Origin of the sequence: Actinomadura sp. NPDC023710 (genome assembly GCF_040639875.1) — a bacterium.
Taxonomy (GTDB): Bacteria; Actinomycetota; Actinomycetes; order Streptosporangiales; family Streptosporangiaceae; genus Spirillospora; species Spirillospora citrea.
In genome coordinates this window covers 1-56,978 of the sequence record NZ_JBFAGB010000047.1, presented here as the reverse complement: position 1 = coordinate 56,978, position 56,978 = coordinate 1, and the positions used below count along the sequence as shown (strand labels likewise).

Annotated in this window: 50 protein-coding genes, 1 pseudogene and 1 riboswitch (1 of these 52 running past the window's edge); of the genes and pseudogenes, 24 read left to right on the top strand and 27 right to left on the bottom strand. The window is 70.6% G+C overall.

All coding sequences use genetic code 11. From position 1 onward, the window contains the following. Positions 1–304 carry the 3' end of an NAD(P)H-dependent oxidoreductase gene (locus tag AB0H37_RS37975; RefSeq protein WP_360617455.1) on the top strand. The gene continues 770 nt to the left of window position 1, outside the view, so only the last 304 of its 1,074 coding nucleotides appear in the window; its start codon lies beyond the left edge, outside the window; its stop codon occupies positions 302–304. Between the two features lie 74 nt (positions 305–378). Here AB0H37_RS37975 and AB0H37_RS37970 read toward each other — a convergent pair whose 3' ends face one another. From AB0H37_RS37970 to AB0H37_RS37960, 3 genes are read right to left on the bottom strand one after another with little or no spacing between them, the layout of a single operon-like run. Beyond that, entirely contained in the window at positions 379–5,235 is a 4,857-nt protein-coding gene (locus tag AB0H37_RS37970; protein WP_360617454.1) for a DUF4132 domain-containing protein, read from the bottom strand. A 40-nt stretch (positions 5,236–5,275) separates the two neighbouring features. Continuing rightward, on the bottom strand, positions 5,276–6,880 hold the full coding sequence (locus AB0H37_RS37965; protein WP_360617452.1) for a hypothetical protein: 1,605 nt from the start codon (positions 6,878–6,880) through the stop codon (positions 5,276–5,278). Between the two features lie 57 nt (positions 6,881–6,937). After that, positions 6,938–7,912 carry a LysR family transcriptional regulator gene (locus AB0H37_RS37960; RefSeq protein WP_360617450.1) on the bottom strand — a complete coding sequence of 325 codons (975 nt, stop codon included), beginning with the start codon at positions 7,910–7,912 and terminating at the stop codon, positions 6,938–6,940. 109 nt (positions 7,913–8,021) lie between these two features. Between AB0H37_RS37960 and AB0H37_RS37955 the strand changes: the two genes are divergently transcribed. Then, on the top strand, positions 8,022–8,645 hold the full coding sequence (locus AB0H37_RS37955) for a LysE family translocator (RefSeq protein ID WP_360617449.1): 624 nt from the start codon (positions 8,022–8,024) through the stop codon (positions 8,643–8,645). Between the two features lie 88 nt (positions 8,646–8,733). Here AB0H37_RS37955 and AB0H37_RS37950 read toward each other — a convergent pair whose 3' ends face one another. Together AB0H37_RS37950 and AB0H37_RS37945 are read right to left on the bottom strand one after the other, a co-directional pair. Then, positions 8,734–9,651, bottom strand: coding sequence for a hypothetical protein (locus tag AB0H37_RS37950; RefSeq protein ID WP_360617447.1), 918 nt, complete (start codon positions 9,649–9,651; stop codon positions 8,734–8,736). 448 nt (positions 9,652–10,099) lie between these two features. Continuing rightward, on the bottom strand, positions 10,100–10,354 hold the full coding sequence (locus AB0H37_RS37945; protein WP_360617446.1) for a hypothetical protein: 255 nt from the start codon (positions 10,352–10,354) through the stop codon (positions 10,100–10,102). Between the two features lie 291 nt (positions 10,355–10,645). Here AB0H37_RS37945 and AB0H37_RS37940 point away from each other — a divergent pair, with 291 nt between their 5' ends. After that, positions 10,646–10,834 carry a hypothetical protein gene (locus AB0H37_RS37940; RefSeq protein ID WP_360617445.1) on the top strand — a complete coding sequence of 63 codons (189 nt, stop codon included), beginning with the start codon at positions 10,646–10,648 and terminating at the stop codon, positions 10,832–10,834. A 105-nt stretch (positions 10,835–10,939) separates the two neighbouring features. Here AB0H37_RS37940 and AB0H37_RS37935 read toward each other — a convergent pair whose 3' ends face one another. Then, entirely contained in the window at positions 10,940–11,623 is a 684-nt protein-coding gene (locus AB0H37_RS37935) for a LysR family transcriptional regulator substrate-binding protein (RefSeq protein WP_329095906.1), read from the bottom strand. Between the two features lie 55 nt (positions 11,624–11,678). On the opposite strand from AB0H37_RS37935, the gene AB0H37_RS37930 reads away from it, so the two are divergent. Next, positions 11,679–12,062, top strand: a complete 384-nt coding sequence (locus AB0H37_RS37930) for a DUF5997 family protein (protein WP_179832213.1) — start codon at positions 11,679–11,681, stop codon at positions 12,060–12,062. 114 nt (positions 12,063–12,176) lie between these two features. Here AB0H37_RS37930 and AB0H37_RS37925 read toward each other — a convergent pair whose 3' ends face one another. Next, positions 12,177–12,968: an SDR family oxidoreductase gene (locus AB0H37_RS37925; RefSeq protein WP_360617444.1), complete on the bottom strand. Its 792-nt coding sequence runs from the start codon at positions 12,966–12,968 to the stop codon at positions 12,177–12,179. Positions 12,969–12,999: 31 nt separating this feature from the next. Further along, positions 13,000–13,410 (bottom strand): MFS transporter, encoded by a 411-nt coding sequence (locus AB0H37_RS37920; RefSeq protein WP_360617443.1) that lies wholly within the window; start codon positions 13,408–13,410, stop codon positions 13,000–13,002. A gap of 170 nt (positions 13,411–13,580) precedes the next feature. Here AB0H37_RS37920 and AB0H37_RS37915 point away from each other — a divergent pair, with 170 nt between their 5' ends. Further along, a complete protein-coding gene (locus AB0H37_RS37915) occupies positions 13,581–14,156 on the top strand; it encodes a TetR/AcrR family transcriptional regulator (RefSeq protein WP_329095899.1) in 576 nt (191 codons plus the stop codon). 256 nt (positions 14,157–14,412) lie between these two features. Continuing rightward, a complete protein-coding gene (locus tag AB0H37_RS37910; protein WP_360617441.1) occupies positions 14,413–14,592 on the top strand; it encodes a hypothetical protein in 180 nt (59 codons plus the stop codon). Between the two features lie 46 nt (positions 14,593–14,638). Here AB0H37_RS37910 and AB0H37_RS37905 read toward each other — a convergent pair whose 3' ends face one another. From AB0H37_RS37905 to AB0H37_RS37870, 8 genes are read right to left on the bottom strand one after another with little or no spacing between them, the layout of a single operon-like run. Continuing rightward, on the bottom strand, positions 14,639–16,498 hold the full coding sequence (locus tag AB0H37_RS37905; RefSeq protein WP_360617440.1) for an FAD/NAD(P)-binding protein: 1,860 nt from the start codon (positions 16,496–16,498) through the stop codon (positions 14,639–14,641). Beyond that, a complete protein-coding gene (locus tag AB0H37_RS37900) occupies positions 16,495–17,688 on the bottom strand; it encodes an amidohydrolase (RefSeq protein WP_360617438.1) in 1,194 nt (397 codons plus the stop codon). Before AB0H37_RS37900 ends, AB0H37_RS37905 begins: the two co-directional genes overlap by 4 nt. Next, positions 17,685–19,685, bottom strand: coding sequence for a hydantoinase B/oxoprolinase family protein (locus AB0H37_RS37895; protein WP_360617436.1), 2,001 nt, complete (start codon positions 19,683–19,685; stop codon positions 17,685–17,687). The genes AB0H37_RS37900 and AB0H37_RS37895 overlap by 4 nt, the downstream gene beginning before the upstream one ends. Next, complete coding sequence (locus AB0H37_RS37890; RefSeq protein ID WP_360617435.1) at positions 19,682–21,751, bottom strand: hydantoinase/oxoprolinase family protein; 2,070 nt, start codon at positions 21,749–21,751, stop codon at positions 19,682–19,684. Before AB0H37_RS37890 ends, AB0H37_RS37895 begins: the two co-directional genes overlap by 4 nt. Further along, on the bottom strand, positions 21,748–22,584 hold the full coding sequence (locus tag AB0H37_RS37885) for an ABC transporter permease (protein ID WP_329095886.1): 837 nt from the start codon (positions 22,582–22,584) through the stop codon (positions 21,748–21,750). The genes AB0H37_RS37890 and AB0H37_RS37885 overlap by 4 nt, the downstream gene beginning before the upstream one ends. Continuing rightward, the gene (locus AB0H37_RS37880; RefSeq protein ID WP_360617433.1) at positions 22,577–23,458 is read right to left on the bottom strand and encodes an ABC transporter permease; all 882 of its coding nucleotides are present in this window, start codon (positions 23,456–23,458) and stop codon (positions 22,577–22,579) included. Before AB0H37_RS37880 ends, AB0H37_RS37885 begins: the two co-directional genes overlap by 8 nt. A 2-nt stretch (positions 23,459–23,460) precedes the next feature. Next, on the bottom strand, positions 23,461–24,618 hold the full coding sequence (locus AB0H37_RS37875; RefSeq protein ID WP_360617432.1) for an ABC transporter ATP-binding protein: 1,158 nt from the start codon (positions 24,616–24,618) through the stop codon (positions 23,461–23,463). Continuing rightward, positions 24,585–25,673 carry an extracellular solute-binding protein gene (locus tag AB0H37_RS37870; protein WP_329095882.1) on the bottom strand — a complete coding sequence of 363 codons (1,089 nt, stop codon included), beginning with the start codon at positions 25,671–25,673 and terminating at the stop codon, positions 24,585–24,587. The genes AB0H37_RS37875 and AB0H37_RS37870 overlap by 34 nt, the downstream gene beginning before the upstream one ends. 94 nt (positions 25,674–25,767) lie before the next feature. Further along, a riboswitch (SAM riboswitch) is annotated at positions 25,768–25,883 on the bottom strand. Positions 25,884–26,319: 436 nt separating this feature from the next. On the opposite strand from AB0H37_RS37870, the pseudogene AB0H37_RS37865 reads away from it, so the two are divergent. Both AB0H37_RS37865 and AB0H37_RS37860 read left to right on the top strand, forming a co-directional pair. Then, a pseudogene (locus AB0H37_RS37865) lies at positions 26,320–26,538 on the top strand (FAD-dependent monooxygenase); the annotation flags it as partial. Further along, positions 26,486–26,785, top strand: coding sequence for a hypothetical protein (locus AB0H37_RS37860; protein ID WP_360617430.1), 300 nt, complete (start codon positions 26,486–26,488; stop codon positions 26,783–26,785). The pseudogene AB0H37_RS37865 and the gene AB0H37_RS37860, both read left to right, overlap by 53 nt. Before the next feature lie 96 nt (positions 26,786–26,881). Here AB0H37_RS37860 and AB0H37_RS37855 read toward each other — a convergent pair whose 3' ends face one another. Beyond that, positions 26,882–27,832 (bottom strand): NAD-dependent epimerase/dehydratase family protein, encoded by a 951-nt coding sequence (locus tag AB0H37_RS37855; protein WP_360617428.1) that lies wholly within the window; start codon positions 27,830–27,832, stop codon positions 26,882–26,884. A gap of 64 nt (positions 27,833–27,896) precedes the next feature. On the opposite strand from AB0H37_RS37855, the gene AB0H37_RS37850 reads away from it, so the two are divergent. Further along, positions 27,897–28,523 carry a TetR/AcrR family transcriptional regulator gene (locus AB0H37_RS37850; protein ID WP_360617426.1) on the top strand — a complete coding sequence of 209 codons (627 nt, stop codon included), beginning with the start codon at positions 27,897–27,899 and terminating at the stop codon, positions 28,521–28,523. A gap of 169 nt (positions 28,524–28,692) precedes the next feature. Here AB0H37_RS37850 and AB0H37_RS37845 read toward each other — a convergent pair whose 3' ends face one another. Then, positions 28,693–28,863: a hypothetical protein gene (locus AB0H37_RS37845; RefSeq protein WP_360617425.1), complete on the bottom strand. Its 171-nt coding sequence runs from the start codon at positions 28,861–28,863 to the stop codon at positions 28,693–28,695. Positions 28,864–29,102: 239 nt separating this feature from the next. Next, positions 29,103–29,855, bottom strand: a complete 753-nt coding sequence (locus AB0H37_RS37840; protein WP_360617424.1) for a DeoR/GlpR family DNA-binding transcription regulator — start codon at positions 29,853–29,855, stop codon at positions 29,103–29,105. Positions 29,856–30,135: 280 nt separating this feature from the next. Between AB0H37_RS37840 and AB0H37_RS37835 the strand changes: the two genes are divergently transcribed. Further along, a complete protein-coding gene (locus AB0H37_RS37835) occupies positions 30,136–31,260 on the top strand; it encodes a glycoside hydrolase family 76 protein (RefSeq protein ID WP_360617423.1) in 1,125 nt (374 codons plus the stop codon). Positions 31,261–32,121: 861 nt separating this feature from the next. On the opposite strand, the gene AB0H37_RS37830 is transcribed toward AB0H37_RS37835, so the two are convergent. Further along, the gene (locus AB0H37_RS37830; RefSeq protein ID WP_360617422.1) at positions 32,122–32,751 is read right to left on the bottom strand and encodes an anthrone oxygenase family protein; all 630 of its coding nucleotides are present in this window, start codon (positions 32,749–32,751) and stop codon (positions 32,122–32,124) included. Next, the gene (locus AB0H37_RS37825; RefSeq protein ID WP_360617420.1) at positions 32,748–33,587 is read right to left on the bottom strand and encodes an NAD(P)H-binding protein; all 840 of its coding nucleotides are present in this window, start codon (positions 33,585–33,587) and stop codon (positions 32,748–32,750) included. Before AB0H37_RS37825 ends, AB0H37_RS37830 begins: the two co-directional genes overlap by 4 nt. Before the next feature lie 136 nt (positions 33,588–33,723). On the opposite strand from AB0H37_RS37825, the gene AB0H37_RS37820 reads away from it, so the two are divergent. After that, a complete protein-coding gene (locus AB0H37_RS37820; protein WP_360617419.1) occupies positions 33,724–34,653 on the top strand; it encodes a LysR family transcriptional regulator in 930 nt (309 codons plus the stop codon). A 155-nt stretch (positions 34,654–34,808) separates the two neighbouring features. Here AB0H37_RS37820 and AB0H37_RS37815 read toward each other — a convergent pair whose 3' ends face one another. After that, positions 34,809–35,378, bottom strand: coding sequence for a TIGR03086 family metal-binding protein (locus AB0H37_RS37815; RefSeq protein ID WP_360617418.1), 570 nt, complete (start codon positions 35,376–35,378; stop codon positions 34,809–34,811). Between the two features lie 64 nt (positions 35,379–35,442). Here AB0H37_RS37815 and AB0H37_RS37810 point away from each other — a divergent pair, with 64 nt between their 5' ends. The 3 genes from AB0H37_RS37810 to AB0H37_RS37800 all read left to right on the top strand — a co-directional run bounded on the left by AB0H37_RS37810 (position 35,443) and on the right by AB0H37_RS37800 (position 38,977). Further along, complete coding sequence (locus AB0H37_RS37810; RefSeq protein WP_360617417.1) at positions 35,443–36,186, top strand: helix-turn-helix domain-containing protein; 744 nt, start codon at positions 35,443–35,445, stop codon at positions 36,184–36,186. Between the two features lie 1,158 nt (positions 36,187–37,344). Then, a complete protein-coding gene (locus AB0H37_RS37805) occupies positions 37,345–38,619 on the top strand; it encodes a cytochrome b N-terminal domain-containing protein (RefSeq protein ID WP_360617416.1) in 1,275 nt (424 codons plus the stop codon). A 16-nt stretch (positions 38,620–38,635) separates the two neighbouring features. Further along, positions 38,636–38,977 (top strand): hypothetical protein, encoded by a 342-nt coding sequence (locus AB0H37_RS37800; protein ID WP_360617415.1) that lies wholly within the window; start codon positions 38,636–38,638, stop codon positions 38,975–38,977. Between the two features lie 481 nt (positions 38,978–39,458). Here AB0H37_RS37800 and AB0H37_RS37795 read toward each other — a convergent pair whose 3' ends face one another. Next, on the bottom strand, positions 39,459–41,948 hold the full coding sequence (locus AB0H37_RS37795; protein ID WP_360617414.1) for a hypothetical protein: 2,490 nt from the start codon (positions 41,946–41,948) through the stop codon (positions 39,459–39,461). A 79-nt stretch (positions 41,949–42,027) separates the two neighbouring features. On the opposite strand from AB0H37_RS37795, the gene AB0H37_RS37790 reads away from it, so the two are divergent. After that, positions 42,028–42,432, top strand: a complete 405-nt coding sequence (locus AB0H37_RS37790; RefSeq protein ID WP_360617413.1) for a hypothetical protein — start codon at positions 42,028–42,030, stop codon at positions 42,430–42,432. A 394-nt stretch (positions 42,433–42,826) separates the two neighbouring features. Here the strand turns inward: AB0H37_RS37790 and AB0H37_RS37785 are convergent, their stop codons facing one another. The 4 genes from AB0H37_RS37785 to AB0H37_RS37770 all read right to left on the bottom strand — a co-directional run bounded on the left by AB0H37_RS37785 (position 42,827) and on the right by AB0H37_RS37770 (position 44,803). Next, positions 42,827–42,925: an SHOCT domain-containing protein gene (locus AB0H37_RS37785; RefSeq protein WP_360617411.1), complete on the bottom strand. Its 99-nt coding sequence runs from the start codon at positions 42,923–42,925 to the stop codon at positions 42,827–42,829. A gap of 173 nt (positions 42,926–43,098) precedes the next feature. Continuing rightward, complete coding sequence (locus AB0H37_RS37780; RefSeq protein WP_360617410.1) at positions 43,099–43,854, bottom strand: M15 family metallopeptidase; 756 nt, start codon at positions 43,852–43,854, stop codon at positions 43,099–43,101. 22 nt (positions 43,855–43,876) lie between these two features. Continuing rightward, complete coding sequence (locus tag AB0H37_RS37775) at positions 43,877–44,194, bottom strand: hypothetical protein (protein WP_329095848.1); 318 nt, start codon at positions 44,192–44,194, stop codon at positions 43,877–43,879. A 78-nt stretch (positions 44,195–44,272) separates the two neighbouring features. Beyond that, positions 44,273–44,803: a hypothetical protein gene (locus tag AB0H37_RS37770; RefSeq protein ID WP_360617409.1), complete on the bottom strand. Its 531-nt coding sequence runs from the start codon at positions 44,801–44,803 to the stop codon at positions 44,273–44,275. Between the two features lie 223 nt (positions 44,804–45,026). Here AB0H37_RS37770 and AB0H37_RS37765 point away from each other — a divergent pair, with 223 nt between their 5' ends. From AB0H37_RS37765 to AB0H37_RS37725, 9 genes are all read left to right on the top strand, one after another. Next, positions 45,027–46,130: an integrase core domain-containing protein gene (locus AB0H37_RS37765; protein WP_360617408.1), complete on the top strand. Its 1,104-nt coding sequence runs from the start codon at positions 45,027–45,029 to the stop codon at positions 46,128–46,130. 930 nt (positions 46,131–47,060) lie between these two features. Next, on the top strand, positions 47,061–47,150 hold the full coding sequence (gene kdpF / locus AB0H37_RS37760; RefSeq protein WP_360617406.1) for a K(+)-transporting ATPase subunit F: 90 nt from the start codon (positions 47,061–47,063) through the stop codon (positions 47,148–47,150). Beyond that, positions 47,151–48,812, top strand: a complete 1,662-nt coding sequence (gene kdpA, locus AB0H37_RS37755) for a potassium-transporting ATPase subunit KdpA (protein WP_360617404.1) — start codon at positions 47,151–47,153, stop codon at positions 48,810–48,812. Positions 48,813–48,976: 164 nt separating this feature from the next. Further along, on the top strand, positions 48,977–51,001 hold the full coding sequence (kdpB, locus tag AB0H37_RS37750) for a potassium-transporting ATPase subunit KdpB (protein ID WP_329098287.1): 2,025 nt from the start codon (positions 48,977–48,979) through the stop codon (positions 50,999–51,001). Beyond that, positions 50,998–51,912 carry a potassium-transporting ATPase subunit C gene (locus AB0H37_RS37745; RefSeq protein ID WP_360617403.1) on the top strand — a complete coding sequence of 305 codons (915 nt, stop codon included), beginning with the start codon at positions 50,998–51,000 and terminating at the stop codon, positions 51,910–51,912. The genes kdpB and AB0H37_RS37745 overlap by 4 nt, the downstream gene beginning before the upstream one ends. A gap of 16 nt (positions 51,913–51,928) precedes the next feature. Further along, the gene (locus AB0H37_RS37740; protein WP_360617402.1) at positions 51,929–54,475 is read left to right on the top strand and encodes a DUF4118 domain-containing protein; all 2,547 of its coding nucleotides are present in this window, start codon (positions 51,929–51,931) and stop codon (positions 54,473–54,475) included. Positions 54,476–54,841: 366 nt separating this feature from the next. After that, the gene (locus tag AB0H37_RS37735) at positions 54,842–55,783 is read left to right on the top strand and encodes a hypothetical protein (RefSeq protein ID WP_360617401.1); all 942 of its coding nucleotides are present in this window, start codon (positions 54,842–54,844) and stop codon (positions 55,781–55,783) included. A 301-nt stretch (positions 55,784–56,084) separates the two neighbouring features. Then, positions 56,085–56,324 carry a hypothetical protein gene (locus AB0H37_RS37730; RefSeq protein ID WP_329091985.1) on the top strand — a complete coding sequence of 80 codons (240 nt, stop codon included), beginning with the start codon at positions 56,085–56,087 and terminating at the stop codon, positions 56,322–56,324. 96 nt (positions 56,325–56,420) lie between these two features. Continuing rightward, positions 56,421–56,825: a hypothetical protein gene (locus tag AB0H37_RS37725; RefSeq protein ID WP_360617471.1), complete on the top strand. Its 405-nt coding sequence runs from the start codon at positions 56,421–56,423 to the stop codon at positions 56,823–56,825. Positions 56,826–56,978: the final 153 nt, after the last annotated feature.

Sequence of the window (56,978 nt, the reverse complement as noted above, 5' to 3'; positions counted from 1 at the left end):
CGCGATCGGACTGTGGCGGGACGGCCGGCTCCTCGGCATGGTGCGGACCCGCCGCGTCGACGCCGAGTGGCACGTGGGACGGCTCGGCGTCGTCCCGGACCTGCGGGGGCGCGGCCTTGGCCGCCGGCTGCTCCATACGGCGGAGGCCGCCGCCGACCCGGCCTGCCGCCGCATCGTGCTGTCCACTGGAGCAGGCAGCCGGAACAACATCGCGCTCTACCGGAGCGAGGGATACCACCCCGCCGCCCTCCCCGGCGAGGACGGAACCATCCGCCTCACCAAGGAGCCCCTCGGCACTGGCTGAGCGGTTCCACCCGCTGCGCGGACGAGGAGCCCCGGAGGCGGTTGCCCGCCCGGACCAGCACCACTCCGGGAACGTCACTCCAGCCGGGCCGCGGCCTCCAGCGGCTCGGACGAACGGAGGTAGCGCAGGTCCTCCATGACCAGGGCGGCATCGGTGGCGCCGCCGCGGCGGAGGGCCGGGGCCAGCGCGTCCAGGTCGGACCAGCGGGACGGGCGAAGGTGGACGCGGTAGCCGTCTCCAGCGGGCTCCAGGGTGAGGGCTTCGCCGATGGCGAGCCTGCTCTCCGGGAGGTGGGCCGCGGTCGCTCCGGCGGCTCGTTCCAGGGCGGTGACCGACGTGATCCCGGCGGCGATGGGCAGGGTCGTGTCCGGGCCGGTGACGTGTTCGTGCAGGTCACGCAGGCGGGCGGCGGCGGTCGTACGGGCGGGGTGGTCGTTGGGCAGGCGGTCGTCCAGGAGCCTCGCGGCGCGGGCGACGTGACCCAGCGGCGGTACGGACGGGCGCTCGCCGAGCAGGCCGGTCAGCGCCTCCAGGGCGTCCTCGGCGCCGGAGGCGAGGGCGGCCCACTGCTCGGTGGTGAGCGGGGTGAGCCTCGGGTGGCGTTCCGTCCAGTACGCGACCGCCCGGTCCAGGTCGGGGCCCGTACGCCAGAGGTCGGCGGGGTCGTCGGGCATGAGCAGCTCGACGACTTCGACGGCCTCGTCGGTGGTGGTGAGCGCCTCCAGGGAGAGCGCGGCGATGCGCAGTTCGATCGCGGTCAGGTCGAGTGCGTGGGCGCGGGCGGCGTCGCCCCCGCGGAAGGCGGCGACGCGGCCCCGCGCCCAGCCGTCCGGCCAGGAGAGCGTGCGGGCCGAGGTGGACAGCAGGATCAGGCACTGGGCCGGTGACAGGCCGGTGCCCTCGGCGAACGCCCGTACGGTCGCCTCCCGGCCCACGGGCGGCGGGCCGTTCTCGGCGATCAGGTCGAGCGCCCGGCGGAGCCGGTCCGGGTCGCCCCAGCCGCGGCAGGTCCGCAGCTCGACGGCGCGGTTGCGGGTGAACAGGAGCGGGTCGGGGCCGTCCGGGGTGTAGAGGAGCGCCGTGACCGCGTACCCGTGGCCCACCCGCTCGTAGTCGGCGACGGCGGCGGCCGAGATGGGGCCGCGGCCCGAGCGGATCTCCCCGAGCTCGTACTCCGGGCGCAGCCGGGCGACGTGCCAGGTGCCGTCGGTACGGAGGAGCTCGGGGACGGCGGCCAGTCTCAGAAGTCGCGCGCGCCCGTCGTCGTCCCACGCGGCGTTGAGGACGCCGGCGCCGAGGCGGCCCAGCGTGTTCTCGACCCCCTTGACGGCGGGGGCGTTGAATGTCGCGATCTTCTTGTCGTACGGCACGTCGGCGGCGGCCCGGGTGAAGTGGGCGATCCTCTCGTACGCGGATTCGGGCCCCGGATCGTCCGGCTCGGGGGACTTCTCGGACAGGACGGCGGGCGCCGCGGAGGCGGGCGCCGGGCGCAGGTGGGGCGGCGGGGCCGGCGCCAGCCGTTCCAGCAGGGCGAACCCGCGCTCGCGGCATTCGACGGCCGTCCACACCAGGAACGTGACGCCCTTCCAGAGCGACTCGTCGGTGATCTCCGGCAGGAGCAGGCGGAGCCGTCCCGCCAGCTCGTTGCGGGCGGCGTTCTTCTCCGCGTACCCGCCCTCGGGATCCAGCACCCGCATGAGGTCGGCGGCGAGCGCGGCGTCGGCGACGTCGATCAGGGCCTGCGCCTTCTTCTCGTCGACGGCGCGCAGCGCCCTGGATCCTTCGGGGTCGCGCGGCCGCATCGCCGACCACCGGCCGGGAGGCGCGACCAGGCGGGTCCCGGCCGCGTAGCGGTGGTGCTCGACCGTGCTGATGTTCTCGGCGCCGTCGTGCTCGGGCACCCTGCCCCAGCCGCGGACGTACCGGCCGATGGTCCGCCCGGCCGGGTCCCGCAGCTCGATGATCCGGCCCTGGCCACGCCACACGGTGGCCTCGGCGCCGCCGGGGAAGGCGACCCGTTCGCCGTCGGCCGGTACGACGCTGCGGGCGGCGGGGTGCGCGCCGCCGTGCGGGCAGTGCGGGCCCCCGTGGTCCAGCACGGTCACCCGGCCGTTCACGGCGATCAGGCAGCGGTCGTCGAGGTCGCGCGCCTCGGTCCGTTCGTGGGACCGGCTGGAGACGCTCTCGTACGTGCCGAAGCCGTGGGACGGGCCGACACCATCCGGTGTGACGACGGAGGCGCGGAACTTGTGCTCCCAGAGCCGGCCTGACTCGATCAGGAGCAGGTCGGTGCCGCTCTCTTCCAGGTAGTCGGTGATGGTGTTGACGTGGCCGGGGACGAAGGCGGGCAACTCCAGTTCGTCGAGGACGCCGCCGCTCAGCGTGGTGGCGAGGGCGCGGGCCGGATCCGTCCCGGTCGCGATCGTCCGGACGCTGTCCAGGAAGGGGCCGGGGACTCCGGCGATGGTGAACCGTTCGGCGTCGCACAGGGCGGCGTGCGCGTCGGGAAGCCCTTGGTCTGGGACCCGCTCGGCATGCTCGGCCAGGATGGCGGCGACGATCCGCGCCGTTCCCGGTGTCGTGGTCAGGGCCCGGACGGTCTCGGGGGCGGTCTGCTTCGGGACGGCGGGCTCGGTGACGTTGAGCTGGTTGGTCACGTTGCCCACGATCGCGTCGCGCAGCAGCGGAGCCCAGTCCGGGTCGGCGGCTACGGCGGCCAGGTCGGTGCCCACTCCGGAGGCGAGCCGGTCGTGAAGCTTGAACGTGTGCAGCAGCCGGGGCCGCGCGAGCGGGACGCCGAGGTCCAGGAGGAGATCGAGGAGCGGGAGGTCGGCGGCGGTCTCCTCCCAGCGGTTGACCTCGTCCTCGTCCACTCCCAGCACCGCCTCATGGTCGTCGCAGGTGAGGCCCTCCGCGCGCAGCCGCGTACCGGCGTCGTGCAGGAGATCACCGAGACCGGAGACGGGGAGAACGAGGCCCGCGTACAGCTTCAGGAAGCGGCCGAGCCAGTCCTTCGCCGCCGGCCCCGCCAGCCCGGGGGACGTGGTGAACGGGGCGGTCAGGCCCGCGCCCGCGAGGTTGCCGAGGAGGAGCGACACCGCCGCGCTCTTCGCCTTGGGGGTGTCCTTGGCGGGCAGCGGCAGGATGCCGAGGAGAGCGCGGCCGATTCCCGCGTCCGCCCGTGCCATCGGGCCGAGCAGCGGAAGGACGAACTTCCAGAGGGCCCGCGGTGCCGACTCCATGCAGCCGCTCCCCAGCAAGGCCCGCACGGCGCGTTCGTCCTCGGGCCCGCCGAGCGCGTGCCCGCCGGCCTTGGCCAGCGCTGCCCAGCCGTCGGCCAGGGCCAGCGCGCCGTCCGCGCCGTCCGGGACCTCCTCGCACCACTCGGTGAGCAGGCTGCGGTGCCAGCGGTACGCGCCGAGGGCGGGATGGCGGGCGGCGAGGCGCTTGCCGTGCTTCCTGAGCGTGGCCGTTCCGGCGGCGTCCGGTCCCGCGGCGAGGTGCGCCGCGACGAGCGCGGCCTCGTCGACCGGCAGCGCGTGCGCGTCCTCGGCGGCGCGGGCCTTCTCGAAGAAGGCGGCGGCGAAGCGGGCGCTGCCCGCGGCGGCCAGGACCCGCGCGCACTCCTCGTAGAACGGTGGCAGCAGCTCGGGCGTGTGCGTCTCCAGGTCGTCGCCGGTACGGGTGAGCGCGGTGCGCGCGAGGCCGGGCTTGCGGGAGGCCAGGCCGCGGGCGGCCCGCAGGTCGGTGTGCGCGGCCAGGATTCGGGCCCGGTGCGCCGGATACCGGTACAGGGCGGACGCGAGAAAGCCGAGCGGGCCCGCGAGCACCGTGCCGACGCCGGTCACCGCCACCGGGGCCAGGCCGTACAGGGACTTCTCGGCCTTGTCACCGTCGACGGCCGCGAGCCGAACGAGTTCGACGACCGGCTCGTCCAGGACGGAGTGCTCGTAGCGGACGGCGACACACGTGTCCTCGTCGGAGCCGGCGGGCGCCCCCGGCAGCACCGCCCCGGCGCGCAGCAGCACCTCGCGCGCCGGGGCGGTGATGCCGGAGGGCACCACGGTGCCGGGCTCGCCCTGGTGGGCGTCGCAGTAGTGGGAGTACGCCTCGGCCGCCTCCACCACGGGCACCGTCTCGTCCACGGTGCGGTCCGCGTACAGAGCCATGAGAATCCGGACGCCCTCGGACCAGGTGATGTCGCCGATCTCCCTGCCGCCCGCGGTGAAGCTCAGGGACGCCATGTAGGCCGGGCTCATCGGCCCGCTCCAGTCCAGGTCGATCTCGACGCCGAGCGGCTCGGGCGCGTGCACGGTGAACCGCGCCCTGCCCCCCTTGATACGCCCGCCCAGCTTGTGCACGCGGCGCTCGAACGCGGCGCCGCTCTCGTACCAGGCGTCCAGGTATCCGAAGGTGTCGACCACGCCGAACGTACGGTCCATGCTCGCGGGACGCGTCCACACCTCGCGGCGCACCTGCTCGACGACCTGCGTGAGGTTCCGTCCCCGCCAGATGGGCAGCTCGTCGCCGAGCAGCAGCGGGTGCGGGATCGCGAAGGCGTCCGCGCCCTTCCACACACCCTCGCGCAGCAGCGCGCAGCGCCCGAGGTCGGGCGCGCCGTCGACGATCGGGGCGATGACCAGGTCGGTGAGCGTCTCGCGCCACACCGGGTCGTCCCAGACGGCCGCGAACACCGCGGCCGGGACGGGCGACGACCGCACCATCCAGGACTCGACCCGGTCGTGCACCGCCCGCGCGTGCTCGCCGAGCCGGTCGCAGAGGGCGGCGAGCCGTACCGCGGTCGGATCCTTCCTGACGCCGGCGGGCAGCTTGGCCGGCACGCCGCCCGCGGCCGTCCGGCAGGCGAGCACCGGCCGCCGCGTCCCCTCGACGGTGACCTCGTGGCCCGTCGCGATCCCGATCCATCCCATGGCACGCCAATCTTGATCATTTTTAGGACGTCTTGCGTGGTCACGGGCGTGCCCTCGCCGCGGCGTCCCGGACCGCGTGGTCCGGGCCCGTCTCCGCCAGCTCGTCCAGCACCTCCAGCGCCTCCGCGGTGCCGATCCGGGCGATGGCGTCGACCGCCTTGACCGCGCGGGCCCTGGTGCCCCGCGCCACCCAGCCGGGGATCAGGACGGCCAGGTCGCGGGCCGTCCGGCCGTCGCCGAGCCACCCCAGCGCGGGCAGCGCCCAGGCGTCGCCGTGCAGGAACAGCGCCCAGCCCAGGTCGGCCAGCGAGCGCCGGTCGCAGGCGTCGCGGACCGCGTCCAGCCGCTCGTCCGGCTTCCTGGCCAGCCCGACGAGCCTCCTGGTCGCGGCGGCGGGCAGCGCCCGGCCGCCGCCCTTGAGCAGCACCTGCGGCAGGACATCGGGATCGGCGTACGCGGGCGGCCGGGGCGCCCGGCCCGGCGCGGTCAGCACCGCCGGAAGGTCCTCGACGGGCGCGTCCGGGACCCGCGGCGCCGGGCCCGGCCCGGGCAGCTCGGGATGCGCCCTGAGGTGCATGCGGAGCAGTCCGGCGGCGAGGAGCGCCGACGCCGAGTCGCTCGCGGCCACCGTGGACAGCACCCGTACCGCCCGTACGGGGAAGCGCTCCATCGCCGCGAGCAGGTACTCACGCGCGAACTCCCGCTCGTACCGCTCCAGCAGGACCTCGAACGCCTCATCGCTCGGCAGCAGGGAGATCAGCTCGACGAACCGCTCCCGCCACGGCTTGTAGATCCTGATCCGGTCCCAGGCGTCGACCAGGACCGGGGCGACCGCCGGGCCCACGCCGTCGGCCATCGTGGCGCGCATCCCGAACGTGAACGCGTCGAAGTCGGACTCCTCCAGCCGCCAGCCGAGCAGTTCGAGGTGCCGCGGCGTACCCACCGACGCCCACAGCCGTTCGCGGTAGAAGGCGTTCGACCCCCACTCGGCGGACGGCGGGTCGGCGCAGCACTCGTCCACCCAGTCGTGCCGGGTGGGCACCAGGTAGGAGACGACGAGCCGCCGGGAGCGGGTGCCGCGGTGCGCGGCCAGCCGTTCCACCGCCCGCCGGTACTCCTCCTCGGGGCAGAAGGCCAGCAGGCCCCGGACCCGGCGCAGGCTCACCGAGTCGACCTGCCGAAGGGAGTCCAGCGGGCGCAGGTCTCGCGTCGAGGAGGCGATGCCGCTCAGCTCGGCGAGCGCGCAGGCGGCGAAGGCCGGCCCGCGGGAGGCGATCCAGCCGTCGGTGAAGGTCCGCGGCGTCTCGTTCCCGTTCTCTGCGCGGTCGACGACCGACGCGATGGCCGCCGCCCCGGCGGGGTCGTCGGCCCCGCTGAGGTACGCCCGCGCGTGCGCGACCAGGGCCGGGTCGCTCGCAGCCGCCGACAGCACCGCCTCGATGTGGCCGCGGTGCTCCTCGGTCAGCTTCGCCGCCACGTCCGCGGCGCCGGGGTCGACGGTGTCGCCGGGCGCGACCTCGCCCAGCGCCCGGTCGCTGACGCCCGGTTCCGCGGGGAGCGCTCCGCCCCGCCGGGGGTGCAGATCTCGGCGCAGGGGCTCGGAGAGGACCAGGACGTCCTCGGCCGGGGGGAAGTGATCGTCCATGGCGGACCACCGTAGGCGAACCGTGCGACACTCAGCCGATTCAGAACCGGGGGCCTGTCAGGCCCCATGCGGTGAGTTCGATGAGCGTTGTTCTTCTTGCGGGGGAGCCTCCCAGGTGGCGGTGATGTCGCGGGCGACGTCACGTAGGAGGTCGATGAGCATGTCTGCGAGTGGTGTGAGGCTGGCGTCGGTTCTGGTCACGGCGTAGAGGTGGCGGTAGGGCCTGGGGTGGGCCAGTTCGCGATGGGTGGTGCCGGGCGCGTGGGTCAGGGCCAGGCGCGAGACCAGCGCCACTGCGATGCCTGTGCCGACGAGGGCCTGGGCGACGTCGTAGGACTCGGTCTCGAACCGCACGGTGGGAGTGAAGCCGGCCTCGCGGGCAGCGTTGTGGAACTGTTCGCGGGCGGCATGGCCGGCCAGGATGGAGACCCACGATTCGCCGCGCAGCTGTTCCAGGTGAACTTCGGTGTCCGCGGGCTGCCCGGCGGCCAGTGGATGGTCATCGGGGAGAACCACGACCATCGGGTCCAACAGGAGCGAGTGGGCCCGTAGGTGTGGCGGCGGCGCGAGCGGCGCGTCCCAGGACGCGACGATGGCGACGTCCAGGCGGCCCGCGCTGATCTCGTCCGCTCCGCGTCCGGACACCACGTCCATGACGGAGACGTCGGCGTCCGGATGGCGGTGTCGCAGAGCCGTCAGGGCCGGTGGCAGCAGGTGCAGGGCGGCCGCCTGGAACGTCCCGATCCGCAGACGCAGCGAGAGGTGGCCGAGCAGTGCGGCCAGTTCCGCCTCGGCCCTGTCCGATGCCTCCTCCACGGTTCGACCGTGGGAGGCGAGCAGCGCACCGGCCGCGGTGAGCGTCGCTCCGCGAGGACCCCGGATGACCAGGGGCACCTGCCAGTCGCGCTCGGCCTTGGCCACCTGCTGGGTGACCGCCGCGGGCGTGAGTTGGAGCGCGTGAGCCGCCGCCGTCAGGGAGCCGTGCCGCTCGATCAACGCGAGAAGCCGCAGCTGCCCCGGATCCACCAGCATTCACTAATCCTAACGCTGCACCCTTCTCTTTTAACTTCTCTAAGGGGCACGAGGCAGGAAGCCTGGTGGTACTCCCATCGGCACCGATCCCCGGAAGGGGCTCTTTCCCATGCCCACGCATGTGCCCGTTTTCATCGCCACCACCTTGCTGCTGGCGATGCTGCCAGGCGCGAGTCAAGCCCTGATGATCCGGCAGGTCCTCGAAGGCGGCCAACCGACGCTCCGGGGCACGCTCGCGGGCAATGCCAGCGGCTTCCTGCTGTGGTCAACGGCCGCCGCGGCAGGGCTGTCCGCCGTCCTGCTGGCCAGCCCCACCGCGTACGCGGTGCTCCGGATCGCGGGCGGCATCGTGCTGATGATCCTCGGGGTGAAGACGCTGCGGACCGCGCTCACCACCGCCTCCACCCGCCCGCCCCACGAGGGCGGGCGCGGCACCGGCTTCGCGGGCGGATATCTCACCGGCCTGATCACCAACCTCGGCAACCCCAAGGCGGGCGTGTTCGCCATCTCGGTGCTGCCCCAGTTCGTGACCGCGGAAGGCCCGGTGTTCCTGTCGACCGTCGCCCTGGGAGCCCTGTGGGCGCTCGTCAGCGCCTCCTGGTACATGTTGCTCACCTGGGCCGTCCGCCGCGGGCGCGCCCTGGTATCGCGGCCGACCGTCCTGCGGGGACTCAGCGTGACCACCGGCGTCGTCCTGCTGGGCCTGGGCGCCGCGGTGGCAGCAGGCGTGTGAGACCCGGGCCGGTACTCCTCCCAGCGCCCGACCGCTCGACCGAGGCCTACGCACGCGCCTCATCACGCGGTGGCTCCGCCGGCGTCGGTCATCGACCGGGCATCTGCCCATTGGGGTGAACGTGTGCTGCGTCCGTGATGTCCAGGCGGTGGTATCCATCGCCATGGTCGTGGAAGTACAGGTGAGGGCCGTGGGCGTCGAGAACTTGCCAGTCCTGCAAAGGTTTCCCCGCCGGTCCGACGATTTCCGCGGCGTCCAGCCACCGGATCACACCGTCGATCAGCGTGCACCACGAAAGCCGATCGTCGGGTCCGGCGAGCAACAGGTGGTCGCCGGCAAAGGCGAGGGCGCGAACGTCGTCCACCGGACATGCATATTCGACCGTGCGCCCGGCCTGTATCCGGATCAGAGGGCCGCCCCGGTAGGCCCAGGTGACTCCCGCGTGGCTGTTGACGGCGTCGTCAAGGCATGCGATTCCCGAGTCCCACAGCCATGTGCCATAGGGGTCCCGGCGGACCAGACTGAACGATTCGGGCCAGCCTTGCTCGCCGTGCGTGGTCCAGATGGTGCCGGAATCGTCCGAGACGATCCGTTCGATGTCATCGCCCAGTGCGAAGGTGCGCCGATGTGTTCCGTCCGAGCCGAACACGTGCGCGTTACGGGGTTCCCAGTGGCCGTCGATCCACGGGAGACGGGGAGAGGCGACCAGCAGTTCACTGCGCGGCAGCAGGGCGATCATCGGGTAGGACACGGGAAGGTAGGGCAGGTCCAGCCGATGCCACCCATGTGCCTCGTGGGTGTAGAGCACCACCGGACAGGATCGCGGCGGCCGGTAGAACGGCATCGAATTGTGGTTCGGCCCGCGGACGAAGCCTCGGGCCTGACCAGGCTCGCTGGTCGCGAGAACACCGATCACGCCCTCCGCGCCGGCCGTGTACGACAGCCCGACTTCTCCGTCTGCCAAAGGCGCCGACGGAGCCACGCGCACGGCGTTGAGAACACGCATCTGCGCAATCGTAGGCAAAATGGGGACGGAGGGCCTCTGTGCTGACCTGCCCGCATGAAGCCTCACTCCCGTACTGCCCGATGCCGCCGCGTCCCGGGTGACCGTGGTCATCGGCTCGGCGTGCTCTCGGTGGCCGCGGCCGGCGCGGCGGACGGAACGTCGCTTCGGCTGCCGGCACCGTTGAAGGCACGGAGTTGCCGGCGCCGCGGGCTACGCGCTGTACGGCGGTGTAGGCCTGACCGCACACCCTGCCGGAAGGGCTTGCCAACCCCGGGCGGCCGTTGGCTCGCCGCGGACCGGCCGAACGGGTCCGGGAAGAGGTCCGGCCTCCGCATCGGAGGATGAAGAGGCCGGGTTGGGGCGATCGCCCCGTTGTCAGAAGGCGGCGCTCGCGATGATCGCTTCTGCGGTCGGAACCGCGTCGACCATCATCTTGATCTCCTTCAGGTCAGCACTGCGACCTGCTGATGGCCTCCTCGTGCGGTCGACCGTAGCCGACCTGTTCGCTGTACCGGGCCATGTCGACACCCCGGGTGAGAGCGTCCACGACTTCCACGCCGGTGGCTCCCCTCGCCATCGCGGTGATGGCAGGGTCACGGCTGTACTGGTCGAGCCCGTCGAGCACCGCGGCATCGGACGGACTGACGTCGGCATCGGCCGCGACCTCTCGGGCGGCTGCCGCCGACAAGCGCACGTACTTCATGTCGCTCTTCCCCTCTTCTCTTCGTTGGGCTTTTTTCGGTGACCGCGTCACTGAATAGAAACTGTAACGAGCGTGGTGGCTTCCGGCAACTGCAGGACGGTTGAACGCCATCAAAAGGGGGCGAGGACATACAATAGACGTTGGAGTGCGCCACTCGTATGCCTTGTGTCGGAAGTGACCAGCGAGCGCCATTCGGCGTCACCGATCGCTCGCGGACAGCCCGGCACGGTCCAAGGTTCACAGACTGGAGTTTTCGAGGTTCGGCCGTCACTTTGAGGCAGCTCGACAAAAGTGCCTGGCGCCGCGCGCTCGGGCACGCTGGATGCGGTCGCCGCGGCACGCGCCAAGGCCGACAGCCTTTTCGAGTTCGAGGAACTCGAAATTCCCGTTGGCGTCGATGTGGGCGTTGAGACTCAGGATCACCAGGTGGTTGCCTTCGGCCTCTTACATGTGGTCATTGAGTCGAGGCCACTGCTGTAGCGATCGTCGTCGCGACGGTCGTTGATGCCCTGGTCGGCCAGGCTCTCGCCTAGTACTCGCACTCGCATGCGGTGACAGGATCTCCGGCACCCGCAATGGCTCTTTTCACCTACGGCGGCGCTTTTGGTGGCGGGGCTTAGGGGTGGAGCGCTGGCGCGGCGGCTTCTTACGGGTGGGCTGTTGTTGGGCGTTGCGGCCGCGGGAGCTGTTGGGGGTGCGGCCGCGGACGATGCCGATCAGTTCCTCCATGAGGTCGGTCGTCACGGCCTCAAGCCAGGCCAGGCCGATCTGGGATTGAGGAGCGTCGGTCACGGTGCGGTAGGTGAGGTCTCTGCGGTGGTGGAGGCGGGCCAAAGACTGCGGGAGCAGGAGGGTGCCGGCCCCCGACGCCACCAACCCGATCGCTTCAGCGGTGTCCTCAGGACGGGTGAAGGCAGGCTGCCCGGGGCGGTCGCCCCAGGTCAAGACCTCGTCGAGCGGCTCGAACACGTCCTCGTCGCCGAGATCGGCAAGCTCCACCTCCTCCATCGCGGCCACCGCGTGATCCTTGGGCACCACCACGACGGTTGATTCCAGGTACAGCGGGATCACATGGAGGGCCTCGCGGTCGACGGGCAGGCGCACGAACGCCGCGTCCACATCACCCTTCCGCAGCAGGGGGACGACTTCGGCGGCGGGGAACTGCATCAGCCGAAGCGGCACATCCCGCACCCGCTCGGCCCACACCCCGGCCCACTTCCCGGGCGTCACCCCCGGCACGTAGGCCAGCCGAAACTCACCATTGGTCACTCCCTCAGCCTAGTCACGTCCAGGCAGCCCCCTTCCGCTGGCTACCCTTGAGTTCATGAGCACGTCCAAGGCGAAGACCCCGCAGACCATGAAGTCCGCGACCGCGGCCAAGAAGCTGGGGATCCTGCTGTCGGCAGCACCCGCCGAGTTCCAGGAAGGCCCTGTCTCCCGGGACGAGTTGAACGCGCTCCAGGCTGACCCGCCCTCTTGGCTCGCCGACCTTCGCCGCGAGGGCCCCCACCCCCGCCAGGTCGTCGCCGCCAAGCTCCGTGTCTCCGCCTCAGGTCTGGCCCGCGCCGGCATCACGGGCCCCCTCACCACAGCCGAGATCGAGAACCTGAAGGCCGAGAACCCCGACTGGCTAGAACGCGAGCAAGCCGTCCGAGCCAGAGTCCGCGAAGAGGAACTCCGCCTCAAGCAGCAGCGCGCCAAGGCCTGACTCACGTGACGCCCCCGGCCGAGGTGCGGGACTGAGGCTGCTGGAAGGCGTGCACACCGCCGCGGAAAAGCCCGTCGCGTACCTGCTCCGCGCCGCCGGTCAGGATCGCACGGGTCAGAGGTTCTTGGTGATGCCGCCGTCGACCAGGTACTCGGCGCCGTTGACGTTGTTGGGGGACGCCACGAATGCGATGAGCCTGGCGACCTCCTCGGGCGTGCTGATGCGGCCGGTGCTGGCGCCGAGGGAGCCCATCATCTGCTGCACGAAGTCCTCGTGGGAGACCCCTTGTTCCTGCGCGACCCTTCCGATGAAGCCGTCCGGGTCGGTCCAGACTCCGGTGCGGATGGGGCCCGGCGAGACGGTGATCGCGCGCACGTCCCGGTCGCCGAACTGCTCGGCGACCACCTTGGTGAGCGCGTTGAGGGCGGCCTTGGCGACGTTGTAGTGGGCGGGCCCGGCACTGACGAGCCGGGCGCCGGCGGAGGAGACGTTGACGACCACGCCCTTGCGTTCGATCAGGCTCGGCAGGGCGGCGCGGGTGACCCGCAGGGCGCTGTAGAAATGCAGGTCGAAGGTCTGCCGCCAGGCCTCGTCCGGCAGGTCGAGCAGGTTGTTCACGGCACCTTTGATCAGGTCGTCGGTGTCGCCGATGCCCACGTTGTTGACCAGCACGTCGATGCCACCGAGTTCGGCCGTCGCGTGCTCGATGAGCGCGGTCGCCCCCTCGGCGGTGGTCAGGTCGACGGCCACGTGCGCCGCGCCGGTCTCCTTGAGCTCGGGTGTGGGACGGCGCGAGGCGGCGACCACGCGCATCCCCTCGTCCAGGAGGACGCGGACGACGGCGAGTCCCGTCCCCTTGCTTCCTCCGGTGACGACGGCGGTCTTGCCGCTGAGCTGCAGGTCCATGGGTTCTCTCCTCGTGTGATGATGACGGAGTTCAGGGGGCCGGAACGGACTGGCGGGTTCGGGAGCCGGAGCCGTGCGCCGGGCGCCGCGGCGACCGGGACCTTCTGAGGACCTCGCCGTTGGCGGCGACGCCGCCGACGGCCGAGGCGACCAGGAACGCCGCGAGTGAGAGAACGAACATCCTGCGCCTGCCGAGCAGGTCGGCGGCCCGGCCGCCGAGAAGCAGGAGGCCGCCGAAGCCGAGCACGTAGCCGCTCACCACCCACTGCAGCGAGCGGGTGGACATCCCGAGGTCCGCGCTGATCGAGGGCAGCGCGACGCCCTTCATCGACACGTCCAGGGCGTCCAGGAAGAGCGCTCCGCACAGCACCAGCAGCATGCCCCAGGCGCGCCCGCCCAGCCTCCCGTCGCTGCCGGCCGCCATCGAACCCGATGTGTCCACGTACGGCTCCTCACGATTGACGGACCGATCAGTCCGGGACCGAGTGGTCCCATGATTGAGGCGCGGTGGATCCGATGTCAACCGTCCGGGAGATCCGCGTCCGAATCACTGGACCGATCAGTCCGCTATAATCCGTGCGGGGATGGCCGACGGTTCGGCGGAGGTGCTCGATGGCCCGAAAGCCCGACGAGGGCGCACGCGATCGCATCCTGGACACCGCGTCGCGCCTGTTCGCCCGATACGGCGTGCACGCCGTGGGGCTCCAGCAGATCATCGACGAGTGCGGCTGCGGCAAGAACCTGCTCTACCGCGAGTTCCGCAGCAAGGACGAGTTGGTCGTCGCCTTCCTGGAGCGCTGCACGCAGGACTGGGACGCGGTCGTCGCCGAGGCCGCCCGGCCGGACACGGCCGACCCGGGCCGGGAGATCGTCGCCCTTGTCGCCGCGGTCGCCGAGCGCGCCGCCGAAGACGGCTTCCGGGGGTGCCCGCTGCGCAACGCCTACGCGGAGTTCCCCGACGAGACCCATCCCGCCCACCAGGTCATCGTGGCCCACTTCACCGCCAAGCAGGCGCACCTGCACGACCTCGCGAAGCGCGCCGGAGCGCGGGACCCGGAGGCCCTGTCCGACCGGATCAACCTGATCATCGACGGTCTCAACTCCAACGGGGCCGTACTCGGCAGGAACGGCGCCCTCGGCGCCGCCGTGCGATTCGCCCAAGACACCGTCGACGCCGAAACGCGGTGATCCCGAGCCTCCAGCCCACGCAAGGCGCCTGCGACTCCGGCAAGAAGCACCCGTGTTCGATGCCACTCGTGGCCGGACCTTGACGTGGATACTGCGCCGGGACCGACCCCGACGCCCTCTGGCCAGGCCGGATCTCCGAGGGGTGAGATGACACGCCTGGCCCGACTTGCTTAACTGTGGACGATCTTGTCGTTACTGTCGTACCCCAGGGTCGGCGACGCGGTCACCGGAGGTAGCGATGCGGTCCGGACGGTGGGTGCTCGTCGCCTGGCTGATCATTGGAGCGCTCGCTGCGGGACAGCGCCACTACTACGCCCAATTCGACGGCAGCTGCGCCAGAATCGCCACGATCGGGATCACCGTGGTCTCCGGTCCGCTCAACTACACCGGTCTCAACCCCACCGCTCAGTGCAAGGTTCCCCAACCGAGCAAGTGACGCGTCGGCCTCCACGACCGCTTCATGATGAGGCTTTCCAACGACATCAATGCGCGGTCAGCGCGGCCCTGGCCACCGCGTCGGCCTGGACGAGCATCGCGGCGTTCGAGGCGGGCTTCGCGCTCATCGCCGTCAGCCAGTCGACGGACTCGATCGGGATGCCGAGGGCGAAGCGGCGCGGATGCACGCGCCCCCGCGCGTCGATGATCCGGAAGGTTTCGGCGGCGACGTCCATGCCCCGCGTCTCGTACGCCGGGCCGCCGGGGGTGGGGATGCGATAGGGGCGGCAGGCGCCGTCGTCCCGGAGCCGTCGCAAGAGCGGGTCGGCGGTACGGCCGAGGTCGGGTGGAGGCAGGTGGGCTTCCAGGAAGGCGGGCGCCTTGACCGGGGCTGAACCGGTCCGGGGCGAAGAGCCGAGGAAGGCGCCGGCGGCCGGGACCGTGGTCACGGTCATGTCCGGGCCGACGAACCGCACCAGCCCGGCATCGGCCAGGGCCAGCAGTTCCTCTACGCGGCCCGCGGGCGGACCGCTGGCCACCGAGGCGGCGAATCCCTGGAACCAGCCGTCCAGGTCCCGTCGATGTGACTCGCCGGTCAGGCCGCCGTGCGTCACCAGCCGACGGACCCGGCCCCGGGTGGCGCCGAGCGCGGTCATGGCGTTCTTCAGCGGGCTGTGGCGCGCGTCGCGTGCCCGTGCCAGGTCGGCGCGGACCAGTGCCTCCACCGTGTCGTGGACCGGGTGATGGTCGAGCGAGAGGCTTCCCAGCGGGCGGTGCAGGGCGGAGAAATCAAGGCGGACCGCGGGGTCCGGGAACGCCGAAGCGATGAGGTCGGCCATCGCCGGGTCCTCCCAGGCGAGCGCGTCGAACTTCTCACGGAACCGTTCCGGACGCATCGCGCAGGTACGGGGGTTTTCACGCAGGAGGACGTCGTAGTAGACGGCCGTGGTCTCCTTGGCGATGAGCGGCCAGACGTCGGTTCGGAAGTCCGCGGGTCCGGCCCCCCGCAGCCGGGCCACGGCGTCGTCGCCGAAGTACCGCGCCGGGACCGCGGGCGGCATCCGCCCGTAGTCGCCTCGGGCAAGGTACGGCACGCCGCGCCGGGAGCCCGCGTACAGCACCGGCTCCCGGCCGCTCGGACGATAGCGCAGCCGCTCACCGTCGTGGTCGAAACGTCCGCCGCGTCCCGTCGTCAGCAGCGACATGTGGTCGAAGAAGTTCATGCCGAGCCCCCGGACCAGCAGCGGCGCGCCTGGCGGGATCGCGTCCAGAGGCGCGTCGAGCGGGTTGGCGGGGGGTCCGTAGAAAAGGCCGTGGTCGGCGGCGAACCGGGCGTGCGCCCGCTGCTCCTGGAGGGGCTCGAGGTCGGTGTGACCGAGCGCCAGGATCACCGCGTCGACGGTCAGCGGGCCGGTGCCGTCCTCCAGCGCGACGATCTGCCGGCCGTCGGCGTCCTCGGTGAGCGCGACGGCCCTCGTCCGGTGCTCGTGAATCGTGATCCACTCCGGCGCCGTCTCCTTGACGCGCCCGTAGACCCAGGCCAGATAGCGCCCGTGGAACCGGCGGGTCGGGTGCGACCAGGGCAGCATCCGGACGGCCTCGTCGCGGATGACCGGATCGGGATCGCCCTCCCGCGCGGTGGAGCACGCCCACTCGTACAGGTTGGGGCCGGGCACGACCGGGCCCGCGCAGTGCACGCTGTCGTCGGTGAACAGAGTCGCGTCGGCCGCGACGGTGTTCATCAGGAGGTGGCCGGGCTGGTCGGCTTGCCAGACGTGCCCACCGCCAGGCGGGTACGGATCGACGACGTGCACGTCGATCCGTCGTCGCCAGGCGTTGGCCGCGATGCGCTCGACGAGCGCGGTGCCGCGCGGTCCGGCGCCGACCACGCAGATGGACGTGCTCACGGCGTGCGGAGGAACGTGAGCGCCGCCGTGGTCAGGGCTTCGACACCCGTTGACAGCGTGGGCTCGATGACGGGGGCGAACTCGGGGGAGTGGTTTCCGGGCACGCCGCCCTCGGCGAGCCGGCCGGGGGCGGCGGCACCGAGCCCCCAGAACACCGAGGGGACGCCGGCCGCCTCGCCGAACAGGCCGAAGTCCTCGCCGCCGAGCATGGGGTCGAGGGCGGCGACCCGTGCGGCGCCGAAGCGCCGGGTGAACGCCTCGTCCAGGCGGGCGGTGGCGTCCGGGTCGTTGCGCAGGACGGGGTAGGCGCCGATCGGACGGCTCTCCGGTGCCCGGGGCGCGCCCGACGCCGCGGCCTCGGCCTGGACGACACGTTCGACGGCGGACAGGAGCGTGCGCATGACGTCACTGGAGAGCGTCCGGATGTTCAGGGTGAGCGTGGCCTCGTCCGGGATGACGTTCTCCTTGTGCCCGGCCCGCACCCGGGCCACGGTGATCACGGCCTGCTCCGCCGGCGCGGTCTCGCGCGCCACGATCGTCTGCAACCGCATGATCGTGGCGGCGGCGAGCACGACCGGGTCCACGCTCCGCTCGGGTTGCGCGCCGTGCGCGCCCCTGCCGAACAGGGTGACCTCCAGGTTCTCGGTGGCGCCCACGACCTGCCCAGGGCGCAGGAGCAGCGTCCCCGCCGGGTGCGGGAAGACGTGCTGGGCGATCGCGATGTCCGGAGCGCCGAACCGTTCGTAGAGCCCGTCGGCCAGCATCGCCCGCGCGCCGGCCGCGATCTCCTCGGCGGGCTGGAACACCGCGAGCACCATGCCGCGCCATCCCGCTCGCGTTTCCGCGAGCCGTTCGGCCGCGCCGACCAGGCAGGCCACATGCATGTCGTGGCCGCAGGCGTGCATCAACGGCACGCGCTCGCCTCGGTCGCCGTCCACGGTCACGGTGCTGGCGTAGGGAAGGCCGGTCTTCTCCAACAGGGGCAGGGCGTCCATGTCGGCGCGCAGGAGCACGGCCGGTCCGTCACCGTTGCGCAGCGCACCGGCCACGCCGGTGCCGCCGATCCCGGTCGCGACGTCGAAGCCGCCGCCGCGCAGCCGCTCGGCGGCGATCCCCGCCGTCCGGACCTCGCGGAACGGCGGTTCGGGGTGGCGGTGCAGGTCACGGTAGAGCGCGGCGAGGTCCGTCACGGTGCCGTCCGGTCCAGTCCCTCGATCTGGTCGAGCAGACGCGCGCGGCCCGTCTCCGCCTGCTCGGCGTCCACCGGTTCGCGCGGGAAGTCCGCCGGGAGGTCGGCGAGGACTCTCGCGTACGCCTGCGAGCGGAGCCGGGAGCGGTGCGCGGCGGGATGCCGGAACAGGGCCGCGACCAGGCGGTCCACGAGATCGGTCGGGAAGACCGACTCCCAGGCGGCACGCTCCGGACCGAACTCGGCGCCGGACTCGGCGGCGCCGGCCCGGGACGCACGTTCACGCAACGTGGCGTCCGTGTCGATGGCGAGGCCCCCGGCGGCCAGCACGACGCCGTAGTCGCGGCCGGCCCCCGCGACCGACACCATGCCGCGCCGAACGTCGGCGAGGACCGCTTGCGGGGCGCGCAGAAGCGGGTCGCCGTACCCTCCGGCCCCCGACGTCAGCAGTGTCACCACGTCGCCGTCGTCCAGCGGCAGCATGTCGATCTTGTCGAGGATGCGCTCGCGCTCGGTTCCAGCGTTCAGGACCAGCCGCGTGGGAAGGCCCGGCCGTCCGCCGGCCACGCCCCAGGGCCGGAAGCGCATGCGTTCGAGGCCGCGGGCGAGCAGCCGGGTCCCGGTGCCCCGCACCCGGAAGCTCAGTTCGAGCCCGCAGCCGCCGCGCCACCGCCCCGCGCCGCCCGAGTCGTGCCGCAGCCCGTATCGGAGGATCTCGACACCGATCTCTGTCTCGACGGTCTCCACCGGGTTGTTGGAGAGGTTGGAGATACCGCTGTCGCGGCCGTCCACGCCATCCGCGCCGTCCCGCGCGCCGGTGCCGCCGACCATGGGCTCGAGCACCTGGACGTTCTCGCCGTCCGGGCCGTGCTCGGCGACCACGACCGGGACGACGAGGCCGCTGCCCGCCGCCGGAAGGACGGAGGGGGCCGCCAGCCCGAGGGCACCGCCGAGCGCGTCGTTGACACGGGACGCCGCCGCGTGCCGGACCCCGACCGCGGCCGGGTGCACCGCGTTCACCACCGAGCCCTCCGGGGCGGTGACCTCGATGGGGGCGATGAGGCCCGTGTTGAGCGCGATCTCCGGGTCCAGCGTGCAGATGAGGGCGAGCACCCGGGTGGTGATCCAGGCGTGGACTCGTCCGAGGCTCGCGATGTTGAACGCGGCGGGGACCTGCGGATCGGTGCCGGTGAAGTCCAGGTGCAGCCGCCCTCCGGTGAGCGTGGCGGTGACCGACACCCGGACGGGAACGCGCGAGACGACGTCGTCGTCGAGGTAGTCGACGAACCTGTGGGTGCCGTCGCCCAGCCGCGCCAGCGCCGCCCGTGCCTTCTCGGCCGTGTAGGCGACGAGGTCCTCCTGCGCGGCCAGCACGGTGCCGGCGCCGTGCTGTGCCATCACGTCCGCAAGCCGATCGCGCCCGGTGGCGAGCGCGGCGCGCATCGCGCGGACGTCGCCGAGGTTGGCGTCCGGCGTGCGGGTGTTCGCGGTCAGGAACGCCTCCACGTCGCGGCTCGGCTCCCCGGCCCGGACCAGCTTCACCGGGGGAATCCGCAGCCCTTCCTGGAAGATCTCGTCGTTCACCGGGGACAGGCTGCTCGGCACGCGCCCGCCGATGTCCGAGCAGTGGATGAAGGCCCATCCGTAGCCGACGAGCCGTCCCTCGTGGAAGTACGGCTCGATGAGTTGGATGTCGGTCAGGTGGGTGGCCAGCCCGCCGGAGGTGTACGGGTCGTTGGTGATGATCACGTCGCCGGGGTCCAGCGGGCCCGCCGCCTCCACGGCGGTCAGCACGTTCAGGCCGACGAACCCGGAGACGCCGATGCCGCGGGGATAGGCGACGAAGCCGCCGTCGAGGCCGGCGAGCGCGCAGCAGAAGTCCGCGGTCTCCTTGACGTAGAGGGACCTGCTGGTGCGCTGCAGTGTCAGGCACATCTCCTCGGCGAGCGCGGTGAGCTTGTTGCCGACGATCTCGAGGGTGACGGGGTCGAGGGTCATGGTCGCGAACTCCGGTGCAGGTGCAGGTCGCCCGCCAAGCCGACCTCCAGTGACCAGCCGGGCGGAACGAGGACGGTCGTGTCGTCCTGCTCGACGATCAAGGGCCCGGCGAGGGCGTCGCCCTGCCGGAGCCCGTCGCGGGCGTAGACGGCGGCGTCGAACCGGCCCGCTGGAAGCAGGACGGAGCGGTGGCCCGCCGGGACGGGCCCGGTCCCGGCCGCCTGAAGGTCGGGACGGGGAAGCCCGCCGGTCGGGGCGACGATCGCCAGGCGCGCGGTGCCGAGTTCGATCGGCGCCTCCGGATCGCGGAAGCCGTAGAGCCGCTCGTGGTCGGTGTGGAACGCCTCGGCGACCGACGGCGCGTCGAGCGCGCCGCCGTCGAGCGGAACGCGCAGCTCGTAGGCCTGGCCGATGTAGCGCAGGTCGGCCGAGTACAGCAACTCCGGCTCTCCGGTGACGGCGCCCTGCGCGACGAGCCACGAGTGCGCCTGCTCCGCCAGGCCGGCGAGGATTTCGCGCAACCGGCCGGCTCCCTCGTCATCGAGCCTGTGCCGGATGCTGCGCGCGAGGTCACGGCGCAGATCCGCGCCCGCCGCGCCGAGCGCGCAGAACGTCGCCGCCGTGGGCGGCACGACGATGTGCGCGATCCCGACCTCCTCCGCGAGCACGGCGGCATGGGTGGGGCCGGCCCCGCCGTACGGGACGAGAGCGAAATGCGCGGGATCGAGCCCGCGCTGCGCGAGCGTCTTGCGCAGTTCGACGGCCATCCCGGCGGTCGCGACCTGGAGGGCGGCCGCCGCGGCCCGCCCGGCGGCGTCCTCGCCGTTCCAGCCGAATTGCGCGCCGACCTCGGCGAGCGCCTTCAGTGACGCATCCGCGTCCAGCGCCATCCGGCCGCCCAGAAAGGCCGCCGGATCGATGACGCCGGTGACCAGGTAGCAGTCGGTGACGGTCGGCCGGGTGCCGCCGCGCCGGTACGCGACGGGCCCTGGGTCGGCGCCGGCGCTCTGCGGCCCGACCTTCAGGACGCCCTGTTCGTCGACGCGTACGACGGAGCCGCCACCCGCCCCGATGGCGCCGACGGCCACCACCGGGAGGATCAGCGGCAGCCCGCCGACCGTGGTGTGGGTGGCGAACTCGGGACGGCCGCCGGTCACCACGGCGATGTCGCTGCTCGTCCCTCCCATGTCGAAGGTGACGACGTCGTCGAGGCCCGCCGCGGCGGCGAGACGCGCGGCCGCCGCCACACCGGACGCCGGTCCCGACAGGATCGTCTCCAACGGGCGCTCGGCCGCGGCGGCCAGCCCCAGCGAACCGCCGTTGGACGCGGCGATGTAGACGGGGGCGGTGACACCGAGCGCGGCCAGGCGTTCCACGAGCCGGTCGAAGTAGTCGCGCATCAGCGGCTGGATGTAGGCGTTGAGGCAGGCCACCAGTGTCCGCTCGTACTCGCGGATCTCGGGCCAGACGGTGGCGGAAGCGGCCAGCCGCATCCCCGGCAGCCGGTCGCGCAGCCGGTCGGTCACGTTCTCCTCGAAGGCCGGGTCGGCGTATCCGTTCAGCACCACGACCGCCGCCGCCTCGGCACGCGTGGCGGTCAGTGCGGCGGCCACCCGGTCGAGCTCGGTCTCGTCCGGTGTCGCGGTGGCGGCGCCGTCCGGGGCCAGGCGCGCGCGGATCTCGACGATGCGCTCGCGCGGGACGAGCGGCTCCTCCTTGCCCGCGTACAGATCGAACGAGGACGGCATTCGGCTCCGCCCGATCTCCAGCACGTCGCGGAAGCCCTCGGTCACGACGAGCGCTATGCGGGCGCCGCGCCGCTGGATCACCGCGTTCAACCCGATCGTGGTGCCGTGTGTCACGCCCGCCAGGGCGCCAGGCGGCAGCCCCGCGTCCTGAAGGATCGCGGCCAGCCCGTCCGCGACGGCCCGAGACGGGTCGTCCGGGGTGCTCGGCTCCTTGTGGTGCAGGACGCGCCCGTCCGCCGGGAGGGTCAGGACGAGGTCGGTGAACGTCCCGCCGACGTCGATGCCCACCCGGGCGCCGGGTGCCGGGCCGCCGGTCACAGTGCCTCCGATATCTTCGCGAACTTGTCGGTCACCACCATCACCACCACGCTCGCGGCGAGCAGTACGGTCGACACCGCCGCCACCGACGGGTCGAGTTCGAACTGCGCCGAAGAGAAGACGCGGAGCGGGACGGTGGTGGTGTGGGCGCCGGCCACCAGGGCGGTGACCGCCACCTCGCCGAGCGAGGTGACCGCCGCGAGCAGCGCGCCGGCGACGATGCCGGGCCGCAGCAGCGGCAGCGTGACGGTGAGGAAGACCCGCACGCCGCCCGCGCCGAGGCTCGCCGCCGCGCGTTCGAGCGTGGGATCGAGCCCGGCAGCGCTGACCATGACGGCGCGGACGGCATAGGGGAGTGCGATCAGCGAGTGCGCCAGCCACAGTCCGGGGATGGTGTCGATCAGCCCGATCCCGTGGAAGTAGTACAGCAGCCCGAGCGCCGTGATGATCTCCGGTGTCATCAGCGGTGAGAGCGCGAGCGCGTGCAGGGCGCCGCGTCCGGGGAAGGAGCCGCGCGTCAGCCCGTACGCGGCGAGCGTCCCGATCACCACGACGGTCGGCACGACGAGGACCACCAGCAGGCCGCTGAGCTGGAACGAGACCAGCCAGTCGGGGGAGCTGAGGACACCCCGGTACCACCGCGTGGAGAACCCCTGCGGAGGGAAGGCCACCGAGGCGGTCGTGTTGAACGAGCTGGCGACCAGGACCACCAGCGGCGCGAGCAGGAAGAGGAACACCAGTGCGGCGAGCAGGCGCCCGGCCGCGGGCGCCAGCCGGTCCGGGAAGAGCGTGCTCCACGCGGGCGTGCGTGCGGTCCTTCGGGTGTCAGCCATGAAGACGGCCCTCCCAGGTGCGGAAGGCGGCGCCGAGACCGGTCGTGCACAGCACCGTGATCAGCAGCAGCACGAAGCTCAGCGCGGCGGCCACCGGATAATCGAAGACCGTGGAGATCTGGTCGTAGACGCGGATGCCGGCCAGCGGCTGGTTCGCGCCGCCCACCAGCAGTGGAGTGATGTAGATGCCCATCGCGAGCGCGAAGACGACGAGCGCGCCGCTGAGGGCGCCGGGCAGGCTCAGCGGCACGGTGACCCGCGCGAACGTCCGCACCGGTCCGGCGCCCAGGACCCGCGAGGCTCGCAGGACGTCGCGGTCGAGCCCGCCCAGGGCCGTCGTCAGCGGGACGATCGCGAAGGGCAGCAGCACGTGCGTCACCGACACCACGACCGCCGAGTAGCTGGTCAGCAGGTGCGCGGGCTGGTCGAGGACCCCCAGCGCGACGAGTGCCCGGTTCACCGGTCCGTTCGCGCCGAGGAGCACGACCCAGCCGTAGCTGCGCACCACGACGCTCGTCAGCAGCGGGGAGAGCACGGTGACGAAGAGCAGCGTGCGGAGCAGACCGGGCCGCCGCTGCGCGAGCGTGTACGCCGCCGGGTAGGCGAGCACGACGCACAGCACCGTCACCAGCACGGCGGTGAGCAGCGTGCGGATGAGCGCCTCGTAGAAGAAGGGCTCGGTGAACACGCGAACGTACTGCTGGACGGTGTAGCCGGGCAGTGCCGCGTTGCTCCCGTCCACGGGACGGAAGCTGAGCTGGAGGAGCCGCACGAGCGGAGCGACGAAAAGCGCAAGGAGGAAGACCAGCAGGGGCACCACGTACGCCGTGCCGCGCCACCGCGTCCGCCGCCTCGCGCGCGGGGTGTGGGCCATCGCTACCGCCCCGTCCCAGAATCCAGGACGATCAGGTCGGCGGGGTCCCAGCTCGCGGTGACGGCGGTCCCGGTGCCCGGCGGGTCGGCGCTGCCGGCGCCGCTGTCGGCGACGTGCACGGTGAGCACGAGACCGCCCGCCGTCCGCACCTCGACCTGCCAGGCGCCGCCCGTGAACGAGCGGTAGGCGACGGTCCCGGTCACCCCGGTCGCCGCGCCCGTCCCGGCGGCGGGCGCCAGGCGGATCCGTTCGGGCCGGATGGCCACGACGGCCTTGCGCCCGGGGACCGGATCCGGGAGGCCGACCGGCACCGCGAGACCGCCGACGTCCAGGGCAAGGTCCTCGCGGACCGTCCCCTCCAGCACGTTGGCGGCACCGATGAACTGCGCCACGAAACGGCTCGCGGGGCGCCGGTAGACCTCGTCGGGCGTGTCGAGCTGCTCCAGCCTGCCGCCGTTCAGCACCGCGATGCGGTCCGACAGCGACAGCGCCTCCTCCTGGTCGTGGGTGACGAAGACCATGGTCGTGCCGACACTCCGCTGGATCTTGCGGAGCTCCACGCGCATCTCCCGGCGCAGTTTGGCGTCGAGGTTCGACAACGGCTCATCCAGGAGCAGCACCGCCGGGCGGGTGGCCAGGGCGCGGGCGATGGCCACCCGCTGCTGCTGGCCGCCGGACAGCGCCCGTGGGCGCCGGTCGGCGAACTCCTCGAGACCGACCAGACGCAGCGCCTCGGCGACCCGCTCCGCGCGCTCCCTCTTGGGCACCCGGTGCACCCGCATTCCGTAGGCGACGTTGCTCGCGACGGACAGGTGCGGGAACAGCGCGTAGTTCTGGAAGACCATGCCGAGTCCTCGCCGGTGAGGTGGCAGACCGGTGATGTCGGCGCCGTCGACGAGGATGCGACCGCTCTCGGGCGCCACGAACCCGGCGATGGCGTTCAGGAGCGTGGTCTTGCCGCAGCCGCTCGGCCCGAGGATCGACAGGAACTCGCCGCGCCTCACGGACAACCGGTCCAGGTCCAGGACGCGGTGGCCGTCGTAGCCGGCGGCCAGGCCCTCGATCTCGACGTGCCCGCCCTCGGCGGACCCGGTGGTGGCCGGGGCGCCGCCCGCGGGCGCGCCGGTCAGCGGAAGATCTCGTTCCACCGCTGCTGCCATTCGTTCAGCTTCGGCGTGGCGACGTCGTAGTCCACCCAGTTGAACTTCCGGTAGACGTCCGTGCCGTACTTGATCTTCGACTTGAAGGCGGGGCTGTAGTCGATCTTGCTGTTGGAACCCGCGTACCAGTTGCCCTCGGCGAAGGTCTTCTGGTTGGTCGCGTTCGTGACGTACCCGAGGAACTTGTAGGCCAGATCCGTCTTCTTGCTGTCCGCGGTCAGAAAGTAGCTGCTGAGCGCGCCGACCGCGCCGGACCTCGGGTAGGTGAAGCCGACCTTGCTGCCGGCCTGGGCCATCGCGAAGGCCCGCCCGTCCCAGTACGGCACCACCCACGCCTCACCGTTCTGGATGGCGCTCTGCACGGCCGTTGCGTTCGCCGGATAGGACGACACGCAGCCCTTCAGTTGCTCCAGTTGCTTGAACGCCCTGTCGACGGCCGCGGGATCCGACAGCTTTCCACCCTGGCCGGTCACCAGCGCGCTGAAGAACTCCAGTCCGGGGTTGTAGGTCAGCGGCGGAAGCGCCACGTGCCCGCAGAGGTTCTTGTCGAAGATGTCCTGCCAGTCGACCGGTGCCTGCTTGACCTTGTCGGTGCGGTAGAGCAGGCCGGTCGAGCCGATCGTCAACGGGACGCCGTAGCTCTTCCCGGACACCGTGTTCTTCTCGATCTCCACCGGGTCGAGGTCGCTCCAGTTGCCCACCTTCCCGGTCTCCAGCGGCTGGACCAACTTCCCCGCCACGGCCGGCCGGGCCGCGTCGGGGGTCAGCACGACCAGGTCGAACGGCGGGTTCTTGCCGCCCGAGGCGCGCAGCTGGGTCAGCCACTCGGCGTTGGCGCCCGGGACGAGGTTCACCTTGACGCCCGTGTCTCGCTCGAACGGCTCGACGAAGGACTTCTTGAACAGGTCCTCCCACGGCCCCGAGAACACCGTGACCGTCAGTTCCTTCCCGCCGCCCTTGCCCGAGCCGCCGGTGTCGGCGGTGTCCACCCCGCACGCCGCGGCGGCCAGCAGCGCCACCGCGCTGATGACGGCGAACGCCGATCGCCTTTCCACGTCTTGCTCCTCCATGTCCGAGCCGGCACAGCGATGGGTGTGCGGCGAGCGCACGTCACCGTTCCCCGAAACCTCGGGGAACGCGGCCCTTATGGATCCGCGCTTGTCGTCGCATGTCCGGCAGACGACCGTGTCCTCACCCGGAGCACCCCACCGCGGTCGGAGGGTTGCCGCCCAGCAAGCCGGGGCTTGGCGCTGGAACTCGTGACGCGAGGAAACATACCATATAAAAACGGTCGGAATACTATAATTTGGACGACCGAAGACTCGGGGAGCCGCCGCCCGCCTCAGGTCGCCGCCCGGGCTCGTTGCGCGGTCCGTGCGTGGGGGAGGCCCGGGCGCTACTGGATCTGGTCGGGTTGCGATGGTGGGCGCGGGGTCGTTCGCGATGGGTTCGCGTTCGACGAGACCGATCCGGCGATGTTCGTGCTCATGGCGCATGCCTCGCTCGAGCCGACGGGGCTCGTGGAGCCCGGCGTGCACCGGACCCGGGGCGGCCTGATGTTCGTGAACCCGCCGCCGGGCGAGATCGTGGTCGCCGAATTCGACCGGCTCGGGGCGGCCGGGCGCGGTCCGGTGATGCCGGGCGGAGTTCGCGGCCGCGGTCCGCCGGGTCAGCGGTGCCGAGGTCACGGTCGGCAGGTTCGACGGAGGAGTCCGTGTCACCGATCATGCCCGCCTGGCGCGGGAGTACCGGCGCGGCCGGGTGCTGCTGGCGGGGGACGCCGCGCACCTGCACTCCCCGATGGGGGGCCAGGGGCTCAACGTCGGGCTACAGGACGCGGCCAATCTCGGCTGCCGCCGAGCGTGTCGTGCGCAATACCCTCGCCCAGAGCGCCCTTCTGCGCACCGACCCGCACAGTGAGGCACTGCGGGCGGTCGTTGCCGAGCTGATCGAGCTGCCCGAGGCCAAGCGCCACCTCGCAGAGATGGTTTCGGGGACCGCTACCAGGCTTCCCGTGCCACCCGACAGTCACCCGCTGGCCGGGACGTTCGCCCCGGCTCCGGTTCTGGCCGCGATAGACGATGCCGTCCGGCCCGTCTCCGTGCCCTCCGAGGGACTGCCGTCCATGGTGGTCCGGCCCGACGGCTACATCGAGTCGGTCTCCTAGCGGGTGAACAGCGGTGCCTGGCTTCCCGTCCCTGTCGAAGTTCGTCGTGCGAGGGGTGACTTTGAGGTGGGCCGCGGGCACTGACCGACTGGCCGGTCACGGGGTCGGGTTGGCGCGGAACCAGTCGAGGGTGGCGGTGATGGCGTCGGTGTGCGGTGTCGTAGCGAACGGACCGAAGGTGGCGGTGAACTTCGAGGTGTCGCTCACGAACGGCCGGTCGCGCTGGTACCAAGTCTCGCCGAGGGCACGGACGGTCGGGTCGAACAGGCCGATCAGGCGTTGCATCGGGCGTCCGAGCGCCGCCGTCTTGCCGGGCCGGCCAAGCCCGGAGAGCACCAAGCCGAGGAATTCCCTGCCCGTCACGGCCGGCGCCGTCGGCAGGTGCCAGGCCTGGCCGTCCGCCCGCGCGTCGCTGCCGAGCGTCACGAGGCCCCGGGCTATGTCGGGCAGGTAGCTGAGTGTGTGAGGCTCGTCGAGCGACCCGACCCAGCGGGCGGTCTTCCGGCCGAGCGCCGCCGCGAACACCGTCGGGCCGACGACGGTGTTGACGCCGCCGGGGCCGTAGTAGTCGGAGGCTCTGCCGAGGGCGACGCGCAGTTCACCGGAGCGGTGGGCGGCCAGCAGCGCCTCGGCCATCGCGGCGCGTGTCCGCCCTTTGGGGTTGCGGGCGGCGTAGGGCAGGTCCTCGGTCAGCGCCCCGTCGACGGGGCCGTACATGTACAGGTTGTCGGCGAAAACCAGCTTGGCGCCGGCGGCGGCCGCGCCCTGGCGCACCGCGTCGGTCATGTGGGGGAAGTCCTCCACCCATCGGACGTACGCAGGGGCGGCGCAGTGGTAGACGACCTCGGCCCCGGCGCAGGCGGCCTTGGCGCCCACGACAGTGGTGATGTCGCCTTGATGGACCTCGACACCATGCAGCGCCGGCACCCGGCCGCTGCGGTTGACCGCGCGGACGCGATGCCCCCGGGAGACGAGCTCGCGAACCACAGAGGCGCCGACGGCCCCTCCAGCGCCGAGGACGACATGCAGATCAGTTTCAGCGGGCACAGCGGCCTCCCGTAGTACAGTTTAGGAACACTGTTATGGAACACCGTTGCGATACGATTGTCAAATGGCCCGCCCACGTGCCCGCGACTACGACGAACTGCGCCAGGACCTCCTGGACGCCGCCGGACGACTACTCGCCCAGGAAGGCCCGCAGTCGCTGAGCACCAGGCGCCTGGCTCGAGAGGTCCGTACCTCCACCACGGCCGTCTACAACCTCTACGGCGACAAGGCCGGCTTGCTGCGCGCGATGTTCTTGCAAGGGTTCGCCCGGCTTGCCGACACGTTCGCCGCGGTACCGACCGACGGCGACCCTGAGACCGACCTGATGGCCCTCGGACAGGCCTACCGGACCGCCGCCCTGGCCAACCCACACCTGTACGAGCTGATGTTCGGTCGCCCCATCGCCGACTTCCGGCCGGACGAAGCGGCCCTGGCCCAGATACAGGGCACGTTCGACACACTGGTCCGCGCGGTCGCACGATGCATCGACTCGGGCTGGTTCGCCCCGGCCGACCCCCACGACGTCGCCGCGCACCTCAACGCCCTGGTGCACGGCCTGGCCAGCCTCGAACTTCTCGGTTCCCTCGGCCCCCGCACCCAGGCCGACCGCTACTGGCGCATCGCGCTGGAGGCGGCCTTCCGCGGCCACCGAGCCCCCATGCCGGGGTCGCCGCAGCCGCTGGGGTCGTAGGACGAGGTGGCCCGTCCACCGCAGGAAGATTGGCGGTAGCGGACAATGAACGGCGAAATGAACACCCGAGCCGGACGGGGTGGCATCACCAGCGCCCGTCCGGTACGAAGGCGAGCGGCAGGGGCTCCACGATGGCGTCGTGGTTGGGCTGGAAGAAGAAGCGGATGGATCACGAAGCACCCGGGGACTGCGCGATGAGCGGTGGGACGAGGCACGCGGCGACCGCCAGGGTGGCGAACGCGACCTCCAGAGCGCCGGTGTAGCCGTCCACCACGGCCGTGTTCGGAAGTGCGGCCGGATGGGCGGAGAGAAAGGCCGCGCCGCCACCACGAACGTCCACCACCGCCGTCTGGCCATTGGGACGGCATGCTCCGCCAAGGCGGAGTCGTTGTCGTGAAGCCACGCTTCCACTGTTCCGCTGAAGCGATCCGGATGCTTTCCCTCAGCCATAGCCCGATGACCAGCGCGTGAGCACGTTCCGTGAACGGCCCCGGCGCCGAGGCCCTATCCGAGCCGGCGCTGAACGCGGCCCGGTCTGGACCGGCGCCAGCCGCAGCGGTTCAGCGGACGCCGAGCACCTCACACCTCCAGCATCTGCACTCCGGCATCCGCGAGGGCCGCCCCCGTGTCCGGATCGACCGGAGCGTTCGTGATGACCACGTCCAGGTCGGTGGCATCGCAGACCTTCGCCATACCGGTGCCCGGGAACTTGCCGGCGTCGGCGACGAGGACCACCTGCCCGCTGGCCGCGATCATGGCTCGTTTGACCGGCACCTCGACCACCGTCGTGTCCATGACGGTTCCGGTCGGCCGTATCCCGCTGGTGCCGAGGACGAGCCGGTCCGCGTGGATCTGCCGCAGGTTGTCCTCCGTCAGGTAGCCCACGAGCGACCGGTAGTCACGGCGCAGCATGCCGCCGAGAACGACGAGTTGGACGTGCTGGTCGTCGGCCAGCGTCTCGACCACCGGGAGGCTGCTGGTGACGACCGTCAGCGCCCGGCCCCGTAGGTGCCGCGCCACCATGTGCGCGGTCGTGCCGATGTCGAGCAGCACGGTCTCGCCGTCCTGGATCAGCTCGGCGCAGCGCAGCGCGACGGCGTCCTTCTCGGCGGGCCGGACCTCGGCGACGTCCGTGAAGGGGTCGTCATGGCCCTCGACCGGCATCGCACCGCCGTGCACCCGTTTGAGCAGGCCCTCCTCGTCGAGCTTTTGCAGATCGCGGCGTATGGTGGCGAGGCTCGCCGCCAAGCGCTCGGCCAGCGTCTCCACCGTCACCGGCCCTTCGGAGCGCAGGACGCGGAGGATCAGCTCATGGCGTCGGTCCCGGAGCATGCGTCGACCGTACTCGCGCAAGACCGATCACCACCAGACATTCTCCATCACGCTCCTGCGCGTCGGCTCTCGTGGGCGCACGAGCCGACGTGCGCTCCCCATCTGCCCGCCGTCGCGGCGAACCAACCGACGTCTCCGTCAATTTCAAGCAAGAGCGCTCACATAATGTGAACGATCCTGCCGAATCTTGCGCGTCTCGTTCCACCCGAGGCACAATTCAGCGCAACCGCCCAGGCGGAGGCCATGGGCTGGGACGCCTCGTTGCCATGGAGGGTGCGCGATGACCGGACTGAAGCGACGTACGGGAAAGGGTCTGGTCTCCCTCGTGGCGGGCGCCGTGCTGGCGCTCGCCGTGGGCACGTCCGCCGCAAGCGCGGACGCGGGCGAGGACAGGACCGCGCGGGCCCGTGCCACATCGGCCGTCGACGCGATGATGGGGTTCTACGACCAGGCGAGCGGACGCTGGCAGCCCGAGAGCCCCTGGTGGCAGTCGGGCAACGCGCTCCAAGCGCTCCTCGACTACATGGCGCGGACCCGCTCGACCCGCTACCTGCCCCAGGTGAAGAACACCATCGAGCTCCAGCGCAAGCCGCTGCCCTGGTGGCCGCAGGGCGGCGGCGAGTTCCGCGCGGACTCCACCGACGACACCGGCTGGTGGGCGCTGGCGATGGTCCGCATGTACGACCTCACCCGCGACACCAGGTACCTGAAGATCGCCGAGACCGACGAGGCGTACATGCGCCAGTACTGGGACGACACCTGCGGCGGCGGCATCTGGTGGGACCTGCCCGGGAAGACCTACAAGAACGCCATCAGCAACGAGCTCTACCTCGAACTGGCCGCCTCCCTGCACAACCGGATCCCGGGCGACACCGAGTACCTCGCCCATGCGCGCCAGGCCTGGCGCTGGTTCGCCCGCAGCGGGATGATCAACGGATCCCACCTGGTCAACGACGGCCTGGCGACGCAGAGCGGAAACTGCGGCAACAACGGCGGCACCACCTGGACGTACAACCAGGGCGTGATCCTGGGCGGCCTGACGGAGCTGCACCGCGCCACCGGCGACCCGTCCCTGCTCGCCACCGCCCGGCGGATCGCCGACGCCGTGACCACCGACCCGGGCCTGTCACCGCGCGGAATCCTCACCGAGCCCTGCGAGGCCGCCGCCACGTGCAACTCCGACCAGGCGGCGTTCAAGGGCATCTTCGCGCGGAACCTCGCCGAACTCGACCGCGCGCTCCCCGGCCACCCGTACCGGAACTACCTGACGACCCAGGCCCGCTCCGCCTTCACCTACGACCGGAACAACGCCGACCAGTACGGCCTGCGCTGGACGGGCCCGTTCGACCAGGCCGACATCGCCCGCCAGGAGTCCGCCGTAAGCCTGCTCACCGCCGTCCTGTAACCACTGAGCGAACGGACTCGCCCGCTCACGACGACGTCGCCACATCCGCCACGCCATGTGAACACCGGCCGGCGGATGTGGCGATGGCGTTCAGGCGCCCGCGCTGGTCAGCAGCCCGTCGATGAGCTGTGCGGCCCGCGGGCGGCTACGGATCTGGTCCGTCGACCCGACAAGGCCATGAGCCTCCCAGGGGACGGTCAGGACAATCGGGTCGAAGGCGAGATCGCTCCGGAGGAGACCGTCGAGGTCGGCTACTGGGTCCGTGTCGAGAAGGTCCTTGTGGACGGTCGGATCACCGTGTTCGTCAATCCCGGCGACCGTTACGGCACGACGAAATCCGTCGCCGGGCTCTGTGGGCGCTGTTCCTCGCCACGCGGTGGGTTGCCGGGCTGGTCCCGCTGCTGCTCATCCAGGGCTTGGCGCTCGATCGCCACGGCTGGGACTCCGCGGACGGCGACTTCGACGACAGACCCGTCACCGTCATGGATCGCTGCGGCACAGGCGCAAGTGACGACCACTTCCCGGACGCCTGGTCGATGTCAGGCTTCGCCTGGGATGCCGTCTCGGTGCTCGATGCTGCAGGCATCCAGCGAGCGCCATATCTACTGGGTCGCGAGCGAGCGGCCGCACGCGGTCGTGCGCAGCTTCTTGGACGAGCACGACAGATGCTGACCATGCCAGCGGATGGCAGGTGGCGCGGACCCGCAGAAGTTTTCCGAAGCGCCCCGGAACCTCGTCGGTTCCGGGGCTGCTCGCGGCCAGTGGCGATGCCCCGGACGAGCCCGCGGCTGCGGCACGGGCCCGGTGGGCCCGTGCCGGCGGAGTGAGCGGCGAGGCGGCGCAGGTGCGGGGTGAGCGGGATCAGCGATGGAGGGTGTGGTGCGGCTGTCCATGGTGGACGGGGCGCGGGTGGTGGTGGGTGGCAGGGATGGTTGCCGCACCGTTGTCGTGCATCGAAGGCACCGCTGACGCGTTCGTGCCGGGGCCCTCGTTGATGCGGTGTGCGCCGTACACGACCAGGGCCCAGGCCAGGCAGGCGAACGCGGCGGTGTGCAGGAGCGCTCGGACGATGTTCCCGATGACCCACTTGTTCTCGAATTGGTCGCGCACGGTGTCCAGGTGGTTGATGTGCTGAGGGTCGCCGGCCTTGGCGAGCTGGTCGTTGAGGGGGACGTTGACTCCGCTGGTGACCATGAAGGCGATCAGATAGAGCGCGAGCGCGGCGATGAGCCAGGGCATGACCGGCCGGCCGTGGCCGCGCCAGGCCAGGAACACCGCCAGCGCGATCAGGGGGATGGATCCCATGAAGGGCAGCATGAAAGCGGGGTTGAGGATCGCCTTGTTGATGCCCTGCATGGCCTCGATGAGCGTTCGGTCGGAGGATCGGTTCAGGCCGGGCATGACGGCGTAGGCGAAGCCGGTGAACAGCCCGGCCATGAGCCCGGTGGAGATGAGGGCGGCCATCATGGTCGCGGTCTGCAGGATCTTCATATCGCGTCCTTCGAGGTCCAGATGCCGGTGGCGGCGGTGTCGTTGGCGTAGTCGGAGAAGTCGCGGGCCGGGCGGCCCAAGACCTGCTGGACACCGTTGCCCAGGTGAGCGTTGCGGCCGTCCAGGACAGTGGTGAACAGGTAGGTCAGCAGGCCAGTGACCTCGTCCGGGACCCCTTCGGCCGCCAGCGCGTGAGCGTAGGTGTCGACGGGGACGGGCACGTAGGCGATGTCGCGGCCGGTCGCTCGGCTGATGGCGGCGACGGCTTCTGCGAAGGTGAGCAGCCGCGGTCCGGTCAGTTCGTATGTACGGCCGCTGTGCCCGTCCTCGGTGAGGACCGACGCGGCGACGTCGGCGATGTCGTCGGCGTCGACGAACGGTTCGCGCACCTCACCCGCCGGCAGCACCACCTCGCCGCTCACCACCGGGTCGAGGAGGTAGCTCTCGCTGAAGTTCTGGGCGAACCAGCTAGCGCGCAACACCGTCCAGTCGGCGCCCGAAGCGGCAAGCGTCCGTTCGCAAGCGAGCGCCTCGTCCTCGCCGCGCCCCGACAGCAGCACCAGACGCCGCGCGCCCGACTCCACCGCGAGCTCGGCGAACGCGCCGATCGTCTCTGGCGCACCGGGGGCGGCCAGGTCCGGATAGTAGGCGACGTAGACCGCGTGAACACCGTCGAGCGCGGGCGCCCACGTCGCACGGTCCGCCCAGTCGAAGGGCACCCCGCCGGATCGCGAGCCGATCCGGACCCGCAGGCCGCGTCCGGTCAGCCGCTGGACGACGCGTCGGCCGGTCTTGCCGGTCCCGCCCAGGACGAGGGCCAGATCACGGGAAGTCATAGGGACTCTCCTCAGTTTCCGAAGCGGTGGCCGTGCCGTTATGGCCACACCACAACCATCGGGTGCGCGGGGATCGTCAACAACAGCCGATCATGCAAGGATCGTTAACCTGGAGGTTGACGGGCTGGAGGGCAGGGTGGAGCAGCGCGAGATCGAGATCTTCCTGACGGTCGGCGAGGAGCTGCACTTCGGCCGTAGCGCCGAGCGGCTGCAGGTCTCGGTCGCGATGGTCAGCAAGACGATCAAGAAGCTGGAGCGGGCGGTCGGTGCCGCGCTGTTCGACCGGACCAGCCGCCGGGTGGCGCTGACCCCGATCGGCCGGCGGCTCTACGACGACCTGCGGCCCGCCTTTCAGCAGATCCTCGACGGCATCGAACGAGCGGTCGCCGCCGGGCGGGGCATCGACGGGCTCCTGTGCGTCGGCTTCATCGGCACCGCCACCGCCCAGTTCGTCCTCCACGTCGTCGAGTCGTTCCACGCCCGGCACCCGGCCTGCCAGGTGCAGATCGAGGAGACCCGGTACACCGACGGCTTCACCCCGCTGCTCGGCGACGCCGTCGACCTCATGCTCACAGCGGCCCGGGCCCCGGGGCCCGACCTCAGCGAAGGCCCGATTCTCTTCCAGGAGCCGCCGATGCTGGCCGTCTCGGCCAGGCATCCCTTTGCCCGCCGTTCCTCGGTCTCCATCGAGGACCTCTCTCGAGACAAGGTCCTGCGCCCACGCGGCGTCCCCGCCGAACTGGACGCCCTCGCCACCCCGACCACCACCCCCACGGGCAAGCCCATCGAGCGGGGCATGGAGTTCGGGACCATCCAGGAACTGCTCGCCCTGGTCGGCGCTGGCCGCGGCATCTTTCCGGTCCCCACGCACGCGAGCCTGTACGACGGGCGCCCGGACGTCGCCTACGTACCCATACGCGACGGCCTTCCCTTCGAATGGCGGCTGACCTGGCGCACGTCCGCGGAGACCAACCGCATCCGCGCCTTCTGCCAAGCCGCCCGCGACTTCGTCGCCACCAACTCCAACCCGCTGCTAAGCCCGGTCGCGGGCTCTGCCACATCCTGAAGCGGCCGCTGCCTCCAAGTTTTTTCGGCATGCGCAGCGTTCTTGACGGTGCGCGGGCCGGCGGACGAGGAGGAATAGCGGCGGCATGGACGCGGTGCCGCCGCACCACGCTTCGACAGTTCACGCCAGATGTGGCCGGCATCACCGGTCGGGGACTACGCCCAGGCGGGATCGCGGCCGGTCAGGCCGAGGATGCGGTCCAAGGTGGGTGCGTCGGCCGGCACCGCGACCTCCGGTCCGTACATGCCCATCTCCCGCCCCTGGTCCACGCTGGCGAACACCGTGTCGTGCAGATGCGTCAGCAGGCCGGCGGGTAGTTCCAGCCGCTGCCCGGTCGCGACCGCCAGGTCCCAGCCGTGCATGGCCAGCTCGCCGACGATCATGTCGCCCAGGACGGGCGCGGGCAGCGTCTGCGGTGTGCCCATGCTCGTCTCGCCCTCCCAGGCCCACGGCGGCGCCCACGACGACGTGATGTCGTCCAGCAGGGCGAGCAGGCGGCCGCGCCAGTCGCCGGCGGCCAGGTCCACCTCGGACTCGGCGGCCGCCGGCTGCGGAACGGTCTCCTTGCGGCCGCCGCCGGCGAGCGACGGGCCCCAGAACAGGAGGTGGTTGACCAGTGCCCGTACGTCGTACTCCGTGCACGGGGTCTTGTTGGCGAGCTGGTCGTCGGTGATGGTGCGGGCGACTGCGGCCATGGCCTCGGCAGCGTTGGACAGATGTGACATGGCGGCGAGGCTAGGCGGCCCGGACCGGAGGGGTATTGGACAAAGGCGACATACACTTTGCCGTGTGGAGCGGGACGTTCGTGAGCTGCGGGGTGCGTGGACCAGGTATCAGCGCCACACGTTCCACAGCCCGTCGCCGGCGCTCGCGCCATGGGTGGAGCGGTACTGGGAGGCTCGCTGGGACTACGCCGAGCCCTACCGGCAGAAGATCGTGCCGTACCCGAACGTGCACCTGTCGTTCGGCGGCGGCCGTGCGGACGTCAACGGCGTGTGCAGCGGCTACCAGATCAAGGTCCTCGAGGGCCGCGATCATGTCTTCGGCGTCGCGTTCCGGCCGGGCTGCTTCCGCCCGTTCCTCGGTGCCTCCGTCTCGACGATCACCGACCGCGTCGTCCCGGTGACCGAGGTGTTCGGCCCGGACCTGCCCACGACGCTCGACGTGCCGACCGTGGACGCGTTCCTGCTGGAACACCTGCCAGACGATGACCCCCGGGTGCGCCAGGCGGCGGCCGCGGTCGAGCTGATCGCCAAGGACAGGGCCATGACCAGGGTCGAGCGCCTCGCCGACGAGCTGGGGCTGAGCATGCGGGGGCTGCAACGGCTGTTCGCGGAGTATGTCGGCATCGTGCCCAAGTGGGTGATCCGCCGCTACCGCCTGCACGAGGTGACCGCACGTATGGCCGGCGGCGGGGCGATCGACTGGGCCGCGCTGGCGGCCGACCTCGGCTACGTCGACCAGGGCCACTTCATCCGCGACTTCAAGGGCATGTTCGGCGAGCAACCGACCTGGTACGCGCAGCGGTACTAGTTAGTCGGGGGATTCGGGCGGTTGTGTACGGTCGGGCCGTCGGGAGACTTTCCGGTGGGCAGAGCGTCGTCGAGAAGACAGCGGCCGCGCGAGACACTGGTGACATGACACACCCGGCCCGACTTGCGCCGACTCGCTCGGGCTCGACCTGAGTGAAGGGTTCCGCCTGGCCCACTTCGCCGACGAGGTCACCGTGTCCGGCGACTTCTACGTCCTGTCCGGCTTCCGGCAGGCCGAACGGTATAAGGATTGCCGTGGCCTGCCGACCCGCTATGACGGTAACGCTCAGCCGCTGGCGGCCGCGGTCTTCGGCCCTGAAGGAGCCCTGGATTCCCGGATTCCGGACGTTCCACGTCGGGAGGAAGTACACCGTGGTCGCCGATCCGGTCCGCGGCCGCGTCTTCCACACCAGCGGTCACGGCCCGCACGTCTGGGACGGCCACGGACGCCTCCTGAGCACCCTGCCGACCAGCGAGAAACGCTACTAGCCGCTGCACCGGCTGGGGCTCTGGGGTTGTTCCCCGACCGGAGAACTCCCCCTGCAGCATCAGGAGCACAACCTGCTCGTCCGCATACCGGCTGGTCGGCCACCACCGACCCCTTCCACGGCGCCCACACCATCGCCACGCTCAAGACCACCTACACCTGGCAGCCGCCGCCCCCGCGGCCACACCGGACGAGGCAGAGCACACCGAGACCGTCGCCGCCCAGTGACCGTACGAGCGGCCGCTGCCATCCCCGATCTCGGCGCCCTTGTCCCGATCGGTCCCTGATTCGCGACCGGGACGGCAAGTTCCCTGACCTGTTCGACGTCGTCCTGGCCGATGCCGGCATCCAGACGGCGAGTACGAACATGCTGCTTTGACCTGCGCGGACGAGGAGCTCGGCAGGAACAGGGCCGCCGGCCTCCTCGGCGACCGGATCGCCTTGGGCCTTCGTCACCTCTTTGGCGCAGGCCTAACACGCGGTAAGCGCAGGGCTTGTCTTCCTGTTGGTTATGTCACACCTGCCGGTTTTTCTTCCTTCGGATGTCACATCTGCCGATCTCGGAGCGTCGCATGTGTACCAGAACCAGATCGGGGAGTGAAGCCAATGCAGGGGCAAGCCAGCTGGGTGGGACGGTGGTCACGGCAGGCACGGACCGATCATTGGTCGTTCTTGTTCGCCCAGCTCGCCATTTACTCGTTCCTGGTGCTCATCGTCACGGGCGCGTTCCTGACCGTTTTCTTCGACCCCGACATGACGCAGGTCACCTATAACGGCTCGTACGGGCCGCTGCGGGGCGTCCCGGTCAGCGAGGCGTACGCGTCGACGCTGGACATCAGCCTCGACGTGCGCGGCGGACTGCTCATGCGGCAGATTCACCACTGGGCGGCGCTGATCCTCGTCGCCGCGATCACCCTGCAGATGCTGCGGCTGTTCTTCACCGGCGCGTTCCGCCGCCCACGCGGCCTCAACTGGCTGGTCTGGGTGACCGTACTGTTGCTGGGCATGGTGACGGCCTGGACCGGCACAATTCTGCCGGACGACATGTTGTCCGGCGGCAGCCTCGGGCTCCTCCAAGGCGTGACCCAAGCGATTCCGCTGGTCGGCACCAGCCTGACGTTCTTGATCTTCGGCGATGAGTTCCCGGGTGAAAAGATCATTTCCCGGCTCTACTGGCTGCACATCCTCGTGCTTCCAGCGGTCCTGGCCGCCCTGTTCGTCCTCCGCCACAGGCTCGTCCGCGAGCACGGCCACACCCGTTTTCCCGGCGCCTTCTCAGGACGTGCGTCGCGCGGCTCAGCGGTGGCGCTTCTGCTGGCCACTGGCGGGGTTCTCGCGCTCCTCGGCACGTTCGCGCAGATCAACCCGGTCTGGCAGTACGGCCCGTACCGGCCAGGGGACATCACCGCCGGAGCGGTGCCCGGCTGGTACATGGGCTTCCTGGACGGAGCCGTGCGGATCATGCCGGGCTGGGAACTCAGCGTGGCCGGCCACCCGATCACCCTCGCGGTGCTCGTGCCCGCGCTTCTCATGCCGGGGGCGTTCTTCACCGTCCTGGCGGCCTATCCCTGGATCGAACGGCGGCTTACCGGCGATCGCGGCATTCATCACGTTCTGGACCGTCCCCGCGACGCGGCGACCCGTACGGCAGTGGGCGCGGCCGGCATCGCCTTCTATGGATTGCTGTGGGCCGCGGCCGCCAACGACCAGATCGCGCACAACTTCCACCTGTCCTTGTACGACGTCACTTGGTTCTTCCGGGTGGCTGTCTTCACCGGACCGCTACTCGCCTACGCCGTCACCCGGTCGATCTGCCTCGGGCTGGCCTACAGGGACCAGAAGGAGTCCGAGCACGGCCGCGAGACCGGACGGATCCTGATGAGCCCGGACGGCGGTTTCAGCGAGATTCACGAAGCCCCACACAGGCCCCGCGAACTGACACATTGACCAGAAGCGGAACGCCATGAAGCGTAACCGACTCCGCAAGCACGTCGCGCGGATGTTCCGGGCCGCCCCGACCGTCCTGCCACCGACTCCGGCAACGACAGGGGCGCCGTCGTTGGCACGACAGAGGCGGTATTTCACCCAGGAGTACAAGGACGAGATCGTCCGCATGGTCTTGGACGGCCCGTCTGTCCGCATCGAGGCCAATCTTCATGCAGATAACGTCCGAAAGTGCCCCGCGAACGGGGGCGATTTCGTCACGGTCCGCAATGACACGGTCTACACTCACTTTGACAACGACTGGATCAAGACCTCCGCCGATCCCTGGGACATCGTCACCAGCTGCGACTGGGCTACCTGAACATCAGACCGCGTCCGGCACCGAGAGAGGGCCGGATGCCGGATCGCTGTTGCCCGGCCTCCGGTCGGACCGGAAGCCGACGCAGGTCATTGGTGATCTTGCGGCTTCCTTGTCGGCGGCCTCGCTCCGACGGTTGTGTCAAGCCAGCGTCGGGCTGCGGCCGTCCGAAGGTGCCCCTTGCGGTGCCGCCGACGGGACGGGCGGGGACGGCGGGTGGCGTTCGCTCATGGCTCCCGGCGCGGTGTTTGCGGCTCCTTGGGGGCGTCCCGGCGCAGTTCCGGGGGGCAGTTCCTCGTTCCACACCAAGAGATCGGCTCCGGTGACGCCGGGCAGGCGTCGACGTTCTCGCTCCGGAGGGCTACCCGCTGGTGCTGTTCGCTGCAGCAACGCACCAGGTTGTCCAGCGAGGAGTACGCCAACCACGACCCGGCGCCTCGGGCCGCCGTAGGTGGTCAGCGGCCCCGGGGCGCGTGCGGGTCGGTCAGAGCAGGGGGAGGTTCCAGGCTGCTCGGAAGCGGGTGAGGGTGGTGCGGCAACTGGATGGGGAGACGCTCAGTTCGCGGCGGGCGGCGGCCAGTTCCTCGAACGAGGCCGGTGAGGCTCCGGTGCTCGCCCACCTGGCCTGGGCGAGTGTGAAGACGCCGTGGTCGAAGACCTCGATGACCGTGAGGCAGAAGAGGGCGAACGCCGATAGTTGGACGAGGGGGGCGTGGGCGGGGGCCAGTTCCGGGACCTCGGACAGGGGGGTCGTGTCGAGGCTTGCGAAGTCGTACAGGCGTGGGTGGGCGGGGGCCATGTCGCACGGCGGTGCGAGGCGCATGGTGCGGAGCATGTCCCGCATGGCGTCGAAGACGTCCCCGAGGTCGACGCCTTCGGGGGTGGAGGGCAGTTGCGTCCGGATGCCGGTCAGGGTTTCGATCAGCTCCTCTTTGACCAGTGCGGCGGCGAGGTCGTCCAGGCGGGGGTAGGACCGCCCGGCGTTGCTCTCCTCAAGGTTGATCTCGACGAGGCGGCGGGTCACGCGGAGTAGCTCCCGGGGGACGCCGCCGGAGAGGGAGTGGGTGAGGAAGGCGAAGGAGTCGGTGAACCCAGGTACCCGGTGCAGGAGGAGTTCCCGGGATTCGGTCAGCGTGAGGGGTTCGATGACGACGACGTCGTCGAAGGCGTTCTCGAAGACGGAGCGGCCGATGACCGCCCGCCGCGCGAAGACGGAGCCGACGTCTTCGGCGACGGAGACGATGTAGTAGCAGTTCTGGATGCCGAAGATGGCCTTGATCTCGCTGATGAAGCGTTCGGCCTGCTCGACCGACCCGATCCGGTCGACCTCGTCGATGGCCACGACGACATGACCCCTTTTCGCCCTGGCCTCCTTGGCGATCTCCGTCATGAAGGCGCGGAAGTTCCCCACGAGTTCGGGGTAGGACCAGGGAAGGTACTTCAGCGAGCCTCCCTTGGTCATCGCCATCGTGGCGCCGCGGATGCCGGGGAGGCTGGCGTTGAGCCCCCACGTGGTGGTGCGTTCCACCTGGAGACGCAGCAGATGTTCGCGCGCCCGGGTCACCAGGGCCGGCTCGACGTGCCAGCGCAGGTGCCGCCAGATGCGGGGCGGCGGCAGTACGACGGTCGCCATCGCCAGCAGAAGGATCTGGCAGGCCCACCGGTACTCGCCCCAGGCCACTGTCGCAAACTTCTCCAATTCGCCTATGTTGCCTCGGATCTCTTTCTGGGCGGGCTCAATCAGGTTTTTCGCACCTTCGCGCAGGGTCCAGACGAGCAGAGCCAGCAGCGCCAGTGAGAGGGCGACGCGGAACAGCGTCCAGAGCCCGTCACGGATCACCCAGAGCGCTCTCTTGCGCAGGACGAAATGCTGCGCGGCGCTCCGTTCGACGGCGTGGCCCCGGGAGGTGATGTACGTTTCGCAGACGCGCTGGAAGAGTTCGACGAGGAAGTCCCGTGCCACGTATTCGGCGGGCGCGGAAGCGTAGACGGTGAGGCCGGTGTCGGGCGAGGCGTTCCGGCGCCCGCCGCAGATTACGCGCAGCAGGGTCGACTTGCCGGCGCCGCGGGGTCCGGCGATCGCGATGCTTCCGCCGTCGACGCGCTTCATCGTCCCGAGTACCCGCTTCTCAGAGCGGGTCGGGATGGTCAACTGCAGGTCGTGGAGCCGTTTCAGCCCCTCGGAGTGCTGCTCCACCAGCAGCTTGTCATGGTCCTCGCCGAGGAAATCGTTCACCACGTGGGTGACCAGCGGCATCAGCACGTTTTCCTGGGCGTCAGCCAGCCATGCGTTCCTGATTTTGGTCCAGTCTCCCGCCTCCGAGAGTTTGTTGAAGTAGAGGTCGGCGGCGTTGCCGATGTCAATGAACTGCCGCAGGGTCTCCGGCTTGCCGATACCGAGCCCGACGGCGAAGGAGAGGAGCAGTGCGGACCCCCCGAGCACGGGTTGGTATTTCCATTCGAACAGCTGCTGGTGCGCGAGTATCAGGGGAACCGGCCCCAGGACGATGAACGGCACCCCTGTAAGAAGGTGCTTACGCGACATCCATCCGGCGGCGGCCGCGTACAGTAGTCCGCCGCCGACGATCGTGGACAGCGCCGCCGCGAGGGTCGAGAAGAAATAGCCGAGCTTGTTCCCGTCCGGGCTTCGATAGGCACCGATGGTGAGCAGCGCCACGGCCGCGGCCGCGAGCACGGCGACCGTCACGGTCTTCGCGTTCACGACGCGCCGCTGCATGACCTCGTTGATCTGCCGACGCACGATCTCGCGCCTTCCCAGAGCAAGGGAGTACACGATGTGGGAATCGAGGGCCTTGGCAGGTTCTAGAACGCCGCGTGCGATGACCTCGTCGTAGACTTGATCCGGCTCCACCAGCCCCCGCTCGACATAGGGCGCCAGCCGTTTGTCCCGCAGGCATCGGCGTACCCGCGCCTCCAACTCCGCCGCGTCCTCGGCGTCCCGCCCAGTGGCCATGGCGTCCATCCTTTCGGGCGAGGCCGCGACCGGGCAGGTGGTGGCCGGAACATGTCAGCAGGTGGACTGCCATGAGCCCATGGCGTACGTGATCGGCCACCCGCCCACTTCGGCGAAGTACTACTGCACGTTCTTCCGGGTCGAGTGTCAGGGAGCAGGCCGCGCCCATCTACGGGCTCGCGGCCGCGCTCGGTATCGGGCTGCACCTCCTGCTGGTCTCGCGGCCGGACGGATTGACCGGGCGACGCTCGCTGGCTTCGGCGCGTTCCTGGTGCGGGAGAACCCCAACTGGGAGATCCTCAATGACGCCGGGGTCGATCCTGTGCCCGAACGCGCCTCGATCACCTGGGGCGGTTTTCTGCGCCCTCAGGCCGAGGTGCTGCTGGCGTGTGACTTCCTGGAGACCGTCACGCTCGGGGGAACCCCCGTCGTCACCGGTGGTGGTCATCTGCCCTGCGCTGGATCCACTCCGTCTGGGCTGTGACCAGCGACGACATGTGCGTGCGGGGCGGGGCCCGGCAGTCCGGATGGAGCACGCACGGAGCCCGGATCGAGCCGTCGAGCAAACATGGGAACGAACCGGGACGGAACCGGCGCGCCGGGCAAAACGGGGCATCTTCTGCGTTTGCCCTGGTCGGGCTGAGTGGGTCGCGTGGGACTCGAACCCACAACCTACGGATTAAAAGTCCGGAGCTCTCGTATCAGATCAGTGCTCTTAGCATCGGAGCACACCGCTCTGTCCACATCTAGAGCCATCTCCGTGCCGCCACATTCCGCTCCGTGCCGGTCCGGTTCGGAACCGCCGAGCAGACAACGAGCCGACATGGGGGTGTGTCGACCGTAGTGCGTCCTCGCAGACGGCTCTGAGCAGGCGCGGGTCAGAGCCGGTCCAGCAGGTCCTTCTTCTTGGCCTCGAACTCCTCAGGGGAGACGACGCCGGCGTCGCGGAGTTCGCCGAGTTGGTGGAGAAGCGCCATGACCTGTTCGCGCGTGGTGGCCTGGAGGCTACTAGGTTGCTGTACCGGGGGCCCCGGTCGGAGTTGCCCTGCCACGCCTCCCTGCCACGCCCCCGGCCTGCGGATGCGCCACAGAGATGGTCCTGAACCTTCCGGTCGTGGAGTCGGGAGGCGAGGGTAGGCCGGAGCGATGCTCAGCGGTGCCGCTGGCGCTTCTCCAGGGCGTTGGCACGAGCCCGGCGTTGGGGGGCCAGGGTGTCGATGAGCACCCCGGCGCCTTCGCCGGGGCTGGTGTTCCAGCCGCGGAGTTTGTCTGCCACCTTCTTCAGCCGCGCGTCGTCGGGCCGGACGTCGACCTGGAAGTGCGCTTCGTCCGGGGTGGCGAAGTCGCCGCCCCAGGTCACGACGCCCTCGCAGTCGGCGAGGATGTCGCGGATGGTGACCAGTTGTTGCGGGAAGAAGCCGCCCTTCGCGCCCGCCGGATACCAGCCCGGCCGGATGTCGACCGCTGTGCCGGACGCGTGATTGCTCTCCCAGCGGTGCGGGAGCCGCAGCCGTGGAGCCCGGAAGCCGATGACCTCGCCGTTCTTCAGGGTGTCGATCTCGTAGTGGTAGCGGCGGATCACATGGGTGAGCACGGTCGCGACGTCGCCGATGCGCAGAGCGACGGAGATGTCGCTGCCGGGCACCGTCTTGGTCCAGACGGCCCCTCCGGCGTCAGTGGTCTTCTCCATCGTCCATCCGTTGACGCTGCGCCGGCCCGTCTCGACCCGGGCTCTGGCCTTCTTGATGGCCTTCTTGAGGACGGCCTCCTGCTTCGGGCCGGGCGCCGCCGCGGCGGGGGCCGCCAGTGTCGCGATGCCCGAGGTGGTGATTCCGGCGACCACGGCGGCGCCGGCCGCTCCCTGGAGTACTGCGCGCCGGGTGGGCGTGTCGTCGTTGCTCTTCATCGCAGAGATGTCCTTTCGACGTTTAGCGCCACCCGATCGAGTCCCAGAGACCAGGGCTGGCAATGACCAAGAGACCGGGGAAGGCGAGTAGTGCCGCGGAGATCGGCCAGTACCATTTCCTCGCGAACGGCCATGTCCGAACGAGGAAGTAGTTGGCGATACTTGAGATGACCGCGAACGTGAGCAGGAAGAAACCTGCATACGCGAACGGGAGGACGATTCCCTCGTCGAAGGTGGGATCGCGGTGGACGAATCCCATGCTCGCGAAGAGCGTGTTCTTCAGTACGTACCAGGTGATTCCGATTGGATATATTCCGACATACCCGAGAACGAGGTTCACGGCCGGGCCCGCTGCCGCCCGGGTGACATGGCGGGACAGTCGACGGACTTGGGACATTCCCGGTCTTCCTCTCTCGGGTCATTGTTCGCGCAGCGGCTTGTTGAAGCCTTCGAAGACCTGGTACAGCCCCAGCCGCTTCTGCCCCTCCGCCTCGGCGTCCGGGCCCGATCCCTGGTAGCGGACCAGTACTCGGAGCGTGTTGGCGTCACTGTAGTCCAGGCTCGGGCGCGGCGCGCCGACGTCGTTGGCGCCCCAGATGTGCACATGCGGGACGACGCCGATGTTGAAGTCCGGATCGGTGTTGAGTTTCTGCCAGATCTGCCAGAGATCGGCCTCCTTGGCAGGGTCCAGCTTCGGCACGTTCAGGAGTCCCTGATCGACGCAGTAGTTCCGGGAATTGATGGCGGTTGCCGCGAATATCTGCCCCAGTCCGGTGCTTCCGTCCGTCTTTCCTCCGATCCCGTTCTGGTAGTGCTGGCGCACGAGTTCGTCGGACACGATGTCGAGGTCCGAGTAGTGTCGTATCTCCCACAGGAGCGGCACCTGAATCAGTGACTTGCGCATTCTCAGTGTGCGGGCCAGATTGGTGATCAGTCGGTCGTAGGCCATGAGGATGCGGAAGGATTCCTCCGTGGAGTACGGCTGGCCGGTGCCGGACTCCTCGATCCCGATGGTCGAGAAGTAGTGCCGGATGTCGGACAGCAGTGTGCCGAGGTTGTGCCTGCCGAAAACTACGTCCGTGCAGGTGGGACGTGCAGGAGGTGGGCTCCGACACGGGGCTTGATCAGTCGCAAGGACAGGCCGCGGCGAGGCGGTTGCCGCGGGATGATGGGTGGCTGTGCTGTTGCGCTTGGCCTACTTGACCGTGGCGAACACCTTCGCGGCCCTCCGCGTGCTCCCGATGACCGATCAGGAGAAGGACACCGAGATTCTGGTGTTGCGGCATCAGGTCGCCGTGTTGGAGCGCCAACTGGCCGGGACGCGGGTGCGGTTCACCGCTCCGGACCGGGCACTGCTGGCGGCGCTGCTGAACCGGCTGCCTCGCGGTGCACTGCGCCGGACGCGGCTGCTGGTGCGGCCGGACACGGTGCTGCGCTGGCACGGCGACCTGATTGCCGGTCGGCACGCCGCTCGCTCCAGACCCAAGCGGGCGGGCCGTCCACCGACCGTCCGCTCCATCCGGCTGCTGGTTCTGCGCCTGGTGCGGGAGAACCCGGGCTGGGGCTATCGGCGGGTGCACGGCGAGTTGCAGGTGCTCGGTGTCAAGGTGGCGCCTTCTACTGTCTGGGAGATCCTCAAGGACGCCGGCGTCGATCCGGCGCCTGAGCGTTCCGCCACATCCTGGGCCGGGTTCCTGCGCTCGCAGGCCGAGGCGCTGCTGGCGTGTGACTTCCTGGAGACCGTGACTCTCACGGGCGCGCGGATGTACGTGCTGGCGGTCATCGAGCACCACACCCGCCGCATCCGGGTTCTGGGCGCCACCGGCCACCCGACCGCAGCGTGGGTGAGCCAAGCGGCGCGGAATCTGGTCATGGATCTGGAGGATGCCGGCTGCCGGGCACGGTTCTTGATCCGCGACCGGGACGGCAAGTTTCCTGAGCTGTTCGACGTGGTCCTGGCCGATGCCGGTATCCGGGTGGTGCTGACCGGGGTGCGGATGCCGAGGATGAACGCGGTGATGGAGCGGTGGGTGCAGACCTGCCGCCGTGAACTGCTCGACCGGACTCTGATCTGGAACCAGCGTCACCTGCTCCATGCCCTCCGTGAGTTCGAGACCTTCTACAACGAGCATCGGCCTCATCAGGGCATCGCCAACGCACGCCCGCTGAAGCCGCTGCCTTCAGCGATCACCGAACCGAACCAGATCGCCCACTTGAACATCCGAAGAAGGCAACGGCTGGGAGGGATTCTCAATGAGTACGAACATGCCACTTGACCTGCGCGGACGAGGTTTTCGGCAGGGACAGCCTCCGGCGTAGGGCTCTGTCCATAAGAGCTGTGCGACTCTGCCAGCGTGCTAAGCCGCCATCACGCAGCCTGAGCAGAGTGGGCACCCAGGCAGACCCCCACAGGCCAAGGCCGGCTTCCCGCAACAGCGCAGGTCCGCGCACGGAAAGAAGTGCCACAATCCGATATCGCGTCCCGCGACTGGTAGTACTGCCGCTCGGCAGAGTGGGCCTCGGAGCGCGGAACGTCGACACCCCGCACACGATTGTGGGCATGTGCCGGAGACCATCGCTGCGGATCGAGGGTGACCAGGCCCAATCCATGCCCGATCCATGCCCGCGAGTCGACCTCGAGCCGACATCGGGACGGAGTGGGGCGAACCAGGCGGTGGATCAGCTGGGCGAACTTGTGTTTCTTTTAATCCGTAGGTTTTGGGTTCGAGTCCCACCACCTGTGACCAGGGCAAGTGCCGCCGGGTGTCGATCTGTTTCGGGACCGCAGAGCCAATGCCGAGCCGACATCAACGGCCGGCGGTCACTTTCCCGTATCGAGTGCGGACGGTCCGCGGGCTGCACCACCTCGGCCGCTGTGACCAGGGCGGGGGCTACTCCAAGACCATCGCTCTGTACGGCTGCGTTGACGGTGATGATCAGCTGACCCGGCCGGATTGAAACGGCCCTGTTGCCCGCTCTGGAGTTCCGCGTTGACCGGCTGGGGGAACGCGGACTGCGAAGCCGGGACGCGGGGGGCGGGCCGGGCCCAGCGGCGGACCGTCCGCAGCGGGATGGAACCGGCAACGCTCGGACGCGTGTCCAGAGCCGATCTAGGGACTCGGAGTCATGGCAGACGTGGTGCTCGTGGCGTTGACCATCGCGGTGTTCGCGGTGCTCGCGCTGGTGGTGGGGGCGGTGGGGCGCCTGTGAGCGTCGAGAACGCGGCGGGGCTGGTGCTCGCCATCGGACTGGTCGTCTTCCTTGTGGTCGCGTTGCTCTTCCCGGAGAGGTTCTGAATGGGTTCCACGACCGCGGGGATCGTATTTATCGCGTCCCTTCTCCTGGCCCTCGCCGCGGTGCACGTGCCCCTTGGCGACTACATGTACCGGGTGTACTCCTCGCCCCGGCATTCGCGGGTGGAACGGGCCCTCTACAAGGTCATGGGCGTGGACCCGGGGAGCGAGCAGACGTGGGGGGTCTACGCGCGCAGTGTCTTGGCGTTCTCCCTGGTTTCGGTGCTCGTGCTGTACGGGCTGCAGCGACTGCAGGGGCTGCTGCCGTACAGCCTGGGTTTCGGCGGGGTGCAGGATCAGATCGCCTGGAACACCGCTGTCAGCTTTGTCACCAACACCAACTGGCAGGCCTATTCGGGCGAGTCCACGATGGGCTACCTGACGCAGATGGCCGGTCTCGCGGTGCAGAACTTCGTGTCGGCGGCGGTCGGCATGTCCGTGGCGGTCGCGCTGGTCCGCGGGTTCGCCCGGACGCGGACCGGCGAGCTCGGCAACTTCTGGGTGGACCTCACCCGCGGGGCGCTCCGCATCCTGCTGCCTGTCGCCGTCGCCGGGGCGATCGCGCTGGTGGCGGGCGGTGTCGTGCAGAACTTCGTGGATCCGCACACCGTCACCACGGTCGCCGGCCAGGGACAGGCGATCCCCGGCGGGCCGGTGGCCTCCCAGGAGGCGATCAAGGAACTCGGGACGAACGGCGGCGGCTTCTACAACGCCAACTCCGCCCATCCGTTCGAGAACCCCGCGACCTGGACGAACTGGCTCGAGATCTTCCTGCTCCTGCTGATCGCGTCCGCGCTGCCCCGCACGTTCGGCCGGCTCGTCGGGCAGAAGCGGCAGGGGTACGCGATCGCCGCGGTGATGGCCGTCCTGGCGACGGTCGCCGTCTGCGCGACGACGGCGGCGCAGGTCGTCCACCACGGCACCGTCCCGCAGGCGGCGGGCGCGGCGGCCGAGGGCACCGAGACCCGCTTCGGGATCGCCGGCTCGGCGATGTTCGCCGCCGCGACGACGCTCACCTCGACCGGCGCCGTCGACTCCGCGCACGACTCCTACACGAGCCTCGGCGGTGGGATGCTGCTGGTGAACATGATGCTCGGCGAGGTCGCGCCGGGCGGCGCCGGCTCCGGCCTGTACGGCATGCTGATCCTCGCCGTGATCGCGGTGTTCGTCGCGGGGCTGATGGTCGGCCGGACGCCCGAGTACCTCGGCAAGCGGATCAGCGCGCGGGAGATCAAGTTCGCGTCGCTGTACTTCCTGGTCACCCCCGCGCTGGTGCTGGCCGGCGCGGGTGTCGCGATGGCGTTCCCCGGGCCGCGCGCGTCGATGCTGAACGGCGGGCCGCACGGTTTCTCCGAGGTGCTGTACGCGTTCACCTCGGCGGCCAACAACAACGGGTCGGCGTTCGCAGGGCTGTCGGCTGCGACCTGGTTCTACGACGTCGCGCTCGGCCTGGCGATGCTCCTCGGCCGGTTCCTCCCGATCGTCCTCGTGCTCGCGTTGGCCGGTTCGCTGGCGCACCAAGCCCCGGTCCCCGCGTCCGCGGGGACGCTTCCGACGCACCGCCCGCTGTTCGTCGGCCTGGTCGTGGGCGTGGCCGTCGTCCTCGTCGCCTTGACGTTCCTCCCCGCGCTGGCCCTTGGGCCGCTCGCCGAAGGGATCCACTGATGTCCCCCCGAACCTTCCGGACGGGGCCGTCCGGACGACGCCCGGTGCCCGGGCGCCTGGCACGCGGCCGGCCGGCGGTGGACCTGGTGGGCGGCGGCCTCCTCGACCCCCGGCAACTGCTCGTCTCGCTGCCCGCCGCGCTCCGCAAGCTCGACCCGCGCGCCATGTGGCGCAACCCCGTCATGCTGATCGTCGAGGTCGGCGCGGTGTGGACGACGATCCTGGCGGTCATCGGCCCGTCGTCGTTCTCGGTCCTGATCGCGGTGTGGCTCTGGCTGACGGTGCTCTTCGCGAACCTGGCGGAGGCGGTCGCCGAGGGACGCGGCAAGGCCCAGGCCGACACGCTGCGCAAGGCCAAGAAGGACACCCTCGCGCGTCGGCTGGGCGGCTGGACGCCCGGCGCGGCCGCCCTTGAAGAGGAGGAGGTGCCGGCCGCCGACCTGCGGCGCGGTGACGTGGTCGTGGTCGAGGCCGGGCAGATCATCCCGGGAGACGGCGACGTCGTGGAGGGCATCGCCAGCGTCGACGAGTCCGCGATCACCGGGGAGTCGGCCCCGGTCATCCGGGAGTCGGGCGGCGACCGCAGCGCGGTGACCGGCGGAACGAAGGTGCTGTCCGACCGGATCGTCGTCGAGATCACCCAGCGGCCCGGCGAGTCGTTCATCGACAGGATGATCGGGCTGGTGGAGGGCGCGGCCCGGCAGAAGACGCCCAACGAGATCGCGCTGAACATCCTGCTGGCCGCGCTGACGATCATCTTTCTGGTCGCCACCGCCACCATGCAGCCGTTCGCGATCTACGCCAAGGCCGCCAACCCGGGCGTCCCGGACAGTGCGGCGCTGGACGGGAACGGCGTCACCGGCGTCGTGCTCGTCTCGCTGCTGGTCTGCCTGATCCCCACGACGATCGGCGCGCTGCTCAGCGCCATCGGCATCGCCGGCATGGACCGACTGGTGCAGCGGAACGTCCTGGCGATGTCCGGACGGGCCGTCGAGGCCGCCGGCGACGTCAACACGCTCCTGCTGGACAAGACCGGCACCATCACCCTCGGCAACCGGCAGGCGGCGGAGTTCATCCCGGTCGGCGGCGTCACCGAGGAGGCCCTCGCGGACGCCGCCCAATTGTCGAGCCTCGCGGACGCGACGCCCGAGGGCCGCTCCATCGTCGTCTATGCGAAGGAGGCGTACGGGCTGCGGGAGCGGTCTCCGGGCGAGCTCGCGCACGCCGACTGGATCCCGTTCGCCGCGCAGACACGCATGTCCGGCGTCGACGTCGACGACCGCCGGCTCCGCAAGGGCGCCGCCGGGGCGGTGGCCGCGTGGGTCCGTGAGCAGGGCGGGCAGGTGCCGCCCGCGCTCGGGGAGGCCGTTGACGGCATCGCGGCGGCGGGCGGCACCCCGCTGGTCGTCGGCGAGGCCGGCCCCGGCCCGGACGGGAGACCGCACGCCGGGGTGCTCGGCGTCATTCACCTCAAGGACGTCGTCAAGCAGGGGATGCGCGCCCGGTTCGACCGGATGCGCGCCATGGGCATCAAGACGATCATGGTGACCGGCGACAACCCGCTGACCGCCCGGGCGATCGCCGACGAGGCGGGCGTGGACGACTTCCTCGCCGAGGCCCGGCCCGAGGACAAGCTCGCCTTCATCAAGGCCGAGCAGCAAGGCGGCCGGCTCGTCGCCATGACCGGCGACGGCACCAACGACGCCCCCGCCCTCGCCCAGGCCGACGTCGGCGTCGCCATGAACACCGGCACCTCCGCCGCCAAGGAGGCCGGGAACATGGTCGACCTGGACTCCGACCCCACCAAGCTCATCGAGATCGTCGAGATCGGCAAGCAGCTCCTCATCACCCGGGGCGCGCTGACCACGTTCTCCATCGCCAACGACATCGCCAAGTACTTCGCGATCATCCCGGCGCTGTTCGTGACGCTGTTCCCGGGCCTGGAGGCGCTGAACGTCATGCGGCTGTCCAGCCCGGAGTCGGCGATCCTGTCGGCCGTCGTGTTCAACGCGCTCGTCATCGTCACGCTGATCCCGCTCGCGCTCCGGGGCGTCCTCTACCGGCCGAGCTCGGCGTCCCGGCTGCTGCGCCGCAACCTGTCGGTGTACGGGCTGGGCGGCGTCATCGCCCCCTTCGCCGGGATCAAGGTGATCGACCTCATCGTCCAGTTCATTCCGGGGATCTCATGAACACGCTTCCCGCCTGGGCCCGCCGGCATCTGGCGGCCCTCCGCGCGCTGCTGGTCTTCACCGTCATCTGCGGTGTCCTGTACCCGCTGGCCGTCACCGCCGTCGCCCAGGCGCCCGGTCTCCGGCACAGGGCCGACGGCTCCCGCGTCAGCGCGGGTGGCAGGGACGCCGGCAGCGCACTGATCGGTCAGAAGTTCACCGACGGGCACGGCGATCCCCTGAAGCAGTACTTCCAGAGCCGTCCGTCCGCCGCGGGCGGCGGCTACGACCCCACCGCGTCCGGGGCGAGCAACCTTGGACCCGAGGACGTCGTCGACACCCTGCCTGACCCGGCGCTGGTCAAGGAGGGCAAAGCGGACCCGAACGCCCGGCAGAGCCTCCTCACTCAGGTCTGCGTGCGCAGCATGGCGATCGGCGCCCGGGAAGGCGTGGACGGGTCGCGTCCGTACTGCACCGGCGGCGGTGTGGGCGCCGTGCTGTCGGTGATCGGTCCGCGCGACGCGAGCGGTGCCGTCGTCCATCCGGCACGGGTCGTCAGCGTCAACGAGGCGTGCCCCGCGACGCCGTTCCTGGCGACGTACCGTGGAGTCAAGGTCGAGTGCCGCGCTTTCGGCGAGGACGTCGATGCGGGGCGGATCGCCCCTGTTCGCGGCGGCGCGCCGGCGCGGCCCGCCGTCCCGTCCGACGCCGTCACCGCGAGCGGCAGCGGCCTCGACCCGCACATCTCACCCGCGTACGCGAGTCTGCAGGCCGGACGCGTCGCGCGGGCGCGTGGCCTGAGCGCCGGCCGGGTCGGCGCACTGATCGACAGGCACACCGCCGGACGGGCGCTGGGGTTCATGGGGGAGCCCGCGGTGAACGTCCTGCAGCTGAACATCGACCTCGACAGGACCGCCCCGTACCGGGGCTAGGGGGGCGAGACCGGCCATGGACAGGGGACGGCTCCGCATCTATCTGGGGGCCGCCCCCGGCGTGGGCAAGACCTACGCCATGCTCGCCGAAGGCCGGCGGCGCGCCGCCCGCGGCACCGACCTCGTCGTCGGCTTCGTCGAGACCCACGGCCGCGTCCACACAGCTGAGCTCCTCGACGCCCTGGAGATCGTCCCGCGCCGCACCCTCGCCTACCGCGGCGCCGAGTTCACCGAACTCGACGCCGAGGCCGTCATCGCCCGCGCGCCCCGGGTCGCCCTGATCGACGAACTCGCGCACACCAACGTCCCCGGCAGCCGCAACGCCAAGCGCTGGCAGGACGTCGAGGAGATCCTGGAGGCCGGCATCGACGTCATCACCACCGTCAACGTCCAGCACCTGGAGTCGGTGAACGACGTCGTCGAGCAGATCACCGGGACCGTGCAGCGCGAGACCCTCCCCGACGAGGTCGTGCGCCGTGCGGACCAGGTGGAGCTGGTCGACATGTCCGCCGAGGCGCTGCGCCGCCGGATGGCGCACGGCAACGTCTACCCGCCCGAGAAGATCGACGCGGCGCTGTCCAACTACTTCCGCGTCGGCAATCTCACCGCCCTGCGCGAGCTGGCTCTGCTGTGGCTGGCCGACAAGGTCGACGAGCAGCTCGACCGGTACCGCGCCGACCACGGCATCGCCGGGACGTGGGAGGCCCGCGAGCGCGTCGTCGTCGCGCTCACCGGCGGCGCCGAGAGCGAGACCCTGATCCGTCGCGCGTCCCGCATCGCCGCCCGCACCAAGGGCGCCGATCTGTTCGCCGTGCACGTCATCCGCGGCGACGGCCTGACCGGCACCCGCCCCGACCGGCTCGCCCGCCAGCGCGACCTCGTCGAGAGCGTCGGCGGCACCTACCACCAGGTCGTCGGCGACGACGTGCCCAAGGCGCTGCTGGAGTTCGCGCGCGCCGTCAACGCCACGCAACTCGTCCTCGGCGTCTCCCGCCGCAACCGGTTCGCGCAGGCCCTGTTCCCCGGTGTCGGTGTCGCCACCACCGCACTGTCCGGATCGATCGACGTCCACATGGTCACCCACGAGCGCGCCCACCGCGGCCTGCGTCGACGCCGGGCCACGGAGGCCGGCCTGCCGCTGCGCCGCCGACTCGCCGGGTTCGTCCTCGCGCTGCTCGGCCTGCCGCTGCTCAGCTACGTTCTCACCGAACTGCGCAGCACGTTCTCCCTGCCCGTCGACATCATGTTCTTCCTCGCCGGCATCGTCGGGGTCGCGCTCGCCGGCGGAATGTGGCCGGCCCTGATCGCCGCGGTCATCGGGTCCGTCCTGCTGAACTACTACTTCACCCCGCCCGTGCACACCCTCACCATCGCCCAGCATGAAAACCTGGTGGCCCTCGGGGTGTTCCTGCTGGTGGCCGCCGCCGTCAGCGGCGTCGTGGACTTCGCCGCCCGAAGATCCCGCGAGGCCACCCGCCTCGGCGCCGACGCCGAGGTCCTCTTCACCCTCGCCGGGAACGTCCTGCGCGGCGAACGCGCGCTCGACGCGCTGCTCCAACGGCTGCGGGAGACCTTCGGCCTCGACTCGGTCACCTTCCTGGAACGCGTACCCGGCGCTCTGCCCGCGCCCGGCGGCCACGGCGCCACCGCCGGCTGGAAGGTCATCGCCGCGGTCGGTGGTCGGCCCTGCTCCGTCCCCGAGGAGGCGGACACCGAGATTCCCGTCAACGACGATCTCGCCCTCGCACTGCGCGGCAGCCCTCCGAACGCCGGCGACCGCCGCATCCTGGAGGCGTTCGCCACTCAGGCCGCCGCCGCGCTGGAACAGCAGCGGCTGGAGGCCGAGGCCGAACGAGCCCGGCCGCTGGAGGCCGTGAACCGGATGCGCACCGCACTGCTCAATGCCGTCAGCCACGACCTGCGCACCCCCCTCGCGTCCGCAAAGGCCGCCGTCGAGAACCTCGGCAACACCGAGATCCACCGGACACACGAGGAGCGCGCCGAACTCACCGACACCGCCGCTCGGTCCCTCGACCGGCTCGACCGCCTCGTCGCCGACCTCCTCGACATGAGCCGCCTGCAGGCCGGCGCCCTCGAAATGGCCGCCCGTCCCCTTGCCCTGGACGAGGTCGTTCCCCGCGTGCTCGACGATCTCGGACCCGAAGGCCATGACGTCACCGTCCAGATCTCCGCCGACCTCCCCGAGGTCGAAGCCGACCCGTTGCTGCTGCAGCGCGTCCTCGCCAACCTGATCAGGAATGCACTGCGTTACAACCCGCCCGGGCAGCATGTCCTCGTCACCGCCGGCGCCATCCGGGGCCGCGTCGAGCTCCGCGTCGCCGACCGCGGCCCCGGCGTCCCCGCCGCCGACCACGACCGGGTCTTCCTGCCGTTCCAGCGGCTGTCGGACCGCGACGACCACACCGGCCCCGGCCTCGGCCTCGCCCTCGCCCTCGCGCTCACCGAGGCGATGGGCGGCGAGCTCGTCCCCGAGGACACCCCCGGCGGCGGCCTCACGATGATCATTTCGCTTCCCCGCACGGCCCGAACGGACCGCTCATGACCCGAGTCCTCGTCGTCGACGACGACTCCCATATCCTGCGGGCGTTGCGCATCAACCTGCGTGCCGGCCACTACGGCGTCGAGACCCCCGCCGCCGTCCCGCGCCGTGCTCTTACCATTTTCTCCGTCCATCCAGTCGATGGACTCGGCGGTGACCGGTCTCGCGGTCGTGTGAGCTCTCCTCGTAATGAATGTCGCGCCCCCGCACTTCTTGACGTTCTTTTAACGGCTTCTCAAAGGCTTTAACGAGTTGTTGACGTGCTGAACGGCCGTTCCCCGAACGATCATCCTTTGCCGGTTCAAGGAGCCGGTACCGCAGTGCCCCTATGGGGCGGGCGGAACGACAAACAAGACAGGAGTGACAGTCATGTCACGACCCGAACTCCGTCGGCTCGGTGCCGCCGGATCCCTGCTGGCGGCGTTGTCCAGCCAGCAGATCGGTTACGCGGCCGGCGCCCTTGACGACTCGCCGCTGGTGGCGGGGACGGCGATGGTGTCGGCGGGTGCCGGCGTCCTCGCCGTGTCGGTGCACTGGCGCGGCGGGGGGCTTCGAGCGCGGCGGTTCGACCGCGCCGCGTGGTGGCTGGTCGCCCGCGTGGCGATCAGCATCGGCGTGATCGGCACCATGTACCTCCTCGCGGTCCAGCGGTTGTCGCTGGGTATCGCGGCGGCGGTGATGGTGCTCGGCCCCCTCGCCATCGGGCTGCGCGGCGTATGGCGCGCCCGATCAACCGCTTGGGGCCGCTGGCACCTGGTCTGGCGCGGGATCGCGCTGGCCGGCGTGGTGCTGCTGAACCGCCCGTGGCGCGGTGAGGCCGACCCGGCGGGCCTGTGCGCGGCGCTCGCCGTCGCCGTCGCCTCCTGGAACTACGTGGTGGCGATCGGACGGCTGGAGGTCCGCGGGCTGGCCCACCGGGGCACCGCCACCGCCGGCCTGCTCGCAGCAGCGGTGCTCATCACCGTGACCGGAGTCCTGGCCCTCGGGGGGACTCCCGGCGGTAACGACGGAACGTCCGGGCGACTGGTCGTTCTGAGCTTGGCCGGAGTGCTGGCATGGACGGTCCCGACGGTGCTGCAGAACATCGCCGTCGGGCTGGCCTCCGCCCGAGACCTGGGGGTCCTGTACTCCCTGGAATCACCGGTCGCCGCACTGATCGCACAGATCGGCGTCTGTGCGGGGCTGCTGAGCAGCACCGAGCGACCCGGCCCTGCCGGATGGGTCGCCATCACCATGATCGTCGCCGCCTCGGCCGCCGTCTCCCTCAGGGCGGCGCGGCCCGACCGCGGCGAGCGTCCCGAGCACCGCTGACCGGCAGCGCTTGACGCATCGCCGGCAGCACCGAACGGCGGGGAGGCATCCTCCCCGCCGTTCTTCAGACGGAACCTCGGCCTCAAGGCCGGCCACCGACGACACCACCCCGCCATGCTCTCCACGGGGCGACCCGCCGCGGTCGCGCCCGGCGGGACATCGACCGCCGGCCCCGGCCGCGTCAGCCCGCTTGTCACCTGATCACCGAGCTGACATGGGCTGTCGCTCCGAGCCCCTGACTTGGGACGCCATCGCTGGGTAGTACGGCAGTGTTGGCGTCGTCGGGGGGAGGCGCGGCTTGATGCACGGTCACCTGGCCAGGGACGTCGTCGCGCTCGTGGCCGCGCTGGCGGCTCCGCCCGCCGTCGCGGCGGTGCTCCTGCCCTTCCGAGATACGTTGCCGAACACGAGCGTCGCGCTGATCATCGTTGTGGTCGTCGTCGCGGTGGCCGCGTTGGGCAACCGCCTCGCCGGGGTCCTGGCAGCCGTTTCCGGGGCTGGTTCGACGTCTTCTTCACGCGCCCGTACGGGCACTTCATGATCGAAAAGTCTTCCGATGTGCAGACTTTCGGCCTTTTGCTCGCCGTGGGTTTGGTGGTCTCCCAGTTGGCCGCCCGGGTGGGCCAGGAGGTTGCGGGTGATCGCCATCACGGACGCCGACTACCTGGCCAGGATCCGCGACACCGCGGAGCTGGCGCAGTCCTCCAAGGGCCCCGACTCCTTGGTAGATCGTGTGTGCGAGCACCTAACGGCCCTGCTAGACCTGCGCGCCTGTCGGTTCGAATACGGCACCCTGACCGGCCATCCTCCGCGCATTCAGCAGGACGGGACCGTGCTCTGGGGACGCAGGCGCTGGGATGTCGAACGTCTTGGGCTCCCCAAGGAGGAGGTCGAATTGCTCGCCATCAGCCACGGCCACTTCTACGGGCGCTTCATGCTCACCCCTGCTCCCGGGAGCAGGCCGTCCCTCCAAGCCCGCCTGGTCGCCGTCACGCTCGCCGACCATGTCGGCTCTGCCCTCGACACCGCTGCGACCGACTGAGAGAGAACGGTCAGCATCGCACAGGCGACGCCCGAGGCCGCTGATCTGGTGGGTGAATCAAGAGTCATCTACGACGGCAGGATGATGCGAAGTGACGTCATAGATGGTGGTTGACATGACGTCATCATGACGTCATAGTTTCGGCATGGACCT

Excerpts from the sequence above, each read along its gene's own strand:
- AB0H37_RS37780 (WP_360617410.1), bottom strand. The coding sequence starts at position 43,854 with ATGAAGAGCAACGACGACACGCCCACCCGGCGCGCAGTACTCCAGGGA.
- AB0H37_RS37945 (WP_360617446.1), bottom strand. The coding sequence starts at position 10,354 with ATGAAGTACGTGCGCTTGTCGGCGGCAGCCGCCCGAGAGGTCGCGGCC.
- AB0H37_RS37875 (WP_360617432.1), bottom strand. The coding sequence starts at position 24,618 with ATGGCAGCAGCGGTGGAACGAGATCTTCCGCTGACCGGCGCGCCCGCG.
- AB0H37_RS37785 (WP_360617411.1), bottom strand. The coding sequence starts at position 42,925 with ATGGCGCTTCTCCACCAACTCGGCGAACTCCGCGACGCCGGCGTCGTC.
- AB0H37_RS37915 (WP_329095899.1), top strand. The coding sequence starts at position 13,581 with ATGGCCCGAAAGCCCGACGAGGGCGCACGCGATCGCATCCTGGACACC.
- kdpB (WP_329098287.1), top strand. The coding sequence starts at position 48,977 with ATGTGGCGCAACCCCGTCATGCTGATCGTCGAGGTCGGCGCGGTGTGG.
- AB0H37_RS37960 (WP_360617450.1), bottom strand. The coding sequence starts at position 7,912 with ATGCTGGTGGATCCGGGGCAGCTGCGGCTTCTCGCGTTGATCGAGCGG.
- AB0H37_RS37825 (WP_360617420.1), bottom strand. The coding sequence starts at position 33,587 with ATGACTTCCCGTGATCTGGCCCTCGTCCTGGGCGGGACCGGCAAGACC.
- AB0H37_RS37795 (WP_360617414.1), bottom strand. The coding sequence starts at position 41,948 with ATGGCCACTGGGCGGGACGCCGAGGACGCGGCGGAGTTGGAGGCGCGG.
- AB0H37_RS37965 (WP_360617452.1), bottom strand. The coding sequence starts at position 6,880 with ATGGACGATCACTTCCCCCCGGCCGAGGACGTCCTGGTCCTCTCCGAG.
- AB0H37_RS37830 (WP_360617422.1), bottom strand. The coding sequence starts at position 32,751 with ATGAAGATCCTGCAGACCGCGACCATGATGGCCGCCCTCATCTCCACC.
- AB0H37_RS37925 (WP_360617444.1), bottom strand. The coding sequence starts at position 12,968 with ATGGACCTGCAGCTCAGCGGCAAGACCGCCGTCGTCACCGGAGGAAGC.
- AB0H37_RS37930 (WP_179832213.1), top strand. The coding sequence starts at position 11,679 with ATGAGCACGTCCAAGGCGAAGACCCCGCAGACCATGAAGTCCGCGACC.
- AB0H37_RS37740 (WP_360617402.1), top strand. The coding sequence starts at position 51,929 with ATGGACAGGGGACGGCTCCGCATCTATCTGGGGGCCGCCCCCGGCGTG.
- AB0H37_RS37895 (WP_360617436.1), bottom strand. The coding sequence starts at position 19,685 with ATGACCCTCGACCCCGTCACCCTCGAGATCGTCGGCAACAAGCTCACC.
- AB0H37_RS37735 (WP_360617401.1), top strand. The coding sequence starts at position 54,842 with ATGTCACGACCCGAACTCCGTCGGCTCGGTGCCGCCGGATCCCTGCTG.
- AB0H37_RS37730 (WP_329091985.1), top strand. The coding sequence starts at position 56,085 with ATGCACGGTCACCTGGCCAGGGACGTCGTCGCGCTCGTGGCCGCGCTG.
- AB0H37_RS37840 (WP_360617424.1), bottom strand. The coding sequence starts at position 29,855 with ATGCTCCGGGACCGACGCCATGAGCTGATCCTCCGCGTCCTGCGCTCC.
- AB0H37_RS37790 (WP_360617413.1), top strand. The coding sequence starts at position 42,028 with ATGGCGTACGTGATCGGCCACCCGCCCACTTCGGCGAAGTACTACTGC.
- AB0H37_RS37835 (WP_360617423.1), top strand. The coding sequence starts at position 30,136 with ATGACCGGACTGAAGCGACGTACGGGAAAGGGTCTGGTCTCCCTCGTG.
- AB0H37_RS37950 (WP_360617447.1), bottom strand. The coding sequence starts at position 9,651 with ATGCGTGTTCTCAACGCCGTGCGCGTGGCTCCGTCGGCGCCTTTGGCA.
- AB0H37_RS37955 (WP_360617449.1), top strand. The coding sequence starts at position 8,022 with ATGCCCACGCATGTGCCCGTTTTCATCGCCACCACCTTGCTGCTGGCG.
- AB0H37_RS37800 (WP_360617415.1), top strand. The coding sequence starts at position 38,636 with ATGAAGCGTAACCGACTCCGCAAGCACGTCGCGCGGATGTTCCGGGCC.
- kdpA (WP_360617404.1), top strand. The coding sequence starts at position 47,151 with ATGGGTTCCACGACCGCGGGGATCGTATTTATCGCGTCCCTTCTCCTG.
- AB0H37_RS37745 (WP_360617403.1), top strand. The coding sequence starts at position 50,998 with ATGAACACGCTTCCCGCCTGGGCCCGCCGGCATCTGGCGGCCCTCCGC.
- AB0H37_RS37770 (WP_360617409.1), bottom strand. The coding sequence starts at position 44,803 with ATGGCCTACGACCGACTGATCACCAATCTGGCCCGCACACTGAGAATG.
- AB0H37_RS37850 (WP_360617426.1), top strand. The coding sequence starts at position 27,897 with ATGGCCCGCCCACGTGCCCGCGACTACGACGAACTGCGCCAGGACCTC.
- AB0H37_RS37885 (WP_329095886.1), bottom strand. The coding sequence starts at position 22,584 with ATGGCTGACACCCGAAGGACCGCACGCACGCCCGCGTGGAGCACGCTC.
- AB0H37_RS37815 (WP_360617418.1), bottom strand. The coding sequence starts at position 35,378 with ATGTCACATCTGTCCAACGCTGCCGAGGCCATGGCCGCAGTCGCCCGC.
- AB0H37_RS37880 (WP_360617433.1), bottom strand. The coding sequence starts at position 23,458 with ATGGCCCACACCCCGCGCGCGAGGCGGCGGACGCGGTGGCGCGGCACG.
- AB0H37_RS37970 (WP_360617454.1), bottom strand. The coding sequence starts at position 5,235 with ATGGGATGGATCGGGATCGCGACGGGCCACGAGGTCACCGTCGAGGGG.